The organism is Stenotrophomonas sp. 62841_Sma, from assembly GCF_056482945.1.
In genome coordinates this window covers 4,704,248-4,761,397 of record NZ_CM151224.1, presented here as the reverse complement: position 1 = coordinate 4,761,397, position 57,150 = coordinate 4,704,248, and the positions used below count along the sequence as shown (strand labels likewise).

Annotated in this window: 48 protein-coding genes and 1 riboswitch (2 of these 49 only partly in view); of the genes, 33 read left to right on the top strand and 15 right to left on the bottom strand. The window is 66.8% G+C overall.

What is annotated here, in order from left to right:
* The 5 genes from glyS to ACZK5G_RS22100 all read left to right on the top strand — a co-directional run.
* Positions 1–1,388 carry the 3' portion of a glycine--tRNA ligase subunit beta gene (gene glyS / locus ACZK5G_RS22120; RefSeq protein ID WP_478464850.1) on the top strand. The gene continues 688 nt to the left of window position 1, outside the view, so the window shows 1,388 of its 2,076 coding nt (coding positions 689–2,076); its start codon lies off the left edge, out of view; the stop codon is at positions 1,386–1,388.
* A 254-nt stretch (positions 1,389–1,642) separates the two neighbouring features.
* Positions 1,643–3,439 carry an autotransporter assembly complex protein TamA gene (locus ACZK5G_RS22115; protein ID WP_080291770.1) on the top strand — a complete coding sequence of 599 codons (1,797 nt, stop codon included), beginning with the start codon at positions 1,643–1,645 and terminating at the stop codon, positions 3,437–3,439.
* Entirely contained in the window at positions 3,436–7,296 is a 3,861-nt protein-coding gene (locus ACZK5G_RS22110; protein WP_478464849.1) for a translocation/assembly module TamB domain-containing protein, read from the top strand. Before ACZK5G_RS22115 ends, ACZK5G_RS22110 begins: the two co-directional genes overlap by 4 nt.
* Before the next feature lie 171 nt (positions 7,297–7,467).
* The gene (locus ACZK5G_RS22105; protein ID WP_478464848.1) at positions 7,468–9,615 is read left to right on the top strand and encodes a S46 family peptidase; all 2,148 of its coding nucleotides are present in this window, start codon (positions 7,468–7,470) and stop codon (positions 9,613–9,615) included.
* 135 nt (positions 9,616–9,750) lie between these two features.
* Entirely contained in the window at positions 9,751–13,197 is a 3,447-nt protein-coding gene (locus ACZK5G_RS22100) for a hybrid sensor histidine kinase/response regulator (protein ID WP_478464847.1), read from the top strand.
* A gap of 72 nt (positions 13,198–13,269) precedes the next feature.
* Here ACZK5G_RS22100 and ACZK5G_RS22095 read toward each other — a convergent pair whose 3' ends face one another.
* The 3 genes from ACZK5G_RS22095 to acs all read right to left on the bottom strand — a co-directional run bounded on the left by ACZK5G_RS22095 (position 13,270) and on the right by acs (position 16,987).
* Positions 13,270–13,845 (bottom strand): manganese efflux pump MntP, encoded by a 576-nt coding sequence (locus tag ACZK5G_RS22095; protein ID WP_032128462.1) that lies wholly within the window; start codon positions 13,843–13,845, stop codon positions 13,270–13,272.
* 88 nt (positions 13,846–13,933) lie between these two features.
* Positions 13,934–14,023, bottom strand: a riboswitch (yybP-ykoY riboswitch).
* A gap of 233 nt (positions 14,024–14,256) precedes the next feature.
* Positions 14,257–14,922, bottom strand: coding sequence for a response regulator transcription factor (locus ACZK5G_RS22090; protein WP_005420420.1), 666 nt, complete (start codon positions 14,920–14,922; stop codon positions 14,257–14,259).
* Between the two features lie 121 nt (positions 14,923–15,043).
* Positions 15,044–16,987: an acetate--CoA ligase gene (gene acs / locus ACZK5G_RS22085; RefSeq protein ID WP_478464846.1), complete on the bottom strand. Its 1,944-nt coding sequence runs from the start codon at positions 16,985–16,987 to the stop codon at positions 15,044–15,046.
* A gap of 245 nt (positions 16,988–17,232) precedes the next feature.
* Between acs and ACZK5G_RS22080 the strand changes: the two genes are divergently transcribed.
* Together ACZK5G_RS22080 and ACZK5G_RS22075 are read left to right on the top strand one after the other, a co-directional pair.
* Positions 17,233–18,660 carry a DcaP family trimeric outer membrane transporter gene (locus ACZK5G_RS22080; RefSeq protein ID WP_478464844.1) on the top strand — a complete coding sequence of 476 codons (1,428 nt, stop codon included), beginning with the start codon at positions 17,233–17,235 and terminating at the stop codon, positions 18,658–18,660.
* A 127-nt stretch (positions 18,661–18,787) separates the two neighbouring features.
* The gene (locus ACZK5G_RS22075) at positions 18,788–20,449 is read left to right on the top strand and encodes an MFS transporter (protein ID WP_032128465.1); all 1,662 of its coding nucleotides are present in this window, start codon (positions 18,788–18,790) and stop codon (positions 20,447–20,449) included.
* Positions 20,450–20,589: 140 nt separating this feature from the next.
* Here ACZK5G_RS22075 and ACZK5G_RS22070 read toward each other — a convergent pair whose 3' ends face one another.
* The gene (locus ACZK5G_RS22070) at positions 20,590–21,255 is read right to left on the bottom strand and encodes a hypothetical protein (protein ID WP_478464842.1); all 666 of its coding nucleotides are present in this window, start codon (positions 21,253–21,255) and stop codon (positions 20,590–20,592) included.
* 282 nt (positions 21,256–21,537) lie between these two features.
* On the opposite strand from ACZK5G_RS22070, the gene ACZK5G_RS22065 reads away from it, so the two are divergent.
* From ACZK5G_RS22065 to xth, 4 genes are all read left to right on the top strand, one after another.
* Positions 21,538–22,155 (top strand): hypothetical protein, encoded by a 618-nt coding sequence (locus tag ACZK5G_RS22065; RefSeq protein WP_285301477.1) that lies wholly within the window; start codon positions 21,538–21,540, stop codon positions 22,153–22,155.
* A 54-nt stretch (positions 22,156–22,209) separates the two neighbouring features.
* Entirely contained in the window at positions 22,210–22,749 is a 540-nt protein-coding gene (locus ACZK5G_RS22060; RefSeq protein ID WP_285301478.1) for a DUF3304 domain-containing protein, read from the top strand.
* Positions 22,750–22,876: 127 nt separating this feature from the next.
* Positions 22,877–24,286 (top strand): coniferyl aldehyde dehydrogenase, encoded by a 1,410-nt coding sequence (locus ACZK5G_RS22055; protein WP_478464840.1) that lies wholly within the window; start codon positions 22,877–22,879, stop codon positions 24,284–24,286.
* Between the two features lie 119 nt (positions 24,287–24,405).
* On the top strand, positions 24,406–25,173 hold the full coding sequence (xth, locus tag ACZK5G_RS22050; RefSeq protein ID WP_369353544.1) for an exodeoxyribonuclease III: 768 nt from the start codon (positions 24,406–24,408) through the stop codon (positions 25,171–25,173).
* 72 nt (positions 25,174–25,245) lie between these two features.
* Here the strand turns inward: xth and ACZK5G_RS22045 are convergent, their stop codons facing one another.
* On the bottom strand, positions 25,246–25,497 hold the full coding sequence (locus ACZK5G_RS22045; RefSeq protein ID WP_005411656.1) for a GlsB/YeaQ/YmgE family stress response membrane protein: 252 nt from the start codon (positions 25,495–25,497) through the stop codon (positions 25,246–25,248).
* Between the two features lie 84 nt (positions 25,498–25,581).
* On the opposite strand from ACZK5G_RS22045, the gene ACZK5G_RS22040 reads away from it, so the two are divergent.
* The 9 genes from ACZK5G_RS22040 (at position 25,582) to ACZK5G_RS22000 (ending at position 33,759) form a co-directional block, all read left to right on the top strand.
* On the top strand, positions 25,582–26,181 hold the full coding sequence (locus ACZK5G_RS22040) for a 4'-phosphopantetheinyl transferase family protein (RefSeq protein ID WP_478464838.1): 600 nt from the start codon (positions 25,582–25,584) through the stop codon (positions 26,179–26,181).
* Between the two features lie 39 nt (positions 26,182–26,220).
* The gene (rsmG, locus tag ACZK5G_RS22035; protein ID WP_012512505.1) at positions 26,221–26,859 is read left to right on the top strand and encodes a 16S rRNA (guanine(527)-N(7))-methyltransferase RsmG; all 639 of its coding nucleotides are present in this window, start codon (positions 26,221–26,223) and stop codon (positions 26,857–26,859) included.
* A gap of 112 nt (positions 26,860–26,971) precedes the next feature.
* A complete protein-coding gene (locus ACZK5G_RS22030) occupies positions 26,972–27,769 on the top strand; it encodes a ParA family protein (protein ID WP_032128472.1) in 798 nt (265 codons plus the stop codon).
* Positions 27,769–28,692, top strand: coding sequence for a ParB/RepB/Spo0J family partition protein (locus tag ACZK5G_RS22025; protein ID WP_008267278.1), 924 nt, complete (start codon positions 27,769–27,771; stop codon positions 28,690–28,692). The genes ACZK5G_RS22030 and ACZK5G_RS22025 overlap by 1 nt, the downstream gene beginning before the upstream one ends.
* Before the next feature lie 125 nt (positions 28,693–28,817).
* Positions 28,818–29,558 (top strand): suppressor of fused domain protein, encoded by a 741-nt coding sequence (locus ACZK5G_RS22020; protein WP_478464836.1) that lies wholly within the window; start codon positions 28,818–28,820, stop codon positions 29,556–29,558.
* Positions 29,559–29,604: 46 nt separating this feature from the next.
* A complete protein-coding gene (locus ACZK5G_RS22015; protein ID WP_049399164.1) occupies positions 29,605–30,570 on the top strand; it encodes an NAD-dependent epimerase/dehydratase family protein in 966 nt (321 codons plus the stop codon).
* Between the two features lie 89 nt (positions 30,571–30,659).
* Positions 30,660–31,382, top strand: a complete 723-nt coding sequence (locus ACZK5G_RS22010; RefSeq protein WP_005420380.1) for a glycosyltransferase family 2 protein — start codon at positions 30,660–30,662, stop codon at positions 31,380–31,382.
* Entirely contained in the window at positions 31,382–31,729 is a 348-nt protein-coding gene (locus ACZK5G_RS22005; protein WP_005414908.1) for a lipid-A-disaccharide synthase N-terminal domain-containing protein, read from the top strand. The genes ACZK5G_RS22010 and ACZK5G_RS22005 overlap by 1 nt, the downstream gene beginning before the upstream one ends.
* A gap of 257 nt (positions 31,730–31,986) precedes the next feature.
* Complete coding sequence (locus ACZK5G_RS22000; protein ID WP_478464835.1) at positions 31,987–33,759, top strand: DUF885 domain-containing protein; 1,773 nt, start codon at positions 31,987–31,989, stop codon at positions 33,757–33,759.
* Positions 33,760–33,892: 133 nt separating this feature from the next.
* On the opposite strand, the gene ACZK5G_RS21995 is transcribed toward ACZK5G_RS22000, so the two are convergent.
* The 4 genes from ACZK5G_RS21995 to ACZK5G_RS21980 are packed head-to-tail and all read right to left on the bottom strand — an operon-like array spanning position 33,893 to position 39,966.
* Positions 33,893–37,102 (bottom strand): efflux RND transporter permease subunit, encoded by a 3,210-nt coding sequence (locus tag ACZK5G_RS21995; RefSeq protein WP_478464833.1) that lies wholly within the window; start codon positions 37,100–37,102, stop codon positions 33,893–33,895.
* A gap of 10 nt (positions 37,103–37,112) precedes the next feature.
* Positions 37,113–38,318 carry an efflux RND transporter periplasmic adaptor subunit gene (locus tag ACZK5G_RS21990; RefSeq protein ID WP_329894023.1) on the bottom strand — a complete coding sequence of 402 codons (1,206 nt, stop codon included), beginning with the start codon at positions 38,316–38,318 and terminating at the stop codon, positions 37,113–37,115.
* On the bottom strand, positions 38,315–39,568 hold the full coding sequence (locus ACZK5G_RS21985; RefSeq protein WP_478464832.1) for a TolC family protein: 1,254 nt from the start codon (positions 39,566–39,568) through the stop codon (positions 38,315–38,317). Before ACZK5G_RS21985 ends, ACZK5G_RS21990 begins: the two co-directional genes overlap by 4 nt.
* 56 nt (positions 39,569–39,624) lie before the next feature.
* Positions 39,625–39,966, bottom strand: a complete 342-nt coding sequence (locus ACZK5G_RS21980; RefSeq protein ID WP_164080026.1) for a hypothetical protein — start codon at positions 39,964–39,966, stop codon at positions 39,625–39,627.
* A gap of 177 nt (positions 39,967–40,143) precedes the next feature.
* Between ACZK5G_RS21980 and ACZK5G_RS21975 the strand changes: the two genes are divergently transcribed.
* Positions 40,144–40,830: a hypothetical protein gene (locus ACZK5G_RS21975; RefSeq protein WP_228756494.1), complete on the top strand. Its 687-nt coding sequence runs from the start codon at positions 40,144–40,146 to the stop codon at positions 40,828–40,830.
* 103 nt (positions 40,831–40,933) lie between these two features.
* On the opposite strand, the gene ACZK5G_RS21970 is transcribed toward ACZK5G_RS21975, so the two are convergent.
* Positions 40,934–41,332 carry a RidA family protein gene (locus tag ACZK5G_RS21970; RefSeq protein WP_478464830.1) on the bottom strand — a complete coding sequence of 133 codons (399 nt, stop codon included), beginning with the start codon at positions 41,330–41,332 and terminating at the stop codon, positions 40,934–40,936.
* A 108-nt stretch (positions 41,333–41,440) separates the two neighbouring features.
* On the opposite strand from ACZK5G_RS21970, the gene ACZK5G_RS21965 reads away from it, so the two are divergent.
* Entirely contained in the window at positions 41,441–42,334 is an 894-nt protein-coding gene (locus ACZK5G_RS21965) for a LysR substrate-binding domain-containing protein (protein WP_478464828.1), read from the top strand.
* Between the two features lie 55 nt (positions 42,335–42,389).
* Positions 42,390–42,899, top strand: coding sequence for a DNA polymerase III subunit epsilon (dnaQ, locus tag ACZK5G_RS21960; RefSeq protein ID WP_065198402.1), 510 nt, complete (start codon positions 42,390–42,392; stop codon positions 42,897–42,899).
* 13 nt (positions 42,900–42,912) lie between these two features.
* Here the strand turns inward: dnaQ and ACZK5G_RS21955 are convergent, their stop codons facing one another.
* Positions 42,913–44,127, bottom strand: coding sequence for a glycosyltransferase (locus ACZK5G_RS21955; protein ID WP_125893325.1), 1,215 nt, complete (start codon positions 44,125–44,127; stop codon positions 42,913–42,915).
* A 278-nt stretch (positions 44,128–44,405) separates the two neighbouring features.
* Here ACZK5G_RS21955 and rpmB point away from each other — a divergent pair, with 278 nt between their 5' ends.
* The 6 genes from rpmB (at position 44,406) to ACZK5G_RS21925 (ending at position 50,600) form a co-directional block, all read left to right on the top strand.
* The gene (rpmB, locus tag ACZK5G_RS21950) at positions 44,406–44,642 is read left to right on the top strand and encodes a 50S ribosomal protein L28 (protein WP_005411638.1); all 237 of its coding nucleotides are present in this window, start codon (positions 44,406–44,408) and stop codon (positions 44,640–44,642) included.
* Between the two features lie 10 nt (positions 44,643–44,652).
* Positions 44,653–44,820 carry a 50S ribosomal protein L33 gene (rpmG, locus tag ACZK5G_RS21945; RefSeq protein ID WP_170272460.1) on the top strand — a complete coding sequence of 56 codons (168 nt, stop codon included), beginning with the start codon at positions 44,653–44,655 and terminating at the stop codon, positions 44,818–44,820.
* 299 nt (positions 44,821–45,119) lie between these two features.
* A complete protein-coding gene (gene cls / locus ACZK5G_RS21940; protein WP_100435485.1) occupies positions 45,120–46,538 on the top strand; it encodes a cardiolipin synthase in 1,419 nt (472 codons plus the stop codon).
* Between the two features lie 45 nt (positions 46,539–46,583).
* Positions 46,584–48,005 carry an FAD/NAD(P)-binding protein gene (locus ACZK5G_RS21935; RefSeq protein ID WP_478464827.1) on the top strand — a complete coding sequence of 474 codons (1,422 nt, stop codon included), beginning with the start codon at positions 46,584–46,586 and terminating at the stop codon, positions 48,003–48,005.
* A gap of 9 nt (positions 48,006–48,014) precedes the next feature.
* Entirely contained in the window at positions 48,015–50,207 is a 2,193-nt protein-coding gene (gene uvrD, locus ACZK5G_RS21930) for a DNA helicase II (RefSeq protein WP_478464825.1), read from the top strand.
* Between the two features lie 66 nt (positions 50,208–50,273).
* Positions 50,274–50,600 (top strand): low molecular weight protein tyrosine phosphatase family protein, encoded by a 327-nt coding sequence (locus ACZK5G_RS21925; protein WP_478464824.1) that lies wholly within the window; start codon positions 50,274–50,276, stop codon positions 50,598–50,600.
* 57 nt (positions 50,601–50,657) lie between these two features.
* On the opposite strand, the gene ACZK5G_RS21920 is transcribed toward ACZK5G_RS21925, so the two are convergent.
* Complete coding sequence (locus ACZK5G_RS21920) at positions 50,658–51,287, bottom strand: hypothetical protein (protein ID WP_478464823.1); 630 nt, start codon at positions 51,285–51,287, stop codon at positions 50,658–50,660.
* Between the two features lie 252 nt (positions 51,288–51,539).
* Here ACZK5G_RS21920 and ACZK5G_RS21915 point away from each other — a divergent pair, with 252 nt between their 5' ends.
* Complete coding sequence (locus tag ACZK5G_RS21915) at positions 51,540–52,094, top strand: hypothetical protein (protein WP_478464822.1); 555 nt, start codon at positions 51,540–51,542, stop codon at positions 52,092–52,094.
* A gap of 48 nt (positions 52,095–52,142) precedes the next feature.
* Here the strand turns inward: ACZK5G_RS21915 and ACZK5G_RS21910 are convergent, their stop codons facing one another.
* Positions 52,143–52,289, bottom strand: a complete 147-nt coding sequence (locus ACZK5G_RS21910; protein ID WP_478464821.1) for a hypothetical protein — start codon at positions 52,287–52,289, stop codon at positions 52,143–52,145.
* A 183-nt stretch (positions 52,290–52,472) separates the two neighbouring features.
* On the opposite strand from ACZK5G_RS21910, the gene ACZK5G_RS21905 reads away from it, so the two are divergent.
* Positions 52,473–52,919 carry a universal stress protein gene (locus ACZK5G_RS21905; protein ID WP_005411629.1) on the top strand — a complete coding sequence of 149 codons (447 nt, stop codon included), beginning with the start codon at positions 52,473–52,475 and terminating at the stop codon, positions 52,917–52,919.
* A 134-nt stretch (positions 52,920–53,053) separates the two neighbouring features.
* Here ACZK5G_RS21905 and ACZK5G_RS21900 read toward each other — a convergent pair whose 3' ends face one another.
* Complete coding sequence (locus ACZK5G_RS21900) at positions 53,054–53,338, bottom strand: DUF2782 domain-containing protein (protein ID WP_005411628.1); 285 nt, start codon at positions 53,336–53,338, stop codon at positions 53,054–53,056.
* Between the two features lie 98 nt (positions 53,339–53,436).
* Between ACZK5G_RS21900 and polA the strand changes: the two genes are divergently transcribed.
* Together polA and ACZK5G_RS21890 are read left to right on the top strand one after the other, a co-directional pair.
* Positions 53,437–56,211 (top strand): DNA polymerase I, encoded by a 2,775-nt coding sequence (gene polA / locus ACZK5G_RS21895; RefSeq protein ID WP_478464819.1) that lies wholly within the window; start codon positions 53,437–53,439, stop codon positions 56,209–56,211.
* Between the two features lie 328 nt (positions 56,212–56,539).
* Positions 56,540–57,019, top strand: coding sequence for a DUF421 domain-containing protein (locus ACZK5G_RS21890; protein WP_032129193.1), 480 nt, complete (start codon positions 56,540–56,542; stop codon positions 57,017–57,019).
* Between the two features lie 49 nt (positions 57,020–57,068).
* On the opposite strand, the gene ACZK5G_RS21885 is transcribed toward ACZK5G_RS21890, so the two are convergent.
* Positions 57,069–57,150, bottom strand: partial view of a hypothetical protein gene (locus tag ACZK5G_RS21885; protein WP_478464818.1) — the final stretch only. The gene runs 1,439 nt beyond the window's last position; only the last 82 of its 1,521 coding nucleotides appear in the window; its start codon lies off the right edge, out of view — the gene reads right to left on this strand; the stop codon is at positions 57,069–57,071.

Sequence of the window (57,150 nt, the reverse complement as noted above, 5' to 3'; positions counted from 1 at the left end):
CCGAGGTCGAGGCCGCTGCGGCCAAGGCCGGTGGCAGCGCCCGCATCACCGACGACAACCTGGAACAGGTGGTGAACCTGGTCGAATGGCCGTCGGCAGTGCTGTGCAGCTTCGAACGTGCGTTCCTGGCGGTGCCGCAGGAAGCGCTGATCGAGACGATGGAGATCAACCAGAAGTTCTTCCCGGTGCTGGATGCCGCTGGCACCCTGACCGAGAAGTTCATCGGCATCGCCAACATCGAATCGAAGGACGTGGCCGAAGTGGCCAAGGGCTATGAGCGCGTGATCCGCCCGCGCTTCGCTGATGCCAAGTTCTTCTTCGACGAGGACCTGAAGCAGGGCCTGGTGTCGATGGGCGACGGCCTGAAGACGGTGACCTACCAGGCCAAGCTGGGCAGCGTGGCCGACAAGGTGGCGCGCGTGGCCGCTCTGGCCGAAGTGATCGCACCCCAGGTTGGCGCCGACGCTGCGCAGGCCAAACGTGCGGCCGAGCTGGCCAAGAACGACCTGCAGTCGCGCATGGTCAACGAATTCCCGGAACTGCAGGGCATCGCCGGCCGCCACTACGCCGTGGCCGGTGGTGAATCGCAGGAGGTAGCGCTGGCCATCGACGAGGCCTACCAGCCGCGCTTCGGCGGTGACGACATCGCGCTGTCGCCGCTGGGCAAGGTGCTGGCGATTGCTGAACGTGTCGACACGCTGGCCGGTGGCTTCGCCGCTGGCCTGAAGCCGACCGGCAACAAGGACCCGTTCGCCCTGCGCCGCAACGCGCTGGGCCTGGCCCGCACGATCATCGAAAGCGGCTTCGAGCTGGACCTGCGCGCGCTGCTGGCCAGCGCCAACGCCGGCCTGGCCGCACGCAACGTGCAGGCCGATGTCGGCGAGCTGTACGACTTCATCCTCGACCGCCTGAAGGGCTACTACGCCGACAAGGGCGTGCCGGCCACGCACTTCAACGCCGTCGCCGAGCTGAAGCCGGCCTCGCTGTACGACTTCGACCGCCGCCTGGATGCGATCGGCACCTTCGCCGCGCTGCCGGAAGCCGAGGCGCTGGCTGCGGCCAACAAGCGCATCCGCAACATCCTCCGCAAGGCCGAAGGCGACATCCCGGCCCAGATCGACCCGGCGCTGCTGCAGGAAGACGCCGAGCGCGCGCTGGCTGAAGCGGTCACCGCGGCCATCGACGACACCGGCGCCAGCCTGCAGCACAAGGACTACGTGGCTGTGCTGGCACGCCTGGCCCGCCTGCGCCCGCAGGTCGACGCGTTCTTCGATGGCGTGATGGTCAATGCCGAGGATCCGGCGCTGCGCGGCAACCGCCTGGCGCTGCTGACGATGCTGGGCGAGCGCCTGGGCAAGGTGGCAGCGATCGAGCATCTGTCGAGCTGACGCCCGTATCGGTAGTGCCGGCCGCTGGCCGGCATTGCCACCGCGCATCGGATCGGTCTGTGGGTTGCCGGCCAGCGGCCGGCACTACCGGACACCGGGGGGGGCGTATCGGAGGGTCATTGCCGGCATCGCGCACGATGCCGGCATCCTCGGCTGCGATCACGACGATCGCCACAAAGGCGCGTATTTTGACCGCCACTTAACAACCGATCCCGAATGACGTGATGCATTTCGCATCGTCACCTTCGGTCGGTATGCTGTGCCGCATGCAGCCAAAGAAATACGCCCTGCCGCTGATGGTCCTGTCGCTGGCCGCCACCTCCGTGGCCCACGCGCGCGGCACCATCGACAAGGTGGACATCAAGGGATTGGACAAGGGCGACGACGCCGCAATCATCGAGAACATCCAGGAATCGCTGTCGCTGTACGACACGATCGGCAAGGAACAGGGCGAATCGCGCCTGGAGTACCTGCTGTCACAGGCCGAGCGGCAGACCCGCCAGGCACTGGAACCGTTCGGGTACTACAACCCGGTGATCAAGGTCGAGGCGCCGCGCGAGGACGAGCACGTGCGCGTGCTGATCCATGTCGACAAGGGCACCCCGGTGACCGTCCGCCGCGAGCACATCGACATCACCGGGCCGGCGATGTACGACCAGTACCTGCAGGACGATCTGGCCGCGTTCAAGCCGCGCAAGGGCCAGCGTTTCGAACATACGCAGTACGAAGCCAGCAAGATCACCGTCACCCGCCGCCTGGCCGAACGTGGCTATTTCGATGCCGACTACACCCAGCGTCAGGTGCAGATCACCCGTGCCGACAACGCCGCCGACATCGACCTGACCTGGGACAGCGGCCGCCGCTACAACATGGGACCGGTGCGTTTCGAGCAGGACTACTTCGTCGACAAGCTGTTCGATCCGCTGGTGTACTGGGAACAGGGCAGCTACTTCCACGAGGGCAAGCTGGACCGGCTGCGCGAGTCGCTGACCAAGCTGGACTACTTCAGCGTGATCGACATCCAGCCGCGGCCCGACCAGGCCGATGCGAACGGCGAAGTGCCGGTGGATGTGAAGCTGACCCGTGCCAAGCGCACCATCTACACCGCGGGTCTGAGCTACGGCAGCGAAAGTGGCCCGGGTGTGCGCGGTGGCATCGAACGGCGGTGGCTGAACAACCGCGGCCACAAGATGAACACGCAGCTGGACTATGCGCAGAAGCGCAAGAGCCTGGTCACCAGCTACCGCATTCCGGCCTTCAACTGGCTTGATGGCTGGTACACCTTCGCTGCCAGCGCCTACGACGAGCAGACCGACTACATCGACCTGCGCAACTTCAAGCTGATCGCCAGCCGCAGCGGTGAGATCAACGAACACTGGACCGCGATCGCCTCGATCAACGCGCTGCGCGAGCGCTGGCGCTATGCCTCCGGCACCGAATTCACCGACGCGGTCTACAACACGTCGACGCTGGTGTACCCGCAGATGGTCGCCGACTACGTCAACGTCGATGACGAACTGTTCCCGCGCAAGGGCATCAGCGGTACTGCGACGATGCGTGCCGGCGTTGAGGGTGCCGGTTCGGACACCAGCTTCGTGCAGGCCAATGCCGTGCTGCGCTGGTACATCCCGGTGGGCGAAAGCAACCGCCTGATCCTGCGCGGCGAGGGTGGCACCACCTGGACCAGTGATCTGGTGGCGATGCCGCCCAGCCTGCGCTACTTCGCCGGTGGTGACCGCAGCATCCGCGGCTATGCCTATCGCGAGGTGGGCCCGCGGACCCCGGCACCGGACAAGTACGCGCTGGGCGCCAAGAACCTGGTGATCGGCTCGGCCGAGTACGAGCACTACTTCAATGGTGGCCCCTGGGGTGCGGCGGTGTTCGTCGATACCGGCAGCGCCTTCGACAACACCATCGATCTGCATACCGGCGTCGGCTTCGGCGTGCGCTGGAAATCGCCGGTGGGCCCGGTGCGCGTGGATATCGCGCATGGCCTGAACAACCCGGATTCGCAGTTCCAGCTGTACCTCAACATCGGAGCGGACCTGTGAGTACGCCCGCACCCACTCCGAACCCGACCACGCCGCCGCGCGTGCGCTTCTACCGCCGCCGCCGCTTCTGGGCCTGGTCCGGTGTGGGCGTGCTGGGCCTGGTGCTGCTGGCCCTGCTGGCGGTGTACTGGCTGCTGCAGACCGTGGCCGGCCGTGACGTGCTGCTGGCGCAGGTGGTGGCACGGCTGCCGGTGGGCGCCAGCTTCACCTGGGACAAGGTGGACGGCCCGGTGGCCGGTCCGCTGACCCTGTACAACGTCGACTTCCGCTACGACGACATCCATTTCCACGCCGAGCGCGCCCATCTGGAGCCGGACCTGCGCCCGCTGCTGGGCCGCAAGCTGCTGCTGGACAAGCTGGAACTGACCAACGCGACGCTGAACCTGGCCAAGAGTGACGAGCCGTTCAAGCTGCCGTCGTGGCCCGATTCGCTGCCGCAGATCGAAATGCCGTTGGCGATCCAGGCCGATGCCATCGCCATCGACGGCTTCCGCATCAGCCAGGCCAACGAGCCGGTGATCGACATCAGTCGCGTGCGCGGCGGCATCGAGATCGCCAATGGCGAGTTCCAGGCACACAAACTGGTGGTGGACAGCGACATGGGCAATTTCACCGCCCAGGGTCGTTACATCCCGGCCAAGGACTACGACACCGATGTGACCGTCACCGCGGTGCTGCCGGCGCCGCGTGGCCGCACGGCCGCCACCGTCGGCCTGGTCGCCCGCGGTGACCTGTCGCACATGGAAGTGGCCGTAGCCGGGCGCGCGCCGAAGCCGCTGCACGCGATGCTGGTGTTCGATGGCCGCACCGATCCGAGCTGGAGCGCCAGCATCCGCAGTGACGAGCTGGATCTGGCGCTGCTGTCGCCGGCACTGGCCAGCTCGGCGATCGCGCCGCTGGCACTGGATTTCACCGCCGCCGGCAAGGGCGGCAACGCCAACCTGCGTGGCAAGGTGAAACAGGGCGATCAGGAACTGGAACTGGCACCGTCGGTGGTGTCGCTGCAGGACCAGGTGCTGAAAGTCTCACCGCTGCTGGTGAAGGGTCTTGGCGGTGAGGCGCGGCTGGAAGGCACCGCCGATTTCAGCCAGGAAGACCAGCAGAAGCTCAACTTCTCGGTGGTCGCACATGACCTGACCTACGTGCCAGCGGCGGACCCGAACACCGCCGGCAGCGCCCCGGTGCCGGTCACCTTGAAGGAAGCGCGCTTCGGCCTGGCCGGTACCCTGAAGGCCTGGGCGGCGATCGGCCGCGCCGAGGTCGAGCGCGACGCGCAGAAGGCACAGCTGCACTTCGATGTGCGCGGCAACGATCAGGCCGCGTCGATCCACCAGCTGCAGGCGCAGACCCCGGGTGGCCAGCTGCAGGTGGAAGGCCAGGTGGCGTGGGCACCGCAGCTGGACTGGGATGCCAAGGCCACACTGAAGGACTTCGACCCCGGCTATTTCGTGCCGGGCTGGAATGGCCGCCTGTCCGGCAACCTGGCCTCCAAGGGCCGCCAGCTGCCGCCGCCGGCAAACGAACCGCCGGGTACCGCCGGCACGTTGGAAGCCACGGTCGATCTGCCGTCGTTGAAGGGCGTGCTGCGTCAGCGCAACCTGGACGCGCAGGGCAAGTTCGCGCTGCAGGGCGCGCAGGGCCAGGGTGACCTGAAGCTGTCGCTGGGCAGCAGCCGGGTGACCGCTTCGGGCAAGGTCGGTGACCGCCTCGACATCGATGCGCGTTTCGAACCGCTGCAGCTGAGTGACCTGCTGCCGGGCGCCGATGGCGGCCTGCGTGGCCAGGTACAGGTGAAGGGCCCGCGCGATGCGCCGGACATCACCGCCGACCTGGTCGGCAACAACCTCAACTGGGACGGCTACGGCGCCGGGAGCGTGAGCATCAAGGGCCACCTGCCGTGGCGCGGCGACAGCGGCACGCTGGCGATCCAGGGCCAGCAGGTCAATGCCGGCATGCTGCTGGAACGCTTGAATGTGGATGCGCAGGGCAGTGTCTCCAACCTGCGCCTGGCCGCGCAGACCCGCAACGAGATGGGCGCGATCGAGCTGCAGGGCAGCGTGCGCCAGCAGGGCGCGCAGTGGCGCGGCGAGCTGGCCGCGCTGCGCATTGCACCGGTGAAGGGCGATGCCTGGTCGCTGCGTGCACCGGCGGCGTTCGCGATCAACGGCAGCACCTACACGCTGGGCGAAGCCTGCCTGGCCGCTGCCAGCAGCGGCACACTGTGCGCACAGGCCAACTGGCCGCGCGAGGGCCTGGTGGTGCGCAGTGATGCGCTGCCACTGGCGCTGGTGCAGCCGTGGTTGCCGCCGCAGTCCGGCCGTCGCATCTACCTGCGTGGCGATGTCAGCCTGGATGCGCAGATCCGCCCGCGCGGCAACGCCTGGGAAGGCCATGTGGAAGTGCGCTCGAAGGAAGGCGGCGTGCGCCTGGGTGAGAACCGCAATGCCGTGGGGGACACCACCCGTGGCGAGCTGGTGCGCTACGACCAGTTCTCGCTCAAGCTCGACATGACCCCGGCCAGCATCAAGGGCTACCTGGGCATGGGCTTCCAGGGCAACGGCTTCGTCGACGCCAGGATGCAGACCGGCTGGGAAGCCAGCGCACCGCTGAACGGCGAGCTCTACCTCAACATGTCGCGGCTGTACTGGCTGGAGCTGTTCTCGCCGGACATCGTGCGACCGACCGGCCTGATCGAAGGCCACGTCAGCCTGCGCGGCACGCGTGGCCAGCCCTCGCTGGGCGGTGACGCGCAGCTGAGCAACTTCAAGGGTGAATTCCCGGCACTCGGCCTGACCTTCGACCAGGGCAAGGGCAGCTTCGTGGCCCAGCCCGATGGTTCGGCCAAGATCACCGCGCAGGCCAACTCCGGCCAGGGCACGCTGTACGTGGATGGTGGCCTGTCGTGGTTCGGCGATGCACAGCCGCTGCAGTTGAAGATTCACGGCGACAACGTGCTGCTGTCCAATACCAGCGAGCTGCGCATCGTCGCCAATCCCAACCTCGACTTCACCCTGGCCAAGGCCGCGATGGAGCTGCGTGGCACCGTGCACGTGCCCGAGGCCGACATCGATCTGGAGCGCCTGGACCGCGGCACCTCGGTGTCCGAAGACGTGGTGGTGCTCGACCCGGCCGATCCGGAAGAGTCGCGTACCTCGCCGCTGGACATGGAGCTGACCGTCAGCCTCGGTGACAAGGTGAAGATGACCGGCTTCGGCCTGAAGGGCGCGCTGACCGGCAAGATGCAGGTCTGGGCCAAGCCTGGCCGCGAGATGACCGCCAATGGCGGGCTGGAAGTGAGTGGCCGCTACAAGGCGTACGGGCAGGACCTGACCATCACCCGCGGCAACCTCACCTGGAACTACAACGCGGTGTCCGACCCGCGCATCAACATCCGTGCCGAGCGCCGGATCGGTGATGTCACCGCGGGTATCGACGTGACCGGGCGTGCGCAGCAGCCGCGTGCGGACGTGTGGTCCGATCCGGCGATGTCGCAGTCCGAAGCCCTGGCTTATCTGGTGCTGGGACGCAGCCTGACCGGCGCCAGCAGCGACCAGACGCAGCAGGTCAATGCGGCCTCGGCGGCATTGTCGGCCGGCAGCGGCCTGCTGGCCTCGCAGCTGGGTGCCAAGCTGGGTCTGGACGATGCCGGCGTGAGCCAGTCGCGCGCGCTGGGTGGCTCGGTGATCGGCGTCGGCAAGTACATCTCGCCCAAGCTGTACGTCGGTTACGGCGTGTCGCTGGTCGGTGCCGGTTCGGTGATCACGCTGAAGTACCTGCTGCGTCGCGGCTTCGACGTGGAAGTGGAATCGAGCACGGTGGAAAACCGTGGGTCGATCAACTGGCGGCGGGAGAAGTAACGATGCGGTAGTGCCGGCCGCTGGCCGGCAACTGCACCGTATCTCCCGAGTTGCGTGGGTTGCCGGCCAGCGGCCGGCACTACCGTGCACGACGGCCCCAACCATCGGCCGTTGCCCCTTCCGCCCCCAGCGGCTATGGTCCCGGGCTGTTCTGTCGTACCGGATTGCCCCATGTCACCACGCAAAGCCCTTCCCACCGCCCTGGCCCTGGGCCTGACCCTCGCCGCCGGCGCCCACGCCGATGAAGGCATGTGGATGCCGACCCAGCTGCCGGAGCTGGCCAAGCCGCTGCAGGCCGCAGGCTTCAAGGGCAATCCGGCCGACCTGGCCAATGTCACCGCACCGCCGCTGAGCGCGGTGGTGCGTGCCGGTGGTGGCACCGGCTCGTTCGTATCGTCGGACGGTCTGCTGCTGACCAACCACCACGTGGCGATGGGCGTGATCCAGTACAACAGCTCGCCCGAGCACGACCTGATCAATGGTGGCTTCATCGCCAAGGACCGCGCCGACGAGCGCCCGGCCAACCCGGACTTCCGCGTGCTGGTCACCGTCGGCTTCGACAAGGTGACCGACCAGGTGCTGGCGCAGGCGCGTGGCAAGACCGGCCGTGCCTACTTCGATGCGGTGGATGCGGCCAGCAAGCAGATCGTGGCCGAGTGCGAGAAGGACGGCAGCGTGCGCTGCTCGGTGGCCAACATGTACTACGGCACCGATTTCTACCGCATTGCCCAGCTGGAGCTGAGCGACGTGCGCCTGGTGTATGCGCCGCCGCGTGCGATCGGCAACTACGGCGATGAGATCGACAACTTCATGTGGCCGCGCCACACCGGTGACTTCACCCTGCTGCGCGCCTATGTCGGCAAGGACGGCAAGCCGGCCGCGTACAGCAAGGACAACGTGCCCTACCAGGCGCCGGCGCACCTGCAGATGTCGGTGGAAGGTCCGAAGGAAGGTGACTACGCGATGCTGGCCGGTTACCCGGGCATCACCTATCGCCACCGTACCGCGGCCGAATTCGCTGGCCAGATCGATACCGTGCTGCCGCGCCGCGTATCGGTGTTCCAGCAGATGATCGACACCATCGAGGCCGCCAGCGCCAAGGACGCGCAGGCGCGCACCCGCTACGCCTCGCAGCTGCAGTCGCTGAAGAACAACCGCAAGCGCGCCGCCGGTGAGCTGGAAGGCCTGTTGCGCAGCGACGCCAAGGCCCAGCGTGCCGCCGACGAGACGGCGATGCTGGCTGCCACCGACCGCAAGTACCAGGGCGACATCAAGGCGCTGCTGACCAATCTGTCGCAGGGCGCGGCGGTGGGCGAGCGTGACCTGCTGCTGGACCAGATGGCCGCACAGAGCCAGCTGCTGCGCTCGGCGCTGCTGCTGGAACGCCTGCGCATCGAATCGGCCAAGCCGGACGCGCAGCGCGAGAGTGGTTTCCAGCAGCGCGACCAGGCGATGATCGAAGGCGTGCTCAAGCAGGTCCAGCGCCGTTACGCACCGGAAGTCGAGAAGGCGCTGCTGACCACCCTGCTGACCCGCTACCAGCAGCTGCCGGACGCGCAGCGCGTGGCCGAGTTCGATACGGCCTTCGGCCGTACCCCGGAGCAGCTGGCGAAGGCACTGGACACCCTGTACGCCGGCACCCAGCTGGGTGAAGAGGCACAGCGCCTGTCCCGTTTCGCTGCTGCGCGCGAAGGCAAGGCGCTGGCTGCCGATCCGCTGATCACCGTGGCCGCCCCGCTGGTGGCCGCGCAGCTGCGCATCGAGAACGAAAGCAAGACCCGCGAAGGCGAGCAGCTGCGCCTGCGCCCGGCCTACATGCAGGCGCTGTTCGCCTGGCGTGCCAAGCAGGGCCGCGCGGTGTACCCGGATGCCAACCGCACCCTGCGCATCAGCTACGGCAAGGTCGAGGCGCTGCATCCGCGCGACGGCGTGACCTACTCGCCGGTGACCACCGTGGCCGGCATCGTCGAGAAGAACACCAACGCCTATCCGTTCGATGCGCCCAAGCCGCTGCTGGCCGCGATCGCCAAGGGTGACTTCGGCAGCACCGCCGACCCGGCGCTGAAGACCCAGACGGTCAACTTCCTGACCAACCTGGATACCACCGGCGGCAACTCCGGCTCGCCGGTGCTCAACGCCAAGGGCGAACTGATCGGCCTGAACTTCGACAGCAACTGGGAATCGGTCAGCGCCAGCTGGTGGTTCGACCCGCGCTACAAGCGCGCCGTGCACGTGGACATGCGCTACCTGCGCTGGCTGCTGGCCAAGGTCTACCCGGCGCCGGAACTGCTGAAGGAAATGGGCGTGCCGGCCCAGTAAGAAGCCGGCCACGACCAATGGTCGTGGCCCGCACCGCGTAGGCCCCCACCTTGGTGGGGGTGGTTGCCCCCAACGAGCCCGCACCCCCGGCCACGCCTGGCCTACACTGCGGGTTCTTCCGACGGAAACGCGCGCGTGGTCTCCAGCTGGATCCTGCTGCTGGTCTCGGTTGCCTATGCCGCGCTGCTGTTCGGCGTGGCGTGGTGGGGTGACCGTCGGCCGATGTACCCCGACCGGCCGTGGCTGCGGCCGGTGGTCTACAGCCTGGCGCTGGCCGTGTACTGCTCGTCGTGGACGTTCTACGGTGCGGTCGGTACCGCCGTGCGCAACGGCGTGGGCTACCTGCCGATCTATATCGGTCCGTTGCTGCTGCTGTTGTTCGGCTGGCGCATCATCGAGCGCCTGGCGCTGATCGCACGCAGCCAGAACGTGGTGTCCATCGCCGACTTCATCTCTTCGCGCTTCGGCCGCTCGCGGCGGCTGGCGGCGCTGGTGGCGATCATCGCGCTGATCGGCATCATTCCGTACCTGGCCCTGCAGTACAAAGCGGTGGCGATGAGCCTGCAGGTGCTGACCGGCAACACCGGCCCGACCGGCTTCTTCACCGATCCCGCGCTGTACGTGGCGCTGCTGATGGCGTTGTTCGCCACCCTGTTCGGTACCCGCCAGGTCGATGCCACCGAACACCATCACGGCATGATGCTGGCGATCGCCTTCGAATCGGTGATCAAGCTGTTGGCGATGCTGGCCGTGGGCGTGTTCGCCTACCTGTGGCTGAGCAACCGCACCGACGCGGTGGTCGAATCGGTGCATACGCTGTTCACCGGCCTGCCGCCGGTGGGTTTCATCTCGCAGACCCTGCTCAGTTTCCTCGCCATCATCTGCCTGCCGCGCCAGTTCCACGTGGCGGTGGTCGAGTGCGGTGACGTGCGCGATGTGCGCCGCGCGCGCTGGATGTTCGGCGGCTACCTGGTGCTGATCTCGGGCATGGTGCTGCCGATCGCCACCGCCGGCGTGACCCTGTTCGGTACCGGCGGCAGCGTCGCCGACGACTCGATGGTGCTGGCCCTGCCGCTGGCCGAAGGCCGCAATGCGCTGGCGTTGATCGCCTATGTGGGCGGCTTCTCGGCGGCCACCGGCATGGTGATCGTGTCGTCCATCGCGCTGGCCACCATGGTCAGCAACGATCTGGTGATGCCGGTGCTGCTGCGCCGGAGCGGTGACCACCAGGAGGCCGCCGACGTCGCCTCGCGCGTGCTGTGGATCCGCCGCCTGGCGATCCTGCTGCTGGCGCTGATGGCCTACAGCTACTACCGCACCAGCAGCAACGACAGCACGCTGGCCTCGTATGGCCTGATGGCGTTCGCAGCGGTGGCGCAGTTTGCGCCGGGCCTGATCGGCGGCCTGTACTGGCGCGGTGCCAGCCGGCGCGGCGTCGAGGTGGGCATGCTGCTCGGCTTCGGCACCTGGCTGTACACCCTGCTGCTGCCTGCGATGACGATGGCCGGCTGGGTCGATGCTGGCTGGGTGCAGCACGGCCCGTTCGGCATCGAGTGGCTGCGCCCGCAGCAGCTGTTCGGCATGACCGGCTGGGACCCGCTGACCCACGGCACGTTCTGGTCGCTGCTGGTCAACGCGGCGACGATGATGCTGGTGTCCGCGCGTTGGCGGCCCGGTGTCGACGAGCGGCTTCGCGCCGCGCCGTTCCTCGATCCGTATGCCGAGCGTCCGTCGGTGGCCGGTGGCTGGCCCGGTCACGTGCACGTGGGTGACCTGCTGGCACTGGCCTCGCGCGTGGTTGGCGAGCGCCATGCGCGGCGTTCGTTCTTCGAGCAGGCGCAGTCGCTGGGCCGCGAGCTGCAATCCTCGGCGCCTGCGGACCGGCCGTGGGTGCAGTTCACCGAGCGCTTGTTGGCCGCATCGATCGGTGCGGCGTCGGCACGCCTGCTGCTGACCAGCCTGCTGCGTGGCTCGGGCATGGATCTGGGCGAAGTGGTGGCCGTGCTGGACGAAGCCGGGCAGGAGCTGCGCTTCAACCGCGAAATCCTGTCGACCACGCTGGAGAACATCAGCGCCGGGGTCAGCGTGGTCGATCCGGACATGCGGCTGACCGCATGGAATCGCCGCTACCAGGACATGTTCGGCTACCCCGACGGCATGCTCTACGTGGGCCGCCCGGTGGCCGACCTGATCCGCTACAACGCCGAGCGCGGCGAGCTGGGCGAGGGTGATATCGAAGTGCAGATCAACCGCCGCATCGGCTACATGCGTGCCGGTTCACCGCATGTGTTCGAGCGCACCCGCAGCGATGGCAAGGTGATCGAGATGCGTGGGCAGGCGCTGCCCGGCGGCGGTTACGTGACCAGCTACAACGACATCACCGACTACAAGCACGCGGAAAAAGCACTGCTGGAAGCCAACGAGACGCTGGAACAGCGCGTGGCCGAGCGCTCGCATGAGGCCGAGGTCGCGCAGCAGTCGAAGACCCGTTTCCTGGCGGCGATCAGCCACGACGTGCTGCAGCCGTTGAACGCGGCGCGCCTGTTCGCCTCGGCACTGCGCGACAGTGATCACGTGAGCGACGAGCAGAAGCATCTGGCCGAGCGTGTGGACGCTTCGTTGCGTGCGGCCGAAGAGCTGCTCGATGGCCTGCTGGATGTGTCGCGGCTGGATGCCGGCGGCCTGCATCCGGTGATCGGCGAGTTCGACGTGAGCGCGTTGATGCGTGAGCTGGCCGCGCAGTACACCCCGGTCGCGGCTGGCCGCGGCCTGCGCCTGGACCTGTTCGCACGCCCTGCGTGGGTGCGCAGTGACCGCCGCCTGCTGCGCCGCGTGCTGCAGAACTTCCTGGCCAATGCGCTGCGCTACACCCGCCAGGGCCGCATCGTGCTGGCCGTGCGCCAACGCGGCGATGAAGTGGAACTGCAGGTGTGGGATACCGGCCCCGGCATTCCCGAGCACCATATGCGGCAGATCTTCGACGAGTTCCACCGCTACCAGCAACCATTCGACTGGGGCGAACAGGGGTTGGGCCTGGGCCTGTCGATCTGCCAACGCATCTCGCGCCTGCTCGACCATCGGTTGAACGCACGCAGCCGGGTCGGCAAGGGCTCGATGTTCTCGATCATCCTGCCGCGGGTGGCACCGCTGCCGGGCTACACCGAGCTGGCCACACCCGCACAGACCGTCGCCGCGCCAGTACGCAGCGATTCGCTGGCGGGCCTGCGCGTGCTGTGCGTGGACAACGACGAGGAGATCCTCGACGGCATGCGCGCACTTCTCGGCCGTTGGCAGGTGCAGGTGATCACTGCGGCCACCGTCGACCAGGCGCTGGAGAAGATCGTCGAGCGCCCGCAGGTGATGCTGGTGGATTACCACCTGCACGACCGCATGGACGGCCTGGATGCGCTGGTGGCGCTGCGCGAGGCGGCCGGTTACCCGCTGCCGGGCGCACTACTGACCGCCGATGGTCGCGACGAGCTGAAGCGGATGGCGCGCGAACGCGGCTACCGCGTGCTGACCAAGCCGATCAAGCCGGCCTCGCTGCGCGCCTTCCTGGGCGCGCTGCGCGATGCGCAGTAGATCCACGCCATGCGTGGATGTGACGTCAGGTAGTGCCGGCCGCTGGCCGGCAACCACGTAATCGCGGAAGCGTTACCCCAGGCCGTGCAGGTGTTCGTACAGGATCGTCGCGCCGATGATCACCAGGATCACGCCGCCGATGATCTCGGCACGCTTGCCGACCATGCTGCCCAGCACGCGGCCGAGCATGATGCCGACGGTGACCATGGTCAGCGTGCACAGGCCGATCACTGCAGCCATCACGCCGATATGCACGTCCATGAAAGCCAGGCCGATACCCACCGCCATCGCGTCGATGCTGGTGGCGAAACCGGTCAGCGCCAGCTTCCAGAAGCCGTGGTGCTGCGAGGGGTCTTCGTCTTCGTCGGCACTGTCCGGACGCAGGCCGTTGTAGATCATGTGGATGCCCAGTGCGCCGAGCAAGCCGAAGGCGATCCAGTGGTCGAAGGCTTCGACGTACTGCAGGGCGGCACGGCCGAGCAGCCAGCCGATGATGGGCGTGATCGCCTCGATGACGCCGAAGATGATGCCGGCACGCAGTGCGTCGCGGAATACCGGCTTGCGCATGGCCGCACCCTTGCCGATTGCAGCGGCGAAGGCATCGGTGGACATGGCAAAGCCGATCAGGAGGATCGAAATGGGGGACATGGGCGGCGGCTGAGGTCGGGCTAGGACGGACGCACGGCCTGCGCTCGCGCCCAACCTGACGTTGCGCGCGCGGGCCGCTGGTCTCGCCAACCATCATGGTTGTCCACGCCACGGCGCACTGGCCGAGTATGTTGACGTGGACGATTCCTGCGTAGGAATCCGGCTACTCCCCAAGGGGACGCGCAGCTTAGCATCGCGATTCACGCGCGGCGCATTTCCAGCGAAACGCGCAGGCAGGGCTGGTTTGTATAGCGATGGCTATATCGAGAGCGCAGCCGTGCCTGGTAGTGCCGGCCGCTGGCCGGCAGGTGCACCATCAAAAGCGTGCCAAGCAAGCTTGGCACCTACCAATGCGGTATCAGATGATGTCGCGCGTTTCAGGCCAATGCCGGCCAGCAGCCGGCACTACCTTCAGTCTTCTTCCGGCGGCAGCACGATGGCGTCGTCGTCGATCGCCAGCTTGCCGGCCATCAGCACGGCCTGGGTGCGGTTGGTGACGCCCAGCTTGCGCAGGATGGCGGTGACGTGGGCCTTGATCGTCGCTTCGGAGACGTTGAGGTCGTAGGCGATCTGCTTGTTCAAGCGGCCGGCGCCGAGCATCTGCAGCACGCGGAACTGCTGCGGGGTCAGCTCACGCAGGCGCTGGCCGACTTCGCGTTCCTCGCTGCCGGTGGGCGGCACGTTGTGCGCTTCCGGCGGTGCCCAGGTCTCACCATCGAGGATGGTGCCCAGTGCGTGGCCGATGGTGTCCGAATCCGCAGACTTCGGAATGAAGCCCAGCGCGCCGTGGTCGAGCGCTCGGCGCATCACCGTGGCTTCTTCGCGCGCGGACACCACGACCACCGGCAGCTGCGGATGCAGCGAGCGCATGTGCACCAGCGCGTTGAAACCCTGCGCACCGGGCATGTTGAGATCCATCAGGACCAGGTCGGCGTCGTTGTGCTGGTCGGCCAGCGCGTACAGCGCTTCCACGCTGTCGGCTTCGAACAGCTGCACGCCGGGGATGACCCGCTGTACCGCCCCACGCAGGGCTTCGCGGAACAGCGGGTGGTCATCGGCAATCAGGAGGGTGGTCATGGGTCGAGCTTATCGATCAGGAAAAAGAGCGACGTGATGGCAGGTGCAGGACGGGTCGGACACGGCCGGGTCCCTCCTCCCGGCCACGTCCCTGGCGCGTCCTGCGCCTGCGGTCACGCCATCAGCGCACCTTGCGCTCGTCCACCAGCGACGCCACCACCGACGGATCGGCCAGGGTCGAGGTGTCGCCAAGCTGGTCCGGTGCGTTCTCGGCGATCTTGCGCAGGATGCGGCGCATGATCTTGCCCGAGCGGGTCTTCGGCAGGCCCGGCGCCCACTGCAGGTGGTCCGGCGTGGCGATCGGGCCGATCTCCTTGCGTACCCAGGCGACCAGTTCCTTCTGCAGCTCGTCGCTCGGAGCTTCTTCGGCCACCAGGGTGACGTAGGCGTAGATGCCCTGGCCCTTCACGTCGTGCGGGAAGCCGACCACGGCCGCTTCCGCCACCTTCGGGTGCGAGACCAGCGCGCTTTCCACTTCGGCGGTGCCGATGCGGTGGCCGGACACGTTGATCACATCGTCCACGCGGCCGGTGATCCAGTAGTAGCCATCTTCGTCGCGGCGGCAACCGTCGCCGGTGAAGTAGCTGCCCGGGTAGGTGCGGAAATACGTATCGATGAAGCGCTGATGGTCGCCGTACACCGTGCGCATCTGGCCCGGCCAGGAATCGCGGATGATCAGGTTGCCCTCGGTCGGGCCGTCCTGGATCTCGCCATCGGCATTGACCAGCGCCGGCTGCACGCCGAAGAAGGGCAGGGTGGCCGAGCCGGGCTTGAGGTCCATCGCGCCGGCCAGCGGCGAGATCAGGATGCCGCCGGTCTCGGTCTGCCACCAGGTATCGACGATCGGGCAGCGGCTGTCGCCGACCACCTCGTAGTACCAGCGCCAGGCTTCCGGATTGATCGGTTCGCCGACGCTGCCGAGCAGGCGCAGCGAGGCGCGCGAGGTCTTCTTCACCGGTTCCTCGCCCTCGCGCATGAGCGCACGGATGGCGGTCGGGGCGGTGTAGAAGATGCTCACCTTGTGCTTGTCGATGACGTTCCAGAAGCGCGAGGTGTCGGGGTAGTTCGGCACGCCTTCGAACATCAGCGAGGTCGCACCGTTGGCCAGCGGGCCGTACACGATGTAGCTGTGGCCGGTGACCCAGCCGACGTCGGCGGTGCACCAGTAGATGTCGTCCTCGCGCAGATCGAACACCGCTTCATGGGTGTAGGCCGCGTACAGCAGGTAGCCGCCGGTGGTGTGCAGCACGCCCTTCGGCTTGCCGGTGGAACCGGAGGTGTAGAGGATGAACAGCGGGTCTTCCGCGTTCATGCGTTCCGGCTCGCAGGTGGCCGGCTGGCTGTCCACCACATCGTGGAACCAGCGGTCGCGCGGCGCCTGCATGTCGACCGCACCGCCGGTGTGACGCACCACCAGCACGGTTTCCACGGTATTGGTGCCGGGCAGCTTCAGCGCAGCATCGACGTTGGCCTTCAGCGGAATCCTGCGGCCACCGCGCAGGCCCTCGTCGGCGGTGATGATCAGCTTGCTCTGGCAGTCGCTGACGCGGTCGGCGATCGAGTTTGGTGCGAAGCCACCGAACACCACCGAGTGGATCGCACCGACGCGTGCGCAGGCCAGCATGGCCACGGCGGCGTCGACGATCATCGGCAGGTAGATGGTGACCCGGTCGCCCTTCTTGACCCCGAGGTTGCGCAGCGCATTGCCGAGGCGGCAGGTGCGCTCGTACAGCTCGCGATAGGTCACGTGCTGCGCCGGTGCGTCCGGGCCGTCCGGCTCGAACAGCAGGGCGGTCTTGTCGCCACGCTTCTCCAGCTGGCGGTCCAGGCAGTTCACACTGGCATTGAGCTCGCCATCTTCGAACCACTTGATGTGGAAATCGGACAGGTCGTAGCTGACGTTCTTGATCTTCGTCGGCTTGCGCATCCACTCCAGGCGCTCGGCGGCCTTGCCCCAGAAACCATCCGGGTCGGTCACCGAAGCCTGGTACTGCTGTTCGTACGACGTCTTGTCGATGCGTGCCTTGGCGGCGAACTGCGGATCGACGGGGTAGATATCAGCCATGGCACCCTCACTTGCACGTTGACTTTGTATGTGCGGTCGCAGCATCGCAGCGACCGATCCCCTTCAGTTTGCCCCATCCACCCCCGGCCGCGTCACCACTCTGGTTAGACCATGGTCGAAAGTGAGCGCCCAGCAGGGCCGGGTTCGACCAATGGCGAATAGCCGCTATACATAATCGCCCCGCAGTCTCGGCTCGACCGTGCCCCACGCGCGGCATCACCTTGCCACTTGGGAGAGAGGGCAACATGAGCCACCGTACGTTGAAAGCCGTGCGCAAACCTTTGGCGGCCTGCCTGTTGGTCGCCCTGGTCGCACCGGGCATGGCGTTCGCTGAGACCGCCAAAGAGAAAGCGCTGGAAGCACGCGTTGCGGAACTGGAACGCCAGGTCCAGCTGCTGCTGTCTTCGCAGCAACAACAACAGACCCAGATCAGCCAGACCCAGCAGGCGGTGACCGAAGTCCGCACGGTGCAGGCCGAGCAGAAGCCGGTCGCCTCGATGCCGGCGGGCAAGCAGCCGATCCAGGTCACCACCATCACCCCGGGCGCCGCGCCGGGCACCACGGTCAAGATCGGCGGCTTCATCAAGGCCGACTTCCTCGCCACCCAGACCAGCGATGGCCAGCTGGCCGACGACGCCACCGGCCGCTCGCTGTACCTGCCGGGCCAGACCCCGGTGGAAGGCGCCGGCGGCAGCGGCAAGCGTTCGGGCACCGACTTCAACGCCCACGCCAAGTTCTCGCGCTTCAACCTGGGCATCGACAATGTGAGCGAATCGGGCAACAAGGCCGGTGCGTTCTTCGAGATGGACTTCTTCGGCAACTCGCTGGGCAACCAGACCGCGACCAATACCTACGGTGTGACCCTGCGCCACGCCTACATGTACTGGAACAACTGGATGGCCGGCCAGACCTGGTCCAACTTCATGGACGCGGCCGCACTGCCGGAAGCGGTCGACTTCGTCGGTCCCACCGACGGCGTGATCTTCGTGCGGCAGGCGCAGGTGCGCTACACCCAGGGTGGCTTCAGCGTCGCGCTGGAAAACCCGGAAACCACCACCCTCACCGGCACCCGCAACCCGGTCACCGGCGCCTGGACCAACGCCAGCGCCAACTCCGACCGTGGCAGCCTGCCTGATCTGACCATGCGCTATGGCTGGAAGGGCGACTGGGGCACCTTCGGTGTCGGCGGCATCGTCCGCCAGCTGAAGGTCGACAACCAGGCCACCGGCGCCAAGGCCGACAAGGTGGCCGGCGGCCTGACACTGGGCGGCAAGTGGGTGATGGGCGACAGCGATTCGCTGCACTACCAGCTGACCGGCGGCGAAGGCATCGCCCGCTACATCGGCCTGGGCATCACCGCCGATAGTGCCTACGACGTTGCCCGCGACGAGCTCAACCCGACCGGCGTGCTTGCCGGCTACGTGGGCTGGCGGCATGCGTTCTCGCCGAAGCTGCGCACCAACCTGATCTACGCGCGCAGCGACTACGACAACGACAGCATCCTCGGCCCGCTGGTGACCAAGAGCGTGCAGAGCATCCGCGGCAACATCTTCTACTCGCCGCTGCCCAAGGTCGATATCGGTGCGGAGCTGATGTACGGCCGTCGCGAAGTGGAGAACGGCAACAAGGGTGACATCACCCGGTTGCAGTTCACCACGAAGTACAGCTTCTAAGAGCGTGCCGGCCAGCGGCCGGCACCCACCGAGATAGGGTGCCGGTCACGGTCGGCATCTACCGAATTGTGTGCCGACCAACGGTCGGCACCCACCAACAACGATCGCTTCGGAGGGGAAGCGTCCCATGTCCAGTACACCCAGCACCGCCCATAAAGCGGGCACCCTGACCAAGGGCCACAAGAAAGTCATCTTCGCCTCGAGCCTCGGCACGGTCTTCGAGTGGTATGACTTCTTCCTGTACGGCTCGCTCGCCGCCATCATTGCCAAGCAGTTCTTCAGTGGCGTCAATGAGACCACGGGCATGATCTTCGCCTTGCTGGCGTTTGCCGCCGGCTTCTTCGTGCGTCCGTTCGGTGCGGCCTTCTTCGGCAGTCTCGGCGACCGCATCGGCCGCAAGTACACCTTCCTGGTCACCATCCTGATCATGGGCATCTCGACCTTCCTGGTCGGCGTGCTGCCCAACTACGCCTCGATAGGTTTCGCCGCACCGGTGATCCTGATCATCCTGCGCCTGGCCCAGGGCCTGGCGATGGGCGGCGAGTACGGCGGTGCCGCCACCTACGTGGCCGAGCATGCGCCGGACGACAAGCGCGGCCTGTACACCAGCTTCATCCAGTGCACCGCCACGCTCGGCCTGTTCATGTCGCTGCTGATCATCCTGGCCTGCCGCTACTTCCTCGGCAACGAAGCTTTCGAAGCCTGGGGCTGGCGTATTCCGTTCCTGGTCTCGATCCTGCTGCTGGGCGTGTCCGTGTGGATCCGCCTGCAGCTGAGCGAGTCGCCGCTGTTCCAGCAGATGAAGTCCGAGGGCAAGGGTTCCAAGACGCCGTTCCGTGACAGTCTGAAGGGCGGCAACCTGAAGCTGATGCTGCTGGTCCTGCTCGGCGCTGCAGCCGGCCAGGCCGTGGTCTGGTACGGCGGCCAGTTCTACGCGCTGTTCTTCCTCAGCAGCATGCTGAAGGTCGACGCCACCACCTCCTACCTGCTGATCGCGGCCGCGCTGGCGCTGGGCGTGCCGTTCTTCATCTTCTTCGGCTGGCTGTCCGACCGCATCGGCCGCAAGAAGATCATCCTGGCCGGCTGCCTGCTGGCGGCTGTTACCTACATCCCGATCTTCAAGGGCCTGACCCACTTCGCCAATCCGGCCATCGAAGAAGCCCGCAGCAGCTCGCCGGCCCTGGTCGTGGCCGATCCGGCCACCTGCTCGTTCCAGTTCGATCCGGTCGGCCTGCGCAAGTTCACCAGCTCCTGCGACGTGGCCACCGCCGCGCTGACCAAGGCCGGTGTGCCGTATGACGTGCAGCCCGCCGCCGCCGGTTCGCTGGCGATGGTGAACGTGGGCAGTGCCAGCGTCACTTCGTATGAAGCCGCTGGCCTGACCAAGGAAGACGGCAAGGCCAAGGCCGATGCCTTCGGTGCGGAGCTGAAGACCGCCCTGACCACCGCTGGTTACCCGGCCAAGGCCGATGGTGCACGCATCAACATCGCCGGCACGATCTTCATGCTGTGGCTGCTGGTGCTGTACGTGACCATGGTCTACGGCCCGATCGCCGCCTACCTGGTCGAACTGTTCCCGACCCGCATCCGCTACACCTCGATGTCGCTGCCGTACCACATCGGCAACGGCTGGTTCGGTGGCTTCCTGCCGGCGATCTCGTTCGCACTGGTGGCCGGTACCGGCAACCTGTACTACGGCCTGTGGTACCCCATCATCATCGCGCTGATGTCGGTGGTGATCGGCGGCCTGTTCCTGCGCGAGACCAAGGACGTGGATATCACCAAGTAGCCGGCGCGCCGACCAACGGTCGGCACCCACCGGGTTTCAGGGGCCGCGGTGCAGACCGCGGCCTTTCTGTTTGTGGGGTGGCGACTGGGGTCGGATCCCTTTCGCGCGCGAATGGGCTCCGACCCCAACCGCAGGACGTGCTACTCCGGGCATCCATCGCTCGGCTCAAGCTGTCGCCTTGAAAACGCTTCGATGCAGAACCGACGCTGCGCGCTCTCATCGCCTGCCTGGCGGATCTGCCTGCGCAACTGGTCGGCTCCCGGGCAACGCGCAGCGCTAGCGACAACAAGGTTGCACACAGGAACAAACGGGAAGTCGACGTCATGGCGTGGAGTGTTCAGCTTCTCGTCCCAGGCCGCGAACGGAAAGAGCACATGTAACAAGCCATCTGCGGCCTCGTCTTCGCTCGGTCGCGTGAGGGCGACATCCGGTGCATCCCTGAGCAAGGTGGCATAGGCTTCCAGAAAGCGACGGCCCCGACTATCGTGCTCTGCAGGTGTCTTCGCCTGCCGCAATGCTGTGTAATACGGGAAGAGGCTGTCTACATCGGGTCCGCTGCAGATCACGCCGGACGACCGTGAGCTGTCATTGACAGGGGTCTGTACACGGCAGGTCGTACGCTCAAGCCTCTCTGCAAGCGCCTCGAGCACCCTGCCAATACTGGCACCGGGTGTGGCATCGCCCTCGAGCTCGCCGACGACGGCGGCCAGGGTGTCGCCCAGCAATGGGATGTGTTCGTGCTCGGCGTTCAGGTCGATTGCCGCGACATCAATGGACTGCTCGCTGGCATCGGAAACTCCGGGCATGAGAAGACATCCGGTCAGAAATGCAAATACGCGTCGCATCTACGCATGCTATTGGAGGTGGGACACCACCTTCAGCACGCTGACGTCGTGAAGCAATGAAACAAGTACGAATCTACATATCAGCCCAGTACTCAATCGTACCGATGCGAGGTGACGTATCCAGCCACACGGAACACTGGGACTTCTAGCAAGAACTGCCAACTTATGACGCAAATGACCCGAATTCCCTTTGTTCGCCAGTGCGTCCCATAGCATGGGTGATTCATCGAATCGGATCGGGGCATGCGCAGCGTACTTCTGGCAGCGATCATCACTGTCTCAGCGTCATCGCCCGACGCAGAAACGCATGTAGCTGCCGACGGTGCGGCACCGCAGGGAAGCCTGCGAGTCGAGGAAAGATCGCCCGTGATCAAACAACTATGCAAGACAGAGGAGGTCTGGCTGTCCTGGAACAACGCCGTACCAAGCGCAACATTGGTGACCTGCGACTGCAGTTGCACATCGCATGACAACTCAGGATGGCTTGTCGAGGCGCAACCGGAAGTCGGCACCTATCGGGTGCATCGAGTCTCTCTCGGCAAGGTTTTCAGTCCCACGGAGTTCTGTCGGGCTGGTGCGCGGATTCAGGACATCGTCTCGTCGCATCCGTGGTGTCCAGGCGCCAAGCCGAGCATGCCGACGAATGCCGTGTTTGCGACGTTGGTGAAGCAGCCCACGGAATCGGGCGATGAGCCTTACTGCTTTATGCCCCACTTCTTCGTAGGTGATCGGAATGTCCCCCTGAAGAGGATTCCAATGTCGGGCGAACAGTTCTCCGACGCGCCCGCAGCAGAGTCAGCACTGATCGCGCGGGAGGTCGAGATGCTGCGTGACTGGAGACGGGAGTTTGCGCCTGAGTAGGGCATTGGTGCCCTCGGACAAGAAATGAGGGCTATACATCATGGAGTTTCAGTGATGTTTGTTTTGAAGCGCGTGGTACTGGCATTTCTTGCTGGCCCACCTCTGCTCTTATCTGCCTACGCCGTGGATGCCAGTGCGATCTATGGCGTCAACCACACTCATTGGGCGATCAACCGGTTCAGTGTCGATGGCCGTTCAGCCGTTGACATCATTGGGCCGTACCAAGGTGGCGGTGGAGGGTGCTGCTACGGCGCACCAGAGCACTGGTATCCGGGGCTGAAGGTGCGGGTTGACTGGGAAACGGGTGCCGGAAGCTCGGGAGATTTTCCTGGGACAGAGGATTGGTCAAAAGTTCTGGAGTGGGAGAAGAAAATCCTGGCGCAAAAGCGCAGGCACAGTAAAGTCGTCCCCGTCCCGGATTACACCGGCCAGGACGTCTGCGGCATCACCGTGCATTTCCTGCCCTGCGATGAGATTCAGGTCACCACCTCCTGTTACGCCTACGACAGCCCTGAGTATCCGATCAAGATTCCGCTTGAGTTGCCAGAACCGCCGTCATGCCCGGCAGAGCGTACCGAGCAGCAGAAGGCGTAGTGAGGGACGGGATTGCATGCGAGGGTGAGCGCATGCACGTTGGTGGCGAGGTTCCCGAATGAGACCCCGTGCGAAGGCGTGAAGGTTGGCATGCGAGTCGAGCACGGCTCGACTCTACAATCGGCCCATGACCACCACCACGCCGACCGACCTGCCCGCCATCCTGCACACCCTGCGCAGTGCCTGGCGGTCGCAGCGCCCTTCGCTCGACCAGCGCGAAGCCGACCTGCGCCGCCTGCGCGAGGCGCTGAAGCTGCGCCTGGACGAAATGGCCCAAGCCATCGCCGAGGACTTCGGCCACCGTGCCCACACCGAATCGAAGCTGGCCGACGGCATGAGCGTGCTGTCGGCCATCGACCACCTGCGCCGTCACCTGCGCCGCTGGTCGAAGCCGCAGCGCGTCGGTGCCGGCTGGCGGCTGTGGCCGGCGCGCGCGCAGCTGCGGCCGACGCCGCTGGGCGTGGTCGGGGTGATCTCGCCCTGGAACTACCCGGTCACGCTGGCATTGGTGCCGCTGGTCACCGCCATTGCCGCCGGCAATCACGTGTTGCTCAAGCCCTCCGAACACACGCCGTGCACCAGCGCGTTCCTGGCCGATCTGCTGGCCAGCGTGTTCCCGCCCGATCGCGTGGCGGTGGTGCAGGGTGGGGCGGATGTGGCCGCGGCGGTGTCGTCGCTGCCGCTGGACCATCTGCTGTTCACCGGCTCGACGGCCGTTGGCCGCAAGGTGATGGCCGCCGCCGCCGAGCATCTGGTGCCGGTCACGCTTGAACTGGGCGGCAAGTCGCCGGCCATCGTCTGTCGCGATTTCCCGCTGGACAAGGCCGCCGCACGGCTGGCCACCGGCAAGTGGTTCAACGCCGGGCAGACCTGCATCGCGCCGGATTACGTGCTGATCGACACCGCGCGCCAGCGCGAGTTCGTGCAGGCGCTGCAGCAGCAGGTGCGCGAGCGCTATGGCGATTTCGGCAGCGCCGACGATTACACGCGCATCATCAACGAAGGCCAGTACCGGCGCCTGCAGGGTTATCTGGCGCAGGCGCGCGAACGCGGTGTGCCGGTGATTCCGTTGGCGCAGGTGGATGATGCGCGGGCTGATCGTGAGCGGCTGCTGGTGCCCACTGTGGTGCTGGACCCGCCGGACGACCTGGACCTGATGCGCGAGGAGATCTTCGGGCCGATCCTGCCGGTGCGGGCGTACCCGGATCTGGATGCGGCGCTGGCCGACGTGCTGTCGCGCGACCGGCCGCTGGCGCTGTATCCCTTCAGCCATGACCGGGCCACGGTGGAGCGCATGCTCGGCCAGGTGGTGGCCGGCGGGGTGACAGTGAATGACACGCTGCTGCACTTCGCCGCCGATGGCCTGCCGTTTGGCGGGGTGGGGGCCAGCGGCATGGGTGCGTACCACGGCCGGGCCGGGTTCGATGCGATGAGCAAGCGGTTGCCGGTGCTGTGGCAGTCGCGCTGGGCTGCCAGTGACCGGCTGCGGCCGCCGTATTCGAAGATTGCGGGGTTGTTGAAGTTCCTCTTGCGGTGATCGGGTTCCGGTAGTTGCCAACCTTGGTTGGCACACGGTGATTGCTGGCGCCAACCAAGGTTGGCGTCTACCGGGGTATAGGGGCGCCCATCAGGGCCCACCCGGGTAGAATGGCCCCCATGAAGATCGCCTCGTGGAACGTCAATTCGCTCAATGTCCGCCTGCCGCACCTGGAGCAGTGGCTCAAGGCGTTCGGCCCGGACATCGTCGGTATCCAGGAAACCAAGCTGGAGGACCACAAGTTCCCCGATTCGGCGCTGATCGCCGCGGGCTACCGCAGCGTGTTCGCCGGCCAGAAGACCTACAACGGCGTGGCGCTGCTGTCGCGTGAGCCGGCGCAGGACGTGCAGATCGGTATTCCCGGCTTCGAGGACGAGCAGAAGCGCGTCATCGCCGGTACCTTCGGCGACCTGCGGGTGATCAACCTGTACGTGGTCAACGGCCAGGACATCGGCACCGACAAGTACGACTACAAACTGCGCTGGTTGGAGGCGGTGCATGCGTGGATCGCCGAAGAACTGCAGCGGCACCCGAAGCTGATCGTGATGGGCGACTTCAACATCGCCCCGGACGCGCGCGATGTGCACGACCCGGAGGTGTGGAACGAGAACCACATCCTGACCTCCACCGCCGAGCGCGGCGCGCTCAACAAGCTGCTGCAGCTGGGCCTGCACGATGGCTTCCGCCTGCACAACGACGAGGCGGGCACCTTCAGCTGGTGGGATTACCGTGCCGCGGGCTTCCGCCGCAACCTGGGCCTGCGCATCGACCTGACCCTGGTCTCCGATGCGCTGAAGGGCAGTGCGGTGGCCTCGGGCATTGATCGTGAGCCGCGCACCTGGGAACGCCCGAGTGACCACGCGCCGGCATGGGTGCAGTTGGGTTGAACGAACGGGGCCCGACGATTGCCGGGCCCGTTGTGATGCGTCTGCCGGCCAGCGGCCGGCACGACGGCCGCGTCAGCGTATGCTCTTGCGGGTGAACAGGTTGACGATCGCCAGCAGGATCACCGCACCGATCAGCGAGAACAGGAAGGTGCGGATGGTGATCGCTTCGTTGATGCCGCCGCCGAACAGCCAGCCGGAAATCAGCGCGCCGACGATGCCGACCACGATGTTGAGGATGATGCCCTGCTGGGCATCGCGCTTCATGATGATGCTGGCCAGCCAGCCTACGATGCCGCCGACGATCAGCCAGATGATGATGCCCATGATCGAACCTCCGGTGGGGAACTGTGACCAGTTGACGCGCACGGCCGTGAACCCGTCGTGGAATTGCGTGACGGGCGCGTGCGGATGAGCCTGCCAGCCACCCTCGACGGCCCGTGGCGCTTCGGCCCGGTGACGGTCTGGCGGTGCCCGCACGTGCCGGGCCACCGCGGCGAACCGCAGGCGCGGCAGGTGCTGGCGCAGGCGCTGGGCGCCGACCCGGAGACGCTGCCACTGGTCCGTGATGACAAGGGCCGGCCGGAGCTGAGCGGTGCGCTGGCACACTACGGCACCGGCTGGAGCCACAGTGGCGAGGTGCTGCTGGTGGCGCTGGGCGAAGGCGTGCGGCTGGGCGTGGACCTGGAGCTGCTGCGGCCGCGGGCCCGCCTGCTGGAGATCGTGCAGCGTTTCTTCCACCCCGCGGAAGTGGCCTGGCTGGAAAGCCTGGACGAGGCCGAGCGCGAGCACTGGTTCTTCCGCGTGTGGTGCGCCAAGGAAGCCATCCTGAAGGCGCACGGGCAGGGCATCTCGTTCGGCCTGCACCGCCTGCAGCTGGCGTCGGGGGCCGATGGCGCCCTGCACCTGCGCTGGTGCGACCCGGAACTGGGCGAGGCCGCGCGCTGGCACCTGCACGAATGGCAGGCCACCGGCCAGTTCCGTGCGGCATTGGCCTGGTATCCACACTGAAGCGGGGAATCAGCGCGCAAAACCGGCGATAATGGCGGCATGAGCGAACACCCACTTCCCGCCAGCGTGGCTGCCACGCTGGAACAGGGCCTGGCCAGCATGGGCCTGGACGCCGCGCTGGCGCCGCCGCTGCTGCGCTACCTGGCCCTGCTGCACCGCTGGAACGGCACCTACAACCTCACCGCAATCCGCGACCCGCAGGAGATGGTCACCCGTCACCTGCTCGACTCGCTGGCGATGCAGCCGTTCGTGGCTGACGGCAGCCTGGCCGACCTCGGCACCGGCCCCGGCTTGCCTGGCATCCCGCTGGCGATCGCCTGCCCGGGCCTGCAGGTCACCCTGGTGGAGAGCAACGGCAAGAAGGCGCGCTTCATGCGCGAGGCCGTGCGCCAGCTCGGTCTGGGCAATGCCCGCGTGGCCGAATCGCGCGCCGAGGCGCTGGACGAAGCTGGCCACTACGACCAGCTGACCGCGCGTGCGATGGACACCCTGGCCGGCATCGTCCGCGTCGGTGGCCATCTGTTGCGCCCCGGCGGCGTGCTGTTGGCCATGAAGGGCGTCTACCCGCATGAAGAGATCGCGGAGCTGCCGGCTGGCTGGCAGGTGCGCGAGGTGACCCCGCTGAGCGTGCCCGGCCTGGCCGGCGAACGCCACCTGGTCACTGTTACAGGTCCCTGATTCCCGTCGCCAGCCCCTTGTGGAACAAGAGGTTGGCGATCCACGATTTCCGCAAGGGCCCGGTTGTACGCATAATGACCGGTCCCAGCACACGTCGACGAGGCACACCCGCATGGCCCGCATCATCGCCATCGCCAACCAGAAGGGTGGCGTCGGCAAGACCACGACCGCCGTCAACCTGGCCGCTTCCCTGGCCAACGCACCCAAGCGCGTGCTGTTGGTCGACCTGGATTCGCAGGGCAACGCGACCATGGGCAGTGGCGTGGACAAGCGCGAGCTGGTCTCCTCCACCTACGATCTGCTGCTGGGCGAGTCCAGCGCCGCCGATGTGCGCGTGCAGACGGCCGAAGGCTACGACCTGCTGCCGGGTAACATCGACCTGACCGCGGCCGAGATCCAGCTGATGGCGCAGAGCGAGCGCGAGCAGCGCCTGAAGCGCGCGCTGGCACCGATCCGCGACGAGTACGACTACATCCTGATCGACTGCCCGCCGGCGCTGTCGCTGCTGACGCTCAACGCGCTGGCCGCCGCCGATTCGGTGATCGTGCCGATGCAGTGCGAGTACTACGCACTGGAAGGCCTGAGCGCGCTGGTGGAAACCATCGAAGCGCTGCGTGCCAACCTCAACCCGGCGCTGGAGATCGAAGGCGTGCTGCGCACCATGTTCGATGTGCGCAACAACCTGGCCAACGCGGTCTCGGCCGAGCTCACCGAGCACTTCGGCGACCGCGTGTTCCGCACCATCGTGCCGCGCAACGTGCGCCTGGCCGAGGCACCCAGCCATGGCCAGAGCATCGTCGGCTACGACCGCGCCTCGCGCGGTGGCGTGGCCTACCTGGGCCTGGCCGGCGAGATCATCCGCCGCAACAACGAACGCAACAAGGCCGCCAAGGCCGTGGAGACCGTCTGATGACCAGCAGCAAGCCGGCAGCCAAGAAGCGAGGCCTCGGCCGTGGCCTGGATGCCCTGCTCGGTCCCAAGGGGGCGGTCAGCCAGGTGCAGGCCACCACTGCGGTGATCGAGCCGCTGCCGGGTGAGGTGCTGCGCAAGCTGGCCGTCGGCCAGCTGCAGCCGGGCAAGTACCAGCCGCGCCGCGAGATGGACGAGGGCAAGCTCTCCGAGCTGGCTGATTCGATCAAGTCGCAGGGCGTGATCCAGCCGATCCTGGTGCGCCAGCTGCCGGCAGGCAACTACGAGATCGTCGCCGGTGAACGCCGTTGGCGCGCATCGCAGCTGGCCGGCCTGGACGAAGTGCCGGTGGTGGTGCGCGAGCTGGAAGACCGCACCGTCATCGCGATGGCGCTGATCGAGAACATCCAGCGCGAAGACCTCAACCCGCTGGAAGAAGCCGAAGCGCTGCAGCGCCTGATCAGCGAATTCACCCTGACCCATGCCGAGGCTGCCGAGGCCGTCGGCCGCTCGCGTGCGGCGGTGTCCAACCTGCTGCGCCTGCTGGAGCTGCCGGTGGCAATCCGCCTGCTGCTGGAAACCCGCCGCCTGGAAATGGGCCATGCCCGCGCGCTGCTGACCCTGGCCCCCGAGCTGGCCGGCAAGCTGGCGCAGGAAGCGGCCGATGAAGGCTGGTCGGTGCGCGAGGTCGAGCGCCGTGCGCAGGCCTTCGCCGCCGGCAAGGTGCCCAGCAACCGCCCGGTGGCCACGCCGAAGGTGCAGCAGGCCGACATCGCCTCGCTGGAAACCGAGCTGTCCGAAGCGCTGGGGGCCAAGGTGGCGATCAATCACGGCCGTGGCGGCAAGGGCAAATTGATCATCCATTACACCGACCTGGATACCCTGGACGGCGTGCTGGAAAAGCTGCGTACGCGCCAGGGCTGAGCCCGGCGCAAAGACAGGGGGGGCGGCCTGTTCCTGCCGCGTCCTGCAGATGACAGGGAACGCACCGCCGCGCGCGCCGGGGGATGCACTGCTCTCCGGCCCGTGGCCCATCCAAGGAGCAGGACATGAGCAACGAATACGAGTACGAGGACGTCAGCCCGGACGGTACCCAGATACTGAGGCACCGGCGCGAAAAGGACTTTGTGCTCGCCATCGGCGAAGAGCAGCACATCGAAGCGATCAGCGGCCATATCGAGCGCCATCTCGGACCGATCGCCACGGTCCTGCACGAACTCATTTCCGACCTGGTGCACATTGACGTGCACGTGGTGCCGGCCAATGACCACTGCCCGTACCTGCGCCTGGTCACCTCCGGCATGAGCGACCTGCCGATGACCGTGCCCGCCGACGTGGACGCGGATGTGCCGCGCTACATGGAGCTGATGGTGACCCTGCCGGCCGACTGGCCGATGTACCAGGACGCCTTCGAGGACGAGCGCAATTACTGGCCGGTGCGCCTGCTGAAGGGCATGGCGCGGCTGCCGCACGAGTACGACACGTGGCTGGGCTTCGGCCACACCATTCCCAACGGCCATCCCAGCGAGCCTTATGCGCCCGGAGCAGGCTTCGACGGTGCCATCGTGCTGATGCCGGTGACTGCTCCGGAGGACTTCGCCACGCTGGAGCTGGAGGATGGCAGGACCATCAGCTTCATGAGCCTGGTTCCGCTGTATCCGGAAGAGATGGACCTGAAGCTGAAGAAGGGCGCCGACGCCCTGCTCGACCGCTTCGATGCGAAGCAGATCAACGATGTGATCGAGCTGGGCCGCGTCAACGTCGCCAGGAAGCGTTTCGGTTTGTTCTGAGACCGGTAACATCAGGGGCCTGAATTTCTGCTTCCGGGCCCCTGCCATGACCATCCTGCTTACCGGCGCTGCCGGCTTCATCGGTGCCTACACCGCCCGCGCGCTGCTGGAGGCGGGCCAGCCGGTGGTCGGCCTGGACAACTTCAACGACTACTACGACCCGCAGATCAAGCGCGACCGCGTGGCCGCGCTGTGCCCGACGCTGGACCTGCGCACCCTGGACCTGACCGACCAGCAGGGCCTGGCTGCGCTGTTCGACGAGGTGAAGCCGACCGCGGTGATCCATCTGGCTGCACAGGCCGGCGTGCGCTATTCGCTGGAAAATCCGCAGGCCTACGTCGACAGCAATCTGATCGGCTTCGTCAACATGCTCGAGCTGTGCCGCCACCGTGGCGTGCAGCATCTGGTGTATGCGTCGAGCAGCTCGGTCTACGGTGATTCGGCCACGCCGCCGTTCTCCGAGGACCAGCGCGTGGACCAGCCGCGCTCGCTGTATGCGGCCACCAAGGCGGCCAACGAGCTGATGGCCTACACCTACGCGCAGCTGTACGGCCTGCATGCCACCGGCCTGCGCTTCTTCACCGTGTATGGCCCGTGGGGCCGGCCGGACATGGCACCGTTGCTGTTCTCGCGCGCGGTGCTGGCCGGGCGGCCGATCGACGTGTTCAACGAAGGCCGCATGCAGCGCGACTTCACACATGTCTCCGACATCGTGTCCGGTATTCTCGGCGCGCTCGCGCATCCGGCCGATGGTCCGGTACCGCACCGGGTGTTCAACCTCGGCAACCATACGCCGGTCGAGCTGGAGCGCTTCATCAGCGTGATCGAGCAGGCTGCCGGCCGCCCTGCGCAGAAGGTCTACAAGCCGATGCAGCCGGGCGACATGGTGCGCACGATGGCCGATACCCGGCGCGCCCATGACGCATTCGGCTTCGACGCGGTGACCCCGATCGAAGCAGGGTTGCCCCCCGTCGTGCAGTGGTGCCGCGAGTATTTTGGCGACCGCGCCTGAGGAGGGATCCTCACACAGCCGGATTCATCTTCGGATAACCTCGGCTTCGGAGAATGCGCGGTCTTTGTCCCCCTTTGGCCGAGTGCCTTATGAGCCAACCCGAGCTTTCCGTTGTCGTCCCGGTGTTCAACGAACGCGACAATGTCGCCCCGCTGGTTGCCGAAATCACCGCCGCGCTGCGTGGGCGGCTTCCGTTCGAGATCGTCTACATCGACGATCACTCGCGCGATGACACCCTGGCGGTGCTGCAGGGCCTGAAGGCGACCACCCCGGAACTGCGCGTGCTGCACCATGTGAACCAGAGCGGGCAGAGCACCGCCGTGCGCACCGGCGTCAAGCACGCGCGTGCACCGTGGATCGCCACCCTGGATGGCGATGGCCAGAACGATCCGGCGGACATTCCCAAGCTGCTGGCGGCGCGCGATGCGGCCGAGGCGCAGGTGAAGCTGTTTGCCGGCTGGCGCGTCAACCGCCAGGACAGCGGCAGCAAGCGCTGGGCCAGCAAGTGGGCCAACGCCATCCGTGCACGCATGCTGCGCGACGATACGCCCGATACCGGCTGCGGCATCAAGCTGTTCGAGCGCAGCGCGTTCCTCGACCTGCCGTATTTCGACCACATGCACCGCTACCTGCCGGCGCTGATGCAGCGCGCCGGCTGGAAGACCACCAGCGTGCCGGTCAACCACCGCCACCGTACCGCCGGTGTCTCCAAGTACAACAACCTCGGCCGCGCCCTGGTTGGCATCCGTGACCTGCGTGGCGTGGCCTGGCTGATCACCCGCAGCAAGCGCACCGCGGTGGAGGAGCGTTGATGGATCTGGAGCTGCATTGGCTCGACCAGCCGCTCACCTGGCTGTACTGGACCGGCCTGCATGTGACCGGCTGGAAGCTGATCGGCTATACCGGCGCGCTGATGTTCGGGGGCCGCTGGCTGGTTCAGTTCATCGCCTCCAAGCGTGCGGGCAAGCCGGTGATCCCACGCCTGTTCTGGTACATGAGCGTGGTCGGCAGCCTGATGACGCTGAGCTACTTCCTGTTCTCGGCCAAGCAGGACTCGGTAGGCGTGCTGCAGAACCTGTTCCCGGCATTCACCGCGCTGTACAGCCTGCAGCTGGACATCAAGCACCGCGGATGGAAGCGGGACAAGGCCAGCCACTAGGTCTTCGGGGCCTCATCCGGTAGCTGCCGACCTTGGTCGGCGCTGGGTTTGGGGGCCAACCAAGGTTGGCCGCTACCGGAGCCCCGGTCTGCCACGCTACGGTAGATGCCGACCTTGGTCGGCGCTGGGTTTGGGGGGCCAACCAAGGTTGGCCGCTACCGGGGCCCCGGTCTGCTGCGCAGGCAGGACCTTCGTCCCATGCCACGGGCCGTGGGCGGTGCCATCATCGGGGTCTGCCTTCCCGGGAACCTGTGCTCGTGAAAACCCGTCTTGCCGTTGCCCTGCTGATCGCCCTGTCCGCCCCTGCCGTAGCCCTGGCCGCACCGCCCGCCGCCGCCGCGCCGGCCAGCGTGGCCACCGAATCGCCCGCCGATGCCGCCTTCCGCGCGCTGTACGAGAAGGAATGGAAGTGGCGCCAGGAGGGCGGCGGCGAGGCCAGCGAGGACGAGGACGCGCCAGCCAACGCCACCCGCATGCCCGACGTCGGCCCGGCCGCGCAGCAGGCACGCCTGAAGGTGTGGGACGAGACCCTGGCCGCGCTGAAGAAGATCGACCCGAAGACCCTGTCGCCCGACAACCAGGTCAACTACGCGATCTACCGTGACCAGGTGTTCAACCTGGCCGAAGAAGTGCGCCTGCGTGGCTACGAGATGCCGTTCAACGCCGACTCCTCGTTCTGGTCCAACCTGTCCTTCATGGCCCGGCGCGAGATGAAGACCGTGCAGGACTACCAGAACTACATCGCACGCCTGAACGATGTACCGCGTTACTTCGGCCAGCAGACCGAAAACATGCGCGCCGGCCTGAAGCGAGGTTTCAGCGTGCCGCGCGCGGTGCTCGATGGCCGCGAAGTGTCCATCGCCACCGTCGCCGAGCTGATGGATCCCGCCGAGTCGCCGCTGTACGCGCCGTTCAAGAAGCTGCCCAACAGCATTCCGGCCGCAGAGCAGGCCAAGCTGCAGGCGCAGGCGCGCGAAGCAATCAGTGGCAAGGTGGTGCCGGCGTTCCAGCAGCTGCGCACCTTCTTCGTCAACGAGTACGTGCCGCAGGCGCGCACCACCCTGGCCGCCGAAGCGATGCCGGGCGGCAAGGCGTACTACAAGCAGCAGATCCACGAATACACCACGCTGGACCTGTCGCCGGACGAGATCCACCGCATCGGTCTGGATGAAGTTGCACGCATCCAGAAGGAAATGAACGACATCATCAAGCAGGTGAAGTTCAAGGGCAGCTTCGCCGAATTCCTGACCTTCCTGCGCACCGATCCGCAGTTCTATGCCAAGACCCCGGAAGAGCTGCTGTCGCGCGCCGCATGGATCTCCAAGCGGGCAGACGGTCAGTTGGGCAAGTACATGACCTTGCCGCGCGCGCGCTTCACCATCGTGCCGGTGCCGCCGGACATCGCGCCGTTCTGGACCGCCGGCCGCGGTGGCATGGGCACCTACTGGCTCAACACCTACAACCTGCCGTCGCGCCCGCTGTACAACCTGCCGGCGCTGACCCTGCATGAATCCGATCCGGGCCACGCGCTGCAGGGTGCCATTGCCGCCGAGCAGAAGAACCTGCCCGAGTTCCGCCGCAACGCCTATATTTCCGCTTATGGCGAAGGCTGGGCGCTGTACTGCGAGAAGCTGGGCGTGGAAATGGGCATCTACGAAACCCCGTATGAGGATTTCGGCCGCCTGACCTACGAGATGTGGCGCGCCACGCGCCTGGTGATCGACACCGGCGTGCACAGCAAGGGCTGGAGCCGCGAGCAGGCCTTGGCCTACCTGCGTGACCACACCGCGCTGAGCGAGCATGAAGTGACCACCGAAGTGGACCGCTACATTTCCTGGCCGGGCCAGGCCCTGAGCTACAAGCTGGGGGAGATCGCCATCGTGCGCCTGCGTGCGCAGGCAGAGAAGGAGCTGGGCGACAAGTTCGACATCAAGGGCTTCCACGACACCCTGCTCAAGCAGGGCTCGGTGCCCCTGCCGGTGCTGGAACAGCAGATCCAGGCCTACATCGCCGAACGCAAGAAGGCCTGACAGTGCAAGGGTAGTGCCGGCCGCTGGCCGGCAACCCGCATGCACCGCAAACGTTCGACATTGCCGGCCAGCGGCCGGCACTACCAGGGATCGGAAAACGGGGTCGGATCGCAGGATCCGACCCCGTGGTCTTTCAGCCCACCGCCCTTGGCTTGGCCACCCGCGCAGCGAAGGTCGGCAGCACCAGCAAGGTCAGCACGGTGGCGGTGATCAACCCGCCGATCACCACCGTAGCCAGCGGCTTCTGCACTTCCGCACCGGAACCGCTGGCGATCGCCATCGGAATGAAGCCGACGATCGCCACCAGCGCCGTGGTCAGCACCGCGCGGATGCGGCTCGATGCACCGTTGATCGCCGCCTGCAGCGGCAGGTCACCGGCATCCAGGCGCTCGCGGATCGCCTGCATCAGCACCAGGCCGTTCAAGGTGGCCACGCCGGAGACGGCGATGAAGCCGACCGCCGCCGACACCGAGAACGGCATGCCACGCAGCAGCAGCGCGAGAATGCCGCCGACCAGCGCCAACGGCACGCAGCTGAACACCAGAATGGCTTCCTTGCCGCTGCGCAGCGCCATGAACAGCAGGCTGCCGATCAGCAGGAACACTACCGGCACCACCGTCGCCAGCCGCTTCTCCGCACGCTGCAGGTTCTCGAACTGGCCACCCCAGGTCAGGTAGGCGCCTGGCGGCAATGCAACATCAGCCACCGCCGCCTGTGCCTCGCCGACGAAGCCGCCCAGATCGCGGCCACGCACGTTGGCCTGCACCACCACGCGGCGGCTGCCGTTGTTGCGGCTGATCTGGTTCGGTCCTTCGCTGACCGTGATGCGCGCGACCGACGACAGCGGAATCACCAGGCCCGCAGGCGTGGCGATCGGCAGCGAAGCCAGCTGGTCCGGATCATTGCGCGAGGCATCGTCCAGGCGCACCACCACGTTGAAGCGACGGTCGCCTTCGAAGATCTTGCCGGCGGCGGTACCACCGATGCCGGTGGCCAGCGCGTCACTCACATCCGCCGCGGTCAGGCCGTACTGCGCCGCCGCCACGTGATCGATGGCCACGTTGAGCGTGGGCAGGCCGGAGATCTGCTCCACCCGCACGTCGGCCGCACCGTTCACCGCACGCAGCTTCAACGCCACCTGGTCGGCCACCTTCTGCAGCTGGCTGAAGTCATCGCCGAAGATCATCACCGCCAGATCGGTACGCACGCCGGAAATCAGCTCGTTGAAGCGCAGTTCGATCGGCTGGCTGAACTCGAAGCTGTTGCCCAGCTGCTGCCCGGCCAGCTTCTCGAAGCGTGCCACCAGTGCATCCTTGCCCAGCTTCGGATCCGGCCAGTCCTTGCGCGGCTTGAGCACGATCACGCTGTCGGAAATGTTGGTCGGCATCGGGTCGATTGCTGCCTCGGCGGTACCGGTGCGCGAGAACACGGTTTCCACTTCCGGCTGTTTGGCAATCGCCTTTTCCAGCGCCAGCTGCATCGCCAGCGACTGCTCCAGCGACGTCGACGGCACGCGCAGGGCCTGCATCGCCACGTTGCCTTCGTCCAGCGTCGGCATGAACTCGCGGCCCAGCAGCGAGAACGAACCGATGCCCACCACCACCATCATCACCGCACCGGCCAGCACCGTGCGCGGATGCGCCACGGCTTTGCGCACCACTGGTTCGATGCGCGCACGCAGCACGCGGATCAGCTTGGTTTCGTGCTCGCCATCGTCAGCATGTGTATCGCCGTCCTTCACCTTGGGCTCGCGCACCAGCAGTGCGGCCATCGCCGGCACGAAGGTGAAGGAGAATATGAAGGCACCGACCAGGGCCAGCATGAACGTGGCCGCCATCGGGTGGAACGTCTTGCCCTCCACGCCTTCCAGGGTAAGGATCGGCGCGAACACCAGCAGGATGATCAGCTGCCCGAAGGCCGCCGGGCGTGCCATTTTGCGCGCCGAATCAGCGGCCACGCGCAGGCGTTCCATCGCGGTCAATGCACGGCCCAGTTCGGCGCGGCGCTGGCCCAGCATCAGCAGCGTCGATTCGATCACGATCACCGCACCGTCCACCAGGATGCCGAAGTCCAGCGCACCCAGGCTCATCAGGTTGCCGCTGATGCCGAAGCGGTTCATGCCGATCACCGCGAACAGGAACGACAGCGGAATCACCAGCGCGGTGATCGTCGCTGCACGCAGGTTGCCCAGCAGCAGGAACAGCACCACCACCACCAGCAGCGCGCCCTCGGTGAGGTTCTTGGCCACGGTCTTGATGGTGGAATTGACCAGCACGCTGCGGTCCAGCACCGGTGCCGCCACGATGTCGGCCGGCAGCGATTTGTTCACCTGTTCCAGGCGCGCCGCAGCTGCCTGCGCCACGGTGCGGCTGTTGCCGCCGGCGATCATCAGCGCGGTACCCAGCACGGCTTCGTGGCCGTTGCGGCTGGCCGCACCCAGGCGCGGTGCGCGGCTCAGGTCGACGTCGGCCACATCGGCCACGCGCACCACCACGCCATTGCGGGTGGCCACCGGGGCCTGCGCCAGATCTTCGGTGGTCAGCGCCAGGCCGTCAGCACGTACCACCAGGCCCTCGCCGGCACGCTGCACGAAACCGGCACCGGCCTGCACGTTGGAACGCTGCAGGGCAGTGACCAGGTCGGACAGGCCGAGGCCGTGCGCGGCCAGCTTGGCGCTGTCCGGATGCACGCCGTATTCCTTGACGTAGCCGCCGACCGTATCGACGCCGGCCAGCCCCGGGCTGGAACGCATCTGCGGCGCGATGATCCAGTCCTGCACGGTGCGCAGGTAGGTGGCACGTTCTTCCGGCGTGCGAAGCAGGTTGCCTTCGGGCGTGCGGTAGACCTCACCGGCCTGCCAGCCGGCTTCACCCGGCTTGGCCAGCTTGGCTGGATCGAACGCCGTGAAGTCCACCGTCCACATCAGCACTTCGCCGAGGCCTGTGGTGACCGGCGACAGCATTGGCGAGGCACCGTCGGGCAGGTCTTCCGATGCTTCGCGCATGCGTTCGGCTACCTGCTGGCGGGCGAAGTAGATGTCGGTGGCATCGGTGAAGATCGCGGTGACCTGCGAGAAGCCATTGCGCGACAACGAACGCGTGGTGGTCAGGCCGGGAATGCCGGCCAGCGCGGTTTCCAGCGGGTAGGTCACCTGCCGTTCGATCTGTTCCGGCGTCAGCGCCGGTGCCACCGTGTTGATCTGCACCTGGCGGTTGGTGATGTCCGGCACCGCGTCGATCGGCAGCTTGCCCAGCTGGAACAGGCCCACGGCAGCGATCAGCGCCGCCATGAACACCACCAGCCAGCGGTGCCGAACCGCTGTTTCAATGATCAGCTTGAACATGGTCGCCTCCTCAGTGGCCGTGCTCGGCTTCGCCCTTGGCCAGCTCGGCCTTGAGCAGGAAGGCGTTGGCACCGACGATGCGCTCGTTGCCGGTCAGCCCACCGAGGATCTCGATACGGTCACCAGCACGACGGCCAGCCAGCACCGGCTGCGCCTTGAAGCCGCCTTCGACGGCGACGAACACCGCGCTGCTGCCATCGACGTTCTGCACCGCATCGGCGGGCACGCTGAGCGAGCCATCCTGGCCTTCGGTGACGACCACCGCCGATACCGGCGAACCGGCCGGCGGCAGCGCGGCATCCACCGGCGTGGCACGGATCACCGCGACGCCGCCCTGCTGGCGGACATCGGCGGCCGACCCGGTGACGGTGGCGGTGAAGCTGCCACCCGGCACGCTCACTTCCAGCTTCATGCCCGGCGTGACCTGCGCGGCCAGCGCCGGCGGTGCGGTGAACACCAGCTCGTTCATCGTCGGGTCGGCGACGTCGGCCACCGCGCTGCCGGCGGCGACCACGCCACCCGGGGTGACCTGCACGTTGCCGACGATGCCGGCTACCGGGCTGGTGATGCGCACGCGACCGCTGCTGTCCGGCGAACCGTTGGCGGCGGCTTGAGCCTGCGCGGCGGCGGCCTGGGCCTGTGCCGCCAGCGAACGTGCGCGCGAGGTTTCCATTTCCTGGCGGGCGACCACGCCCTGGTCGACCAGCGCCTTGTCGCGGCCATAGGCCAGGCGCGCGGCTTCTGCTTCGGCCGAGGCGGCCAGCGCATTGGCGCGGAACACCGCGGCCTCGCCACTGACCACGATGGCCAGTGCCTGGTTCTGCTTCACCGCCGTGCCCGGCGCGACCAGCACGCGCTCGACGCGGCCGGTCACCGTGGAGGCAACCGAAGCGCGGGCGCCCACGGTGGGCTCGACCCTGCCGGACAGCCGGGTCGAGCCACCGCCACCGCGACCGATCGCGACCACTTCGATACCGGAGGCCTTGATCTGTTCCTGGGTCAGCTGCACCACGCCTTCATCGGCGTCGGCGGGGGCTTTCGCGGTTTCCGCCTTGGCCTCCTTGCTGTCGGCGGCATGGCCGTGGCCATCGTCGGTGCCGGCCTTGGCCGCAGCGGGGTCTTCATTGGCAGGCGTCTGCGCGTTGCCAGCGCAGCCGGCCAGCAGCATGGTCAGCAGCACGCCGCCGATCAGCGGGAAAGTACGGGAGAGAGTCATTTGGCCTCCACAAAAGGTGCGCGCCCCTCAAGGCGGGCAAGATCGATTTCGGCGCCGACGCGCGACAGGCGCGCATCCACGGCGGTGCCGCGGGCGGCGATGAGGGCGCTGCGCGTGCTGCGCAGTTCCAGCTGCGAGATACGTCCGGCGTCGAAGCCGACGCGGGCCAGGCGATACGCCTCTTCGGCGGCGACCACGCTTTCGTCGGCGGCGCGGGTCCGGCTTCCGGCGGCTTTCAGTCCGGCTACGGCGGAGAGACGTGCCGCCTCGCTGTCGCGGCGCTGCTGGTCCAGGCGGGCCTCGGCCGCGCGCTGGTCGGCATTGGCGGCGCGGATGCCCCCGCGGTTGCGGTCGAACAGCGGGATGCTGAGGCTGACCCCGAGGTTGTAGGCACGCTCGCCGCCTTCGCGGAAGCGGGTCTGTGCGGCGGTGACACTGAGGTCGGGCAGGGCGCGCTTGCGCTCCACGTCGACCAGCTTGCCCGCCGCATCGGCTTCGGCTTCGGCGATGCGCACCGCCAATGCGGTATCGGTGGCACCACGTGGCAACGGCGGGGCGCGGTCGAGCAGGCTGTTGTCGATCGACTGCACCGGCGCGTCCAGCAGTGCCGTGCCGGCCAGGCGTGCCAGCGCGGCATCGCGGAAGGCCTGAGCCTCATCCAGCGCGGCGCTGGCATTGGCCACTTCGCTCTGCGCCTGCACCGCGCGCAGCTGCGGTTCGCGGCCCTGCTTGACCATCGCGTTGACGGCGTTGGCGTCATCGCGGGTGAGGGTCAGTGCTTCTTCGGCCAGGGTGTAGCGGCGCAGTGCGCTTTCCGCCTGTGCGTAGACCACCGCCAGCTGGCTGGCCACGTCGCTGCGGCTTTGGGCACCACGCAGGTTGGCGGCCTGTGCCTCGGCGCGGGCGGCACGGACACGCGCGCCACGCTGGCCCCAGACCTCCAGCGGCTGGGACAGGGTGAGCACGGTATCGGCCTTGCCCATGCCGCCATAGGAGCCGGTGCCCCAGGCGTTTTCGGCGGAGTAGGAGAGGGAAGGATTGGGCAACGCACGGGCCTGGTCGGCACGCGCATCGGCGGCCTCGGCCAGTGCTGTACCCACACGGGTACCGGGCAGCTGGTCCAGGCGTTCAAGCAGGGTGTCGTAGGAGGGGGCGGCTTGCGCCATCACCGATGCCGCCGGGGCCAGGCCCAGCAACACGGCGACGACCAGCCCGGCCGCGCGCGGCGACCGAGGTGTCAGGATCGACATAGGGGGATTCCGGTTGTGAGTGAAACGGGAGCCCGCGATTGCGGGACGCGCTCAACTCACGCCCGGGGGGGACGCGTCAATTCATCCTGGGCGACCGCATAGGTCGCCACGTCGCCGGTATTCATCCAGCGCGCCGGCAGCGGCGTACCGAAGGCGGCGAAATCGTTCGCCGGCAGGCTCAGCGTGGAGTGGTGGCAGTGGTTATGCGTGCAGGCACCCGTGTGCTTGCTGTCGCTGTCGCTGTCACCGCCTGCGTCGTCCGCGAGGGATTCGACATGGGCGCTGCTGGCATGCGGTTCCACCGCACACACCAGTGCGTCGGCCACCGGCACGACCACGAATGCCGCCATCAGCAGCATCATCAGGTACGTACGCAGTTGGCGGGTGATCCGGCGCATGGAGGGGAGGCTAGCAAGCGGTTTTCGCCGGATACAATATCAATGGCCACCTCGGGAATTCGTCGGAACCTCCCGTTCAGGTGGCGTCCTGCACTGCGGATTGCCCTTGCACGGGCGGTCCATTGCACCTTGCAACGCCTTCGGTGACGATCGGGATTCGTCACCAGGGAGGGAACGATGAACGCACGCGTCGCTGCTGTTGGGCTGCTGATGGTGTTGGTCAGCCCCGCTGTCCAGGCTTCGGATGACGTCTACGTCGAGTTACTGTGGTCGCCGACACCCGCGGACGCCATCGCGCGATCAGTGGCCTACCAGTTCGTTGCCGATGGACTGCACGACCACCGCATCTGCGTTGCCGCCGGTGGAGAAGACGCCGATGTGGGCGGATTGGAACTCACCATTCGCGACGCCAATGGCGTTCGCATCTCGCAGGTCCGGCATGACGGTTTCCGTGGCCGCAAGACCTGTTTCCCAGCGGACCTTGGCACTGCGGGGACGGCCGGCACGTGGACGGTGGATGCCGTTCTTGGCGACGGCCGGACCGGCAAAGCCGCCGTTCGTGTCGATCACCGCTTGGAGGAGTCTCCGCTGTATCTAGGGCACGACGGCCCCTACGTTGCTGGCCGCCCGAACTACGACCCGTCCGTCCCGGCGGCCGAATGGGTGGGCAAGCTGGTCTGGGTGCTGGACGTGGATGCCGAAGGCAAGGTAACCCGCGTTGAAGTGGAAGTCGCCGAAGGCGTTGGCGAACGCTTGCGTGCCCGTGCAATGGCCGCTGGCTGGTTGAGCCAGTTCGGCCCTGACCCGGCGCGTGCGACCAAGCCATTGCGTTGGCGTCGGACACTGGAATTTGCTGCGGAATGATGGCCGCGCGGGGGCAGTGCCCTTCGTCTGGGTAGTGCCGGCCGCTGGCCGGCAACCTCACGAGCGCAGGCAATCGCCTGCCATCGCCGGCCAGCGGCCGGCACTACCGGTCTGCAGGCAGCTTCGCGATCACCTTGATCTCGAACTGGAACCCGTACAGCCAGGTCACGCCGATGCCGGTCAGGGTCGGGTGCGGCGCCTCGCCCCAGTACTCGGGCACGATCGCCCAGGCCTTCTCAAAGTTCTTCTCGGGGTCGACCAGGAACACGGTCACGTCGACCACGTCATCGAAGCTGCAGCCGGCGGCAGCCAGTACCGCATTGAGATTTTCGAAGGCGCGGCGCACCTGCGCTTCGAAGTCCGGCTCAGGCGAACCATCCTCGCGGCTGCCGACCTGGCCGGAAACGAACAGGAAGCCGTTGGATCGGATCGCTGGCGAGTAGCGGTTGCGCTCGTACAGGGTCTGGCGGCTGGCGGGGAAAACGACATCACGCTGTGACATGGGAAGATCCCGTGGGAGAGAACGCCCATCCTCCGCGCCAGCGCTGTCTGGATAAACCGCGATGATCGGCCTAGATTGATTGCCAATTCCAAACAATCATGGCCAGCCATGGACCGTTTCGAGGCGATGCGGGCCTTTGCCCGGGTAGTGGAGACCGGCAGCTTTACCCGCGCCGCGCACACCCTGCAGGTCAGCCGCACCACGGTCACCCAGCTGGTGCAGCAGCTGGAGGCGCACCTGCGGCTGCGGTTGCTCAACCGCACCACGCGCCGGGTCAGCGTCACCGCCGATGGCGCGGCCTATTACCCGCGCATCGCCCGCCTGCTGGCCGAGCTGGAAGAGGTGGAGGGCGGGCTGGGCGACGCGGCCACCCAACCGCGCGGACGCCTGCGCGTGGATGTGCCCGGGCCGTACGCGCGCTTGCGGCTGGTACCGGCGCTGCCGGATTTCCAGGCGCGCTACCCGGAGATCCAGCTGGACATCGGCGTGAGTGACCGCGAGGTGGATGTCATCGCCGACAACGTCGATTGCGTGATCCGTGGTGGCACCCCCGCCGACCCGGCACTGGTGGCGCGGCCGCTCGGCGCGCTGCCGATCGGCTTCCACGCCAGCCCGGGCTACCTGCGGCGCTTCGGCGTGCCGACCGACCCGCGCGCGCTGGAAGGGCCCGATCACCACATGGTCGGTTTCCTCAGCCCGCGCAGTGGCCGCGCCCGCGTGTTCACTGCACAGCGTGGCGATGAGCGCGTCGAGGTGCAGGGCCGCTATACGGTCGGCTTCGACGACGGCAACGCCTATCTGGCGGCTGCGTTGGCGGGGCTCGGCGTGGTGGCGCTGCCCAGCTACATGGCCGAACCGCACGTGGCGCGTGGTGAGCTGCTGCCGCTGCTGCGGGACTGGCAGCTGCCACCGATGCCGATGCATGTGATGTTCCCGCCCAACCGGCACATGAGCCAGCGGCTGCGGGTGTTCATTGATTGGGTGGTGGAAGCGTTGGGGTGAGTGCATCGGTCGCGTGCGAAAATCCGGCTGCACGTACTGGAGAACGCACACCCTGATGAGCCGCATCGTCGCACTGGATACCGAAACCACCGGCATCTCCCACCGCCTGGGGCACCGGGTGATCGAAATCGGTGCCGTCGAACTGATCGATGGCCAGCTCACCGGCCGCCAGTTCCACACCTACCTGCAGCCGCAGCGCAAGGTGGACTGGGGCGCGCAGCGCGTGCACGGCATCAGCGACGCGATGCTGGTAGGCAAGCCGCTGTTCTCCAGCAAGGCTGCCGAACTGCTCGACTTCCTGCGTGGCAGCGAGATGGTCGCGCACAACGCCACCTTCGACGTGGGTTTCCTGGACAACGAGCTGCGCCTGGCTGGCATCCCCGGCACGCTGGCCCAGCATTGCCGCATCACCTGCAGCCTGAAGCTGGCGCGCGGGCGCTGGCCAGGCCAGGGCAATAAACTGGACGATGTGTTGCAGCGCCTGCGCATTCCCAGCCAGCGCGGCCTGCACGGCGCGTTGAAGGATGCCCATCTACTGGCCCAGGTGATTCCGCATCTGCGCTGAGGCCTGGTCGCCGTTACATCGGCCGCAACCAGCGCTCGATCATTGCCACGCCACATGCCACCCCGTCCTCACTGCTCATCGCCACGCCCAAGGCCGCCGCGCGTGCGCGTGTTGCTTCGGTTGCAGCGAAGGTGATGGCTGCTGCCAGCGCTGCTGCATCCAGTCGCTTCGGTGACAACGGTGCCGGTGCTACGCCCAACCGATACAGGCGATCGGCCCAGAAGAACTGATCTGCGGCGAACGGCATCACCAGTGAAGGAATGCCGGCGCGGCAGGCCGAATGCGTGGTGCCGCTGCCACCGTGGTGGATGGCGAATGCGCAACGCGGGAACAGCGCTTCGTGTGGGGTCGGGCCCAGGACGAAGACAGAATCGGGCAAGCGCATCGCAGGCAGTCCCACCCAGCCGGGAAACAGCAGGACACGGCGCGGTGCCAACGCCTGCAGCAGGGCCGGCAACACGCGTTCGCGATCAAAGCCGGTCATGCTGCCGAAGCCCAGATAGACCGGCGGCGGTCCGGCGTCGAGGAAGGCCTGCAGATCGGCCGGCGGCGTCCAGGGCGCATCAGGAAACCGCCATTGGCCACAGACGATGTGGTCGGCCGGCCAGTCCGTCGGTGGCGGCAGCAGCTGCGGCGAGATGCCATAGAGCATCGGCAGGCCGGACCACAGCGAGCGGCGCGGCGATTGCCCCAGCTGCTTGCGGACCTCGTTGATCGGCTGGCGGAACTGGCGCCAGATCAGGCCGTTGACCAGCCCATAGCTGGCCCGGTTCAACCAGCCCGGCGAGCGTCCCGGCGGCAGGAACGGGGAGCGGAAGGCACGCGTCGGGGTCAGTGGAATCATGCCGGTCCCGATCACCGGCAGACCCCGGCGTTCGCCCACATTCATGCCGACAAAGGCCGCCAGCCCACCTGTCAGAATCGCGTCGCAACCCTCGGCCGCCGCGTCCGCCTGCCGCATCCAGCCAGTGACATGCTGCAGCGCCATCCGTGCCAGTCCGCTACTGGCGGCGGCAACACCGTTGCCACGCGAGACCAGCGCGACCACTTCGTCATGGATGTCACCTTCCAGGGACGCATGGGGCACATTCAGCGCCTGCGCGCTGCCCAGCGTGCCGCCATCGGCCAGCAGTGTCACCTCGTGGCCTGCGCCAATCAGCCCATGGCAGAGCATGGCCAGCGGACGCGTATCGCCTTCGGTTCCGTAGGTCAGGGCCAGCAGCCGCATGGAAAGCTCCGCAGTGAACCGGGCCAGTATGCCGGTTGGTGGGCTCCCGGCCCTCCCGGTTCAGTCCCGGCCTGTGGGTAACTTGCGCAAGTGCTTGAACCCGTGCATAATGCGCGGCTCGCTGTGTCCGGTTTTCTACCGGGCGGCGCCCCCGGGAGCACGTCCCCGGCCGCCCAACGCCAGCGTAACCCTTTGATTCTCTTGACGTGTGGTGGGCAACCATCGAGGCCGCCGTCTCCCGGGCTACGGGCTGACACAACTTACTATCGAGGTGCGCAATGTCCCGCGTATGCCAGGTTTCCGGCAAGCGAGTGCAGACGGGTAACAACGTCTCGCACGCCAACAACAAGACCCGTCGTCGTTTCCTGCCGAATCTGCACGAGCGCCGCTTCTGGGTTGCCAGCGAAAACCGCTGGGTGAAGCTTCGTGTTTCCGCGCATGCACTGCGCACCATCGACAAGAACGGTATCGATTCCGTTCTGGCTGAGCTGCGTGCGCGCGGCGAAAAGGTCTGAGGAGTAGACGATCATGGCAGGCAAGCGCGATAAGGTCCGTATGATTTCGACCGCTGGTACCGGTCACTTCTACACGACCGACAAGAACAAGAAGAACACCCCGGGGAAGATGGAATTCTCCAAGTACGATCCGGTCGTGCGCAAGCACGTCCCGTACAAGGAAGGCAAGATCAAGTAATCCGCAAGGATTGCTGATCCCCGCGAAGAAACCCGCCCTTGTGGCGGGTTTTTTCATGCCTGGCATCCAGATGGTGGGTGCCAACCTTGGTTGGCAACTTGTCCCGCCCCCGGTAGGTGTCGACCTTGGTCGACACGCTGTCCCTTCACCGGGTAGGTGCCAACCTTGGTTGGCACGCCGTCCCCACCCCCGGTAGGTGCCAACCTTGGTTGGCACACGGCTTCAAAGCAGTCGAGCGCGGCTCGACTCTACACACCCCGCTGGGCAGAATGGCCCATCACCTCCCGACGGGCGACGCGATGCTGTTCGAGTGGTTGCTGGGTTCCTACCTGCTGCTGATCGACTGGCTGATCCGGCTGGTCGCGCTGTGCTGGATCCCCACCCGCACCACGCCGGGGGCGGCGCGCAGCTGGCTGCTGCTGGTCGGCTTCGTGCCGCTGCTGGGCCTGCCGCTGTACCTGCTGTTCGGCCACCCGTGGCTGTCGCGCGAGCGCATCCGCCGCCAGGCCGAGGCCTCGCAGGTCATCCGCGAGGAACAGGCGCTGCAGCATCGCCTGCGCTGGACCCCGCAGCCTGACACTGCCTGCGCCGAGATCGTGCCGCTGGTGCAGCGCCAGGGCGATTTCATGCCGGTGCACGGCAACGCCGTCGATCTGCTGACCGACTACGACGAGTCGCTGCACACGCTGATCGCCGACATCGACCAGGCTGAAGACCGCGTGCACCTGCTGTACTACCTGATGTTCGATGACGCGGTGGGCGAGGCGGTGGTCGAGGCGCTGCAGCGCGCAGCGGCGCGTGGTGTGCAATGCCGCGTGCTGCTCGACGCAGTGGGTGCCAAGCGTGGCCTGCGCGCCTATCGCAAGCGCCTGGAAGCGCGTGACATCGAAGTGCGCGCGATGCTGCCCGGTGGCCTGCGCTGGCGCCGCAGCGGGCGCATGGACCTGCGCAACCACCGCAAGATCGCGGTGATCGACAACGAAGTGGCCTATGTCGGTTCGCAGAACCTGGCGGGCCCGCAGTTCGTGCCCGGCCACCCGAACCGCGAACTGGTGGCGCGCGTGCGTGGCCCGGCGGTGGCGCATCTGGAAGCGGTGTTCGCCAGCGACTGGTACATGGAGACCGGCCAGCGCCTGGACGTGATCGCCGATGTGCCCGAATGCAGCGACGACATCGCCACCCAGCTGCTGCCCAGCGGCCCGGCCTACCCGTACAGCAACGCGCGTGATGCGGTCGCGGCACTGATCCACCTGGCGCGGCGGCGGCTGGTGATGGTCACGCCGTACTTCGTGCCGGACGAAGCCACGTTGAGCGCGCTGCGCATTGCGGCGTTGTCCGGCGTGCAGGTGCAGCTGATCCTGTCGGCCAGCAACAACCAGCGGCTGACCTCGTGGGCGCAGGAGGCGTACTACGACGAACTGCTGCGCTGTGGCGTGCGCATCGCCCTGTACGAACCGCAGTTCCTGCACGCCAAGCACATGAGCGTGGACGAGGACATCGCCGTGCTCGGCTCGATCAACATGGATATCCGCTCGTTCGCGCTGAATGCCGAGATCGGCCTGATCTGCTACGACCGCGCGCTGGTGCAGCAGTTGTGCGAGATCGAGGATGGCTATCTGCGTGAGTCGCGGCAGCTGGACCTGCAGCAGTGGCGCAGCCGCCCCACGTGGCGGCGCAGCCGCGAAGGCATCGCACGGCTGGCCGATGCGTTGATGTAAGGCAATGCCGGCCGCCCGCTTCGGCAATCCGGCCTGTCATCGCCGATGGCCTACAATCGGCACATGACTGATTCACCGCGTAATGGCGAACTGGACCTGGCAATCATCGGTGGTGGTGCGGCCGGGGTGCTGGTGGCGATCCAGGTACTGCGCCAGGCCAAGGCGCCGCTGGCGCTGGCCATTTTCGAACCCGCCTCGCAGCTGGCGCAGGGCATCGCCTATGCCACGCCGTGGCCGGAGCATCTGCTGAACGTGCCGGCGGCGAAGATGAGTGCGTTTGCCGACCAGCCCGGCGATTTCCTCGACTACCTGATGGCCGCCAACGCCTACCCGGGCGAGGCGCGCGAGGTGCTGGGCGAGCGTTACGTGTGCCGCCACTACTTCGCGGCCTACCTGCAGCAGCGCCTGCAGGACGCTGCCGCAGCCAGCCCGGCGCAGCTGCAGGTGATCGCGCAGCCGGTACTGGGCCTGCAGCCGGATGACCACGGCTACCAGCTGACGCTCGGCGATGGCTACACGCTGCACGCCGCGCAGGCGGTGCTCGCCACCGGCAACAGCATGCGCCCGCTGCCGGTGGCCGGTGCCGATGCGCTGGCTGCCGACGATGTGATCGAGGCCTGGGACTACGACGGCGTACGCACTCTGGCCGGCGAACAGGCTGTCGCCATTGTCGGGTCCGGCCTGAGCATGGCCGACACCGTGCTGGCGCTGGTCGCTGCCGGCCACACCGGCACGCTGCATGTGATCTCGCGCCATGGCCTGCTGCCGTTGCCGCATGCGCATGGCGGCCTGCCCACGTTCGACCCGGCCACGCTGCTGCCGATGAACCTGCGCCAGCGCCTGCGCGCGTTGCGCGGGTTCGCACGCCAGTCACATGCCGACGGCCTGCCGTGGCAGGGCGTGATGGACCGCATCCGCCCACACGGCCAGGCGCTGTGGTACAGCCTCGACGAGGCCGACCAGCGTCGTTTCCTGCGCCATGTGGTGCGCTATTGGGACGTGCATCGCCACCGCATCGCCGAAGAGGTCGATGAACAGCTGCAGTCCCTCCAGGACAGCGGCCAGCTGCATATCCACCGGTCCCGCCTGCAACGCGTCTGGCGCGAAGATGATGTTCTGCGGCTGTCTGGCCGCGATACCTCCGGCAATGAGCAGCAGTGGACGATTGGCGGCGTGATCAACGCCACCGGCGTGGAAACCCGCGCCAGCGCACTGCGCAATCCGTTGCTGCAGCAGCTGCAGGCGGACGGCATGGCGCGCCCCGGTCCACATGGGCTGGGCCTGGACAGCACGGTGCCGGGCGACCGTCTGCGTGCCGCTGGTGGACAGCCGCAGGCGCGGCTGGGCGTGCTCGGCAGCCTGCGCATCGGCAGCCTGTGGGAAAGCCTGGCGGTGCCTGAACTGCGTCAGCAGGCGCAGGCACTGGCAACCCAGGTGGTCGCAGGAGCCGCGACGGCGATGCCGTAAAATGGGGGCATGGATGTCTCCCACCTGCTTGATGGCCTGAACCCGGCCCAGCGCGAAGCCGTCTCCGCTCCCCCCGGCCACCACCTGGTGCTGGCCGGTGCCGGTTCCGGCAAGACCCGCGTACTTACCCACCGCATTGCCTGGCTGCATGAAGTCGATGGCGTGCCGACCCACGGCATTTTCGCGGTGACCTTCACCAACAAGGCGGCCGGCGAAATGCGCCACCGCATCGACGCACAGCTGCCCAATGGCAGCCGTGGCATGTGGATCGGCACCTTCCACGGCCTGGCCAACCGCCTGCTGCGCCTGCACTGGCAGGATGCGAAGCTGCCGGAAGGCTTCCAGGTGATGGATTCGGACGACCAGCTGCGGCTGGTCAAGCGCGTGGTGCAGGCGCTGGAACTGGATGACGGCAAGTACCCGGCCAAACAGATCGCGTGGTGGATCAACGCGCAGAAGGACGAAGGCCGCCGCCCGCAGCACATCCAGCCCGAGCCGCACGACGCCTGGCTGGAAACCATGCGCCAGGCCTACATCGAGTACCAGGCACGCTGCGACCGCGCCGGCCTGGTCGACTTCGCCGAGCTGCTGCTGCGCGCGCACGAACTGCTGCGCGACAACCCGGCCCTGCTGGCGCACTACCGCGCCCGCTTCCGGGAAATCCTGGTGGACGAGTTCCAGGACACCAACGCCATCCAGTACGCCTTTGTGCGCGTGCTGGCCGGCGATTCCGGCCACGTATTCGTGGTCGGCGACGATGACCAGGCCATCTACGGCTGGCGCGGTGCCAAGGTCGAGAACGTGCAGGGCTTCCTGCGCGATTTCCCGGGCGCACAGACCATCCGCCTGGAACAGAACTACCGCTCCACCGCCAACATCCTCGGCGCCGCCAACGCGGTCATCGCGCACAACCCGGACCGCATCGGCAAGGAACTGTGGACCGACAGCGGCGACGGCGAGCCGATCGACTTGTACGCGGCGTACAACGAGATGGACGAGGCGCGCTACATCGTCGAGCGCGCGCGCCAGTGGGTGCGAGACGGTGGCAGCTATACCGAAGTGGCCGTGCTCTACCGCAGCAACGCGCAGTCGCGCGCGCTGGAAGAGGCGCTGCTAAGCGAACAGGTGCCGTACCGCGTGTACGGCGGCATGCGCTTCTTCGAACGTGCCGAAATCAAGGATGCGCTGGCCTACCTGCGCCTGCTGTCCAACCGCAACGATGACGCGGCGTTCGAGCGCGCGGTCAACACGCCGACGCGTGGCATCGGCGACCGCACGCTGGACGAAGTGCGCCGCGAGGCGCGCGCGCAGGGTATTTCGCTGTGGGAAGCGACCATGCTGGTCACCCAGGGCAGCGCGCTGGCCGCACGTGCGCGCAATGCGCTGGCCGGCTTCCTGGTGCTGGTCAACGAGCTGCAGGCGCAGACCCTGCACATGACCCTGGCCGAGCGCGTGGACCACGTGCTGGCCCGCTCGCAGCTGCGCGAGCACTGGAGCAAGGAAAGCCGCAACGCGCTGGACTCGGAATCGCGCACCGACAACCTCGACGAACTGGTCTCGGTGGCCTCTCGCTTCGTGCGTCGCGCCGACGACATCGAGGAAGTGGGCGAGGACATGGACGAGCTGGTCGCATTCCTGGCCTACGCCGCGCTGGAGGCTGGCGAGGGCCAGGCGCAGGCGGGCGAGGAAGGCGTGCAGCTGATGACCCTGCACTCGGCCAAGGGCCTGGAGTTTCCGCTGGTGTGCCTGGCCGGCCTGGAAGAAGGCCTGTTCCCCAGCGCACGTTCGCTGGAGGAAAGCGGGCGGCTGGAAGAAGAGCGCCGCCTGGCCTACGTCGGCATCACCCGCGCGCGCCAGAAGCTGGTGCTGAGCTACGCCGAATCGCGCCGCATCCACGGCCAGGACAACTACAGCCTGCCGTCGCGTTTCCTGCGCGAGATTCCGCGCGAGCTGCTGCACGAAGTGCGCCCGAAGGTGCAGGTCTCGCGGCCGGCCTCGATGGGCGCCAGCCGGGTGATGGGCCATGCCTCGATCGAGGCGCCGCCGCTGAAGCTCGGCGCGCTGGTCACCCATCCCAAGTTCGGCGAAGGCATGGTGACCGACTACGAAGGCAACGGTGCCCACGCCCGCGTGCAGGTCGAGTTTGCCGATGCCGGCAGCAAGTGGCTGGTGATGGCGTATGCCAACCTGACGGTGATCTGATCACCGTTCAGGGATCGGATCCCTTCTCCGTTGGAAAAGGGATCCGACCCCCATTAGGCTGCGCTCATGACCCGCAACGTGCTCTTCCTCTGCAGCCAGAACCGCCTGCGCAGCCCGACGGCCGAGCAGGTGTTCGCCGATTGGCCAGGCATCGAGACCGCCTCGGCCGGGCTGCTGGCCGATGCCGAGGAAGTGCTCAGCCCCGAGCTGCTGCAGTGGGCCGATATCGTATTCGTGATGGAGCGCGCCCACCGCAACCGGCTGTCCAGCCGTTACAAGGCATGGCTGAACGGCAAGCGGGTGATCTGCCTGGATATTCCGGACGACTACGACTACATGGGCCCGGTGCTGGTGGAGTTGCTGAAACGCAAGGTCACGCCGTTCCTGCGTTGAACGTTGGTGGTGTGGAGCCGGGCATGGCCCGGCTCTACAAGCAGGAAGGGCAGTGCCTCAGTCCTGCGCCCTGGAGGCGGCTGCCGCATCCTGCGCGGACATGCTCTGCTTGAAGCTCGCCGTGAAATCAGTGACGGCACGCTCCAGCGCTTTCTCCCAGTTTTCCGGCGAAACCACCTGGAACACGTTGGTGCCATGGCCCTTGGCGGTGAACGAGCGGGTCCGGTCTCCGTCGTGGGTGGTCACCTCGACGGACAGATCCGCGACCATCTGCTGCGCCCACCCTGCGGCGCGCCAGAAGTTGAAGGGTGCCCGGACCGCAAACTCATTCATCGATGCTTCCAGGCGAAGGCATTGCGCATCGCACTGGTCGGCGGTGCGATAGCCCATGTTGCGCAGCGCCTGGATGATGATCTCGCGGGTCTTTTCGGACGCCGTGGTGGATTCCAGTACGAGGTTGAAGCCATTGCCCTGGCGGATCTCTCCGCCCACATTCCTGGCCCTCTCAGATGCCGGGACAAGCGAAAGGAATTCCGACCGACGATTGTCGCGTACGGGGGCGACCACGACCGTGGTGCCCTGCTCGGGATTGACCCGGATGTCGGGCACGTTTACTCGGACCACTTCCGTGCGGATGCCGCAGCCGGTGAGGAGCAGCAGCAACGAAAGGCCAATGATCGACTTCATGTATTCCCCCTGTTGGAATGGTGTCCTTGCGGCGCGCATTATCGCGCGAGCCACTCCACCGCGGGCGGGTTTCCGGCCGGAAAGGCAGTCGAGCATGGCTATGCCGGTCGTCCTGACCGGCCCCTTCGGGCCGTCGCAAGCGACGTTGGCAGCGGCTCCTGCCGCTACCTTCGGCTCTACAGGGGTGCGCAAAGGGCAGCCGAGCATGGGCTCGGCTCTACAATAGAAGCCACACCTTCCAGGAACGCCCCCATGACCGACCCCACGCTGCAAGTCACCGTGAAGTTGAACGCCAAGCTGCAGCCCGAGCATCGTCATGAGCTCTTCGAGGATCCGCTCGATGCGTTGCTGCAGGCGGCCGAGGTCGGCGGGATCACTGGCGGTGGCACCGCGATGTCCGACGACGGCGAGGTCGAATACGGCGACATCGAAGTGGCGCTGGTGGACGCTGCAGGCGTGCCGAAGCTGATCGACCTGCTGGAGCAGCTGGGCGCGCCGAAGGGTTCGCAGCTGCAGGGTGCGGGCGAGGCCGACCGCAGCTTCGGCGTGACCGAGGGCCTGGGCATCTACCTGGATGGCCTGACCCTGCCGGACGAGGTCTACGAGCAGTGCGATTCCAACCACGTGTTCGAACAGCTGTCGGAGAACATCGACGGCCTGGGCGAGATCTGCAGCTGGTGGCAGGGCCCGACCGAGACCGCGCTGTACATGTACGGTGAATCGTTCGAAGCGATGCGTGATGCGATTGCTGAATTCGTCGGCAGCTACCCGCTGTGCCAGAACGCACGCGTGGTGCAGATCGCCTGAAGGTAGGGGCGCTGTAGAGTCGAGCAAGCTCGACTCTACGGCAGCAGGTTATCGGCAGGCTGACTGCCGGGCGTTGTCTCGCAGCGCCATGTCCTTGCCGATCTGGTAGCCGCCGAACAGCACCGCCAAGGCGATGATCGCGGCGACCATGATGGACTTCTGGGAACTCCAGACGGGCGGCTTGTTGTCCTGCATGTCGGTCGTCCTTGGGCGCGGCAGTGCGCCGCCCGCCGAGCATGCGCCGCCTGACCGGTGCGTGCAAGCGGGCGGTGCGCACGCCCCTGCACGGCGCCGGATTGATTCTGCTCAAGGCACGGCCTGCACATCCGGTGTGCAATGGTGTCGTTCCCATCTGGCAGACCGCCACGGAGCCCCACCATGTACAAGCGCATCCTGATTGCCACCGACGGATCCGAGCTGGCCGACAAGGGCCTGGCCAAGGGTCTGGAGCTGGCCAAGGACCTCAACGCCGAGGTCGATATCGTGACCGTTTCCGAGCCGTGGGCCGTCGGCATGTACGACGCCATGGGCTGGAGCGTGGGCTACATGAACAGCCCTGAATACAAGGCCGACCGCGAGGAAGGCGCGCAGAAGGTGCTGCAGCCGGCGCTGGCCAAGGCGGCCGAGCAGGGCATTACCGCCAACCCGGTGCACGTGCTGGACCGCTATGCGGCTGACGGCATCATCGAGACCGCCGGCGAGCGCAACAGCGACCTGATCGTGATGACCTCGCATGGCCGCCGTGGCGTGACCCGTGTGCTGCTGGGCAGCCAGACCGCTGAAGTGCTGGCACGCAGCACGCTGCCGGTGCTGGTCATCCGCTGATACAAGCGTTCCCGGGGAGGGGACCCGACGCCGGCCGCAGGATGCGCGCCGGCGTCATCTTTTGTAGGGCCGGCAGGGGCCCATCCACGTATGGCGTGGATCTACTGAAGCGCAGGGATCCGACCCCGGTCACATCACCAGCTGTACAGCTTCCAGTACACCGGCGACACGCCGTCCTTGTCGTTGTCGAAACGGCCATCGCCGTTCTTGTCGTACATATAGAACGGGGCACCGCGCGACGGGGTCACTTTGACCATGCGCAGCTGGCCGGACACGCGGTATTCCTCGATGACATCGCCGTTGTCCATGGTGCGCTTGGACACATCCGCGCCCTTGACGTCCACCGGGGGAGCGCCCGCGCCACCCATGCTGGCGCAGCCAGCGAGCAGGAGCAGGGAAGCCAGCATCAGGGTCTTCATCGGCGGGGGCCTTTGCCTGGAAAGAGCCTTGATTATGCCCCATCGCCGCGGCTGTGCCGTGTCGTCGCAGTGCAGGCACGGGCGCGTAGAATCGACCCATGAGCAGATTAGTCCTGATCGACGGGTCCAGTTACCTGTACCGCGCGTTCCACGCGCTGCCGCCCCTGTCCAATGCACAGGGCGAACCCACCGGCGCGCTGTTCGGCGTGGTCAACATGCTGCGCTCGACACTGAAGGAGCGTCCGGCCTACGTGGCGTTCGTGGTCGATGCGCCGGGCAAGACCTTCCGCGATGACCTGTATGACCAGTACAAGGCCAACCGCCCGCCGATGCCCGACGAGCTGCGCAGCCAGGTCGAGCCGATGTGCCGCATCGTCGAAGCGCTGGGCATCAGCATCCTGCGTGTTCCCGGCGTGGAAGCCGACGATGTGATCGGCACGCTGGCCCTGCAGGGCGTGGCGCAGGACCTGAAGGTGACCATCTCCACCGGCGACAAGGACTTTGCCCAGCTGGTGCGGCCGGGCATCGAACTGGTCAACACCATGACCGGCAGCCGCATGGATTCCGATGCCGCAGTGATGGAGAAGTTCGGCGTGCGCGCCGACCAGATCATCGACCTGCTGGCGCTGATGGGCGACACCGTCGACAACGTGCCGGGCGTGGAGAAATGCGGGCCGAAGACCGCCGCCAAGTGGCTGGCCGAGTACCAGCACCTGGACGGGGTGATGGCGGCCGCGCCGACCATGAAGGGCAAGATCGGCGAGAACCTGCGCGCCGCGCTGGAGCGTCTGCCGCTGAACCGCGAGCTGGTGACCATCCGCACCGACGTGGAGCTGGACGCCAGCCCGACCACGCTGGCCCTGCGCGAGCAGGACGTGCCGGAGCTGACCGAGCTGTATGCGCGCTACGGCTTCACCCAGGCGCTGAAGGAGCTGGGTGCACCGCTGCCGGCGCCGACGGCCGCCAGCGAAGCCACCCCAAGCCTGCGTGGCACCGCTGCTGGCTTCGCCCGTGGCAGCGCCGAGGCACCGGCCGCCGGCACGCTGGATCCGGCGCTGGCCGCACCGGGTGAATACGAGACCGTGCTGACCGTCGAGCAGCTGCAGGCCTGGGTCGAGCGCCTGCAGCAGGCGGACCTGATCAGTTTCGATACCGAAACCGATGCGCTGGACGCGATGCGTGCGCGCCTGGTGGGCATCAGCCTGGCGGTCGAGCCGGGCAAGGCCGCCTATATTCCGGTCGGCCACGATTACCCGGGCGCGCCGGCGCAGCTGCCGATGCAGCAGGTGCTGGACGCACTGCGCCCGGTGCTGCAGGACCCGGCGAAGAAGAAGCTGGGCCAGCATGGCAAGTACGACCTGCATGTGCTGCGCCGCCACGGCGTGGAGGTGCAGGGCTACCACGACGACACCATGCTCGAGAGCTTCGTGCTCAATTCCACCGCCACCCGCCACGACATGGATTCGCTGGCCCTGCGTTACCTGGGCTACAACACCATCAAGTTCGAGGATGTGGCCGGCAAGGGCGCCAAGCAGATTCCGTTCTCGCAGGTGGGCATCGACGAAGCCAGCCGCTATGCGGCCGAGGACGCCGACATCACCCTGCGCCTGCACCGCGCGCTGCAGCCGCAGCTGCTGGCCGAACCGGCGCTGGACAGCGTGTACCGCGACATCGAGATGCCGCTGGTGCCGGTGCTGACGAGCATCGAAGCCAATGGCGTGCGGATCGACACCGATGAACTGCGCCGGCAGAGCCAGGACCTGTCCTCGCGCATGCTGGCCGCGCAGCAGAAGGCCACCGAGCTGGCCGGCCGTAGCTTCAACCTGGATTCGCCCAAGCAGCTGCAGGCGGTGCTGTTCGATGAGCTGAAGCTGCCGGCGGTGGTGAAGACCCCGAAGGGCCAGCCCAGCACCAATGAAGAGGCGCTGGAGGCGATCGCCGACCAGCACGAGCTGCCGCGGGTGATCCTGGACTACCGGGGCCTGGCCAAGCTGCGCAGCACCTACACCGACAAGCTGCCGGAGATGGTCAACCCGGACACCGGCCGGGTGCATACCAGCTACCACCAGTCCGGTGCCGCCACCGGCCGCCTGTCCTCGTCAGACCCGAACCTGCAGAACATCCCGATCCGCACCGAGGATGGCCGCCGCATCCGCCGTGCGTTCATCGCCCCGGAGGGCTTCCAGCTGCTGGCGGCCGACTATTCGCAGATCGAGCTGCGGATCATGGCCCACCTGTCCGAGGACCCGGGCCTGGTGCGTGCCTTCGAGCAGGGCGCCGACGTGCACCGCGCCACCGCCGCCGAGGTGTTCGGGCGCACGCTGGAGGAAGTGACCCCGAACGAACGCCGCGCGGCCAAGGCGATCAACTTCGGCCTGATGTACGGCATGAGCGCCTTCGGCCTGGCGCGCAACCTGGGCATCGACCGTGGCCAGGCGCAGGACTACGTGGCGCTGTACTTCAGCCGCTACCCGGGCGTGCGTGATTTCATGGAGCGGATGCGCCAGCAGGCCCGCGACCAGGGCTATGTGGAAACCCTGTTCGGCCGCCGCCTGTACCTGAACGACATTCATGCACGTAACCAGGGCCTGCGCGCCGGTGCCGAGCGCGCCGCGATCAACGCGCCGATGCAGGGCACCGCCGCCGACATCATCAAGCGTGCGATGGTGGACGTGGACCAGTGGCTGCGTGACAGCGGCGCGCCGGCACGGATGATCCTGCAGGTGCACGATGAACTGGTGTTCGAAACCGAAAGCAGTTTCGTCGAGGAGTTGCGTTTGCAGGTGGTCGAGCGCATGTCGCAAGCGGCCAAACTGCGGGTGCCGCTGGTGGTCGATACCGGCATCGGCAACAACTGGGACGAAGCACACTGAGGGTGTTTCAGGCCGAAAACGACGTGAATTCGTTCATTCGTCAGAGGTTTCTGACTCGATCATGAATGTTGCCCTGATGGAGGTTCATTAAATTGGGCCCCTTCACGAACCGTTAGTGTTCGGAGTGCTTCTATAACTCTCGACAGGCGCAACGCCTGTTGTGGATCTCTCCCATCCCCTGGAGCAGATCTCGGAACGGGGACTCCTCCCCAAGTGCCCGTTCCCCGGCCCCGTTGACCTCCCCCTGGTCAGCGGGGCTTTTTATTTGTGCCGTTGCCAGATGACGTGGCCTGCGCCACGCTGGGCCACCGCTCCGCAGGGGAAGACAATGCCCGACCTGTTCGCACTGGCGATGCCGTGGTGGGAGTTCATCCTGCGCGCGGTGGTGGTCTATGTCGTGGTGCTGGGCATGGTCCGGCTCAGCGGCAAGCGCCCGCTGGGGCAGATCACCCCGTTCGACGTACTGCTGGTGGTGCTGCTGGGCAATGCCGTGCAGAACGCACTGCTCGGCACCGATACCTCGCTGGGCGGCGGCCTGCTGCTGGCGGCCACCCTGATCCTGCTCAACTACGGGGTGGGCTGGGTGAGCACCCGCAGCCGGCGCATCGAGCGCCTGGTGGAGGGAGAACCGGTAGTGATCGCGCGTGATGGGCGCCTGTTCGACGCCGTTCTGCGCCGTGAGCAGGTCACCCGCGCCGATTTCGAGGCCGCCATGCGCCAGCAGGGCTGCCTGGGCGTGGAGGATGTCGAGCTGGCCCTGCTGGAGATCAACGGGCACATCACCATCATTCCCAGGAAGAGCACCTGACGTGTAGCGTCGAGCAGGCTCGACGCTACGGGTACCCCTTCCCGCGCCCTCAGAGCGCGGCTTCGGCCTTCAGTGCCGGCCAGTTGCGGGTGGCGTCCACATCGCAGGCCACATGCGTGCCCTTGCCATCC

What these genes read in the sequence shown, in the direction of transcription:
- ACZK5G_RS22115 (WP_080291770.1), top strand. Translation starts at nt 1,643, where the DNA reads ATGCTGTGCCGCATGCAGCCAAAGAAATACGCCCTGCCGCTGATGGTC.
- ACZK5G_RS22105 (WP_478464848.1), top strand. Translation starts at nt 7,468, where the DNA reads ATGTCACCACGCAAAGCCCTTCCCACCGCCCTGGCCCTGGGCCTGACC.
- ACZK5G_RS22095 (WP_032128462.1), bottom strand. Translation starts at nt 13,845, where the DNA reads ATGTCCCCCATTTCGATCCTCCTGATCGGCTTTGCCATGTCCACCGAT.
- ACZK5G_RS22090 (WP_005420420.1), bottom strand. Translation starts at nt 14,922, where the DNA reads ATGACCACCCTCCTGATTGCCGATGACCACCCGCTGTTCCGCGAAGCC.
- acs (WP_478464846.1), bottom strand. Translation starts at nt 16,987, where the DNA reads ATGGCTGATATCTACCCCGTCGATCCGCAGTTCGCCGCCAAGGCACGC.
- ACZK5G_RS22080 (WP_478464844.1), top strand. Translation starts at nt 17,233, where the DNA reads ATGAGCCACCGTACGTTGAAAGCCGTGCGCAAACCTTTGGCGGCCTGC.
- ACZK5G_RS22075 (WP_032128465.1), top strand. Translation starts at nt 18,788, where the DNA reads ATGTCCAGTACACCCAGCACCGCCCATAAAGCGGGCACCCTGACCAAG.
- ACZK5G_RS22070 (WP_478464842.1), bottom strand. Translation starts at nt 21,255, where the DNA reads ATGCCCGGAGTTTCCGATGCCAGCGAGCAGTCCATTGATGTCGCGGCA.
- ACZK5G_RS22065 (WP_285301477.1), top strand. Translation starts at nt 21,538, where the DNA reads ATGCGCAGCGTACTTCTGGCAGCGATCATCACTGTCTCAGCGTCATCG.
- ACZK5G_RS22060 (WP_285301478.1), top strand. Translation starts at nt 22,210, where the DNA reads ATGTTTGTTTTGAAGCGCGTGGTACTGGCATTTCTTGCTGGCCCACCT.
- ACZK5G_RS22055 (WP_478464840.1), top strand. Translation starts at nt 22,877, where the DNA reads ATGACCACCACCACGCCGACCGACCTGCCCGCCATCCTGCACACCCTG.
- xth (WP_369353544.1), top strand. Translation starts at nt 24,406, where the DNA reads ATGAAGATCGCCTCGTGGAACGTCAATTCGCTCAATGTCCGCCTGCCG.
- ACZK5G_RS22045 (WP_005411656.1), bottom strand. Translation starts at nt 25,497, where the DNA reads ATGGGCATCATCATCTGGCTGATCGTCGGCGGCATCGTAGGCTGGCTG.
- ACZK5G_RS22040 (WP_478464838.1), top strand. Translation starts at nt 25,582, where the DNA reads ATGAGCCTGCCAGCCACCCTCGACGGCCCGTGGCGCTTCGGCCCGGTG.
- rsmG (WP_012512505.1), top strand. Translation starts at nt 26,221, where the DNA reads ATGAGCGAACACCCACTTCCCGCCAGCGTGGCTGCCACGCTGGAACAG.
- ACZK5G_RS22030 (WP_032128472.1), top strand. Translation starts at nt 26,972, where the DNA reads ATGGCCCGCATCATCGCCATCGCCAACCAGAAGGGTGGCGTCGGCAAG.
- ACZK5G_RS22025 (WP_008267278.1), top strand. Translation starts at nt 27,769, where the DNA reads ATGACCAGCAGCAAGCCGGCAGCCAAGAAGCGAGGCCTCGGCCGTGGC.
- ACZK5G_RS22020 (WP_478464836.1), top strand. Translation starts at nt 28,818, where the DNA reads ATGAGCAACGAATACGAGTACGAGGACGTCAGCCCGGACGGTACCCAG.
- ACZK5G_RS22015 (WP_049399164.1), top strand. Translation starts at nt 29,605, where the DNA reads ATGACCATCCTGCTTACCGGCGCTGCCGGCTTCATCGGTGCCTACACC.
- ACZK5G_RS22010 (WP_005420380.1), top strand. Translation starts at nt 30,660, where the DNA reads ATGAGCCAACCCGAGCTTTCCGTTGTCGTCCCGGTGTTCAACGAACGC.
- ACZK5G_RS22005 (WP_005414908.1), top strand. Translation starts at nt 31,382, where the DNA reads ATGGATCTGGAGCTGCATTGGCTCGACCAGCCGCTCACCTGGCTGTAC.
- ACZK5G_RS21995 (WP_478464833.1), bottom strand. Translation starts at nt 37,102, where the DNA reads ATGTTCAAGCTGATCATTGAAACAGCGGTTCGGCACCGCTGGCTGGTG.
- ACZK5G_RS21990 (WP_329894023.1), bottom strand. Translation starts at nt 38,318, where the DNA reads ATGACTCTCTCCCGTACTTTCCCGCTGATCGGCGGCGTGCTGCTGACC.
- ACZK5G_RS21985 (WP_478464832.1), bottom strand. Translation starts at nt 39,568, where the DNA reads ATGTCGATCCTGACACCTCGGTCGCCGCGCGCGGCCGGGCTGGTCGTC.
- ACZK5G_RS21980 (WP_164080026.1), bottom strand. Translation starts at nt 39,966, where the DNA reads ATGCGCCGGATCACCCGCCAACTGCGTACGTACCTGATGATGCTGCTG.
- ACZK5G_RS21975 (WP_228756494.1), top strand. Translation starts at nt 40,144, where the DNA reads ATGAACGCACGCGTCGCTGCTGTTGGGCTGCTGATGGTGTTGGTCAGC.
- ACZK5G_RS21970 (WP_478464830.1), bottom strand. Translation starts at nt 41,332, where the DNA reads ATGTCACAGCGTGATGTCGTTTTCCCCGCCAGCCGCCAGACCCTGTAC.
- ACZK5G_RS21965 (WP_478464828.1), top strand. Translation starts at nt 41,441, where the DNA reads ATGGACCGTTTCGAGGCGATGCGGGCCTTTGCCCGGGTAGTGGAGACC.
- dnaQ (WP_065198402.1), top strand. Translation starts at nt 42,390, where the DNA reads ATGAGCCGCATCGTCGCACTGGATACCGAAACCACCGGCATCTCCCAC.
- ACZK5G_RS21955 (WP_125893325.1), bottom strand. Translation starts at nt 44,127, where the DNA reads ATGCGGCTGCTGGCCCTGACCTACGGAACCGAAGGCGATACGCGTCCG.
- rpmB (WP_005411638.1), top strand. Translation starts at nt 44,406, where the DNA reads ATGTCCCGCGTATGCCAGGTTTCCGGCAAGCGAGTGCAGACGGGTAAC.
- cls (WP_100435485.1), top strand. Translation starts at nt 45,120, where the DNA reads ATGCTGTTCGAGTGGTTGCTGGGTTCCTACCTGCTGCTGATCGACTGG.
- ACZK5G_RS21935 (WP_478464827.1), top strand. Translation starts at nt 46,584, where the DNA reads ATGGCCTACAATCGGCACATGACTGATTCACCGCGTAATGGCGAACTG.
- uvrD (WP_478464825.1), top strand. Translation starts at nt 48,015, where the DNA reads ATGGATGTCTCCCACCTGCTTGATGGCCTGAACCCGGCCCAGCGCGAA.
- ACZK5G_RS21925 (WP_478464824.1), top strand. Translation starts at nt 50,274, where the DNA reads ATGACCCGCAACGTGCTCTTCCTCTGCAGCCAGAACCGCCTGCGCAGC.
- ACZK5G_RS21920 (WP_478464823.1), bottom strand. Translation starts at nt 51,287, where the DNA reads ATGAAGTCGATCATTGGCCTTTCGTTGCTGCTGCTCCTCACCGGCTGC.
- ACZK5G_RS21915 (WP_478464822.1), top strand. Translation starts at nt 51,540, where the DNA reads ATGACCGACCCCACGCTGCAAGTCACCGTGAAGTTGAACGCCAAGCTG.
- ACZK5G_RS21910 (WP_478464821.1), bottom strand. Translation starts at nt 52,289, where the DNA reads ATGCAGGACAACAAGCCGCCCGTCTGGAGTTCCCAGAAGTCCATCATG.
- ACZK5G_RS21905 (WP_005411629.1), top strand. Translation starts at nt 52,473, where the DNA reads ATGTACAAGCGCATCCTGATTGCCACCGACGGATCCGAGCTGGCCGAC.
- ACZK5G_RS21900 (WP_005411628.1), bottom strand. Translation starts at nt 53,338, where the DNA reads ATGAAGACCCTGATGCTGGCTTCCCTGCTCCTGCTCGCTGGCTGCGCC.
- polA (WP_478464819.1), top strand. Translation starts at nt 53,437, where the DNA reads ATGAGCAGATTAGTCCTGATCGACGGGTCCAGTTACCTGTACCGCGCG.
- ACZK5G_RS21890 (WP_032129193.1), top strand. Translation starts at nt 56,540, where the DNA reads ATGCCCGACCTGTTCGCACTGGCGATGCCGTGGTGGGAGTTCATCCTG.